The sequence below is a fragment of the Microbacterium oxydans genome (assembly GCF_900095745.1).
Classification (GTDB): Bacteria; Actinomycetota; Actinomycetes; order Actinomycetales; family Microbacteriaceae; genus Microbacterium; species Microbacterium oxydans_B.
Genome location: NZ_FMIR01000017.1, coordinates 113,779 through 170,035 on the forward strand (window position 1 = coordinate 113,779; position 56,257 = coordinate 170,035).

57 protein-coding genes and 1 tRNA gene (2 of these 58 running past the window's edge) are annotated in these 56,257 nt (G+C 68.3%); 18 read left to right on the forward strand and 40 right to left on the reverse strand.

Translation table 11 applies throughout. The annotated features are described in order from the left end of the window. The 4 genes from BQ2383_RS10885 to BQ2383_RS10900 all read right to left on the reverse strand — a co-directional run. Positions 1–1,681 carry the 5' portion of a DUF4135 domain-containing protein gene (locus BQ2383_RS10885; RefSeq protein WP_091033669.1) on the reverse strand. The gene continues 1,055 nt to the left of window position 1, outside the view, so the window shows 1,681 of its 2,736 coding nt (coding positions 1–1,681); it begins with the start codon at positions 1,679–1,681; the stop codon falls past the left edge of the window. A gap of 6 nt (positions 1,682–1,687) precedes the next feature. Continuing rightward, positions 1,688–1,981, reverse strand: a complete 294-nt coding sequence (locus BQ2383_RS10890) for a hypothetical protein (RefSeq protein WP_091033672.1) — start codon at positions 1,979–1,981, stop codon at positions 1,688–1,690. Positions 1,982–2,062: 81 nt separating this feature from the next. Continuing rightward, positions 2,063–2,647, reverse strand: a complete 585-nt coding sequence (locus tag BQ2383_RS10895) for a GNAT family N-acetyltransferase (RefSeq protein WP_140403340.1) — start codon at positions 2,645–2,647, stop codon at positions 2,063–2,065. Between the two features lie 72 nt (positions 2,648–2,719). Further along, entirely contained in the window at positions 2,720–4,033 is a 1,314-nt protein-coding gene (locus BQ2383_RS10900; RefSeq protein ID WP_029263684.1) for a M50 family metallopeptidase, read from the reverse strand. A 65-nt stretch (positions 4,034–4,098) separates the two neighbouring features. Between BQ2383_RS10900 and BQ2383_RS10905 the strand changes: the two genes are divergently transcribed. The 3 genes from BQ2383_RS10905 (at position 4,099) to BQ2383_RS10915 (ending at position 7,192) form a co-directional block, all read left to right on the forward strand. Continuing rightward, the gene (locus BQ2383_RS10905) at positions 4,099–4,683 is read left to right on the forward strand and encodes a hypothetical protein (protein WP_091033677.1); all 585 of its coding nucleotides are present in this window, start codon (positions 4,099–4,101) and stop codon (positions 4,681–4,683) included. 109 nt (positions 4,684–4,792) lie between these two features. After that, positions 4,793–5,473 (forward strand): YcnI family copper-binding membrane protein, encoded by a 681-nt coding sequence (locus BQ2383_RS10910; protein WP_091033680.1) that lies wholly within the window; start codon positions 4,793–4,795, stop codon positions 5,471–5,473. Between the two features lie 96 nt (positions 5,474–5,569). Beyond that, positions 5,570–7,192: a Mur ligase family protein gene (locus tag BQ2383_RS10915; protein ID WP_208617659.1), complete on the forward strand. Its 1,623-nt coding sequence runs from the start codon at positions 5,570–5,572 to the stop codon at positions 7,190–7,192. Positions 7,193–7,231: 39 nt separating this feature from the next. On the opposite strand, the gene dxr is transcribed toward BQ2383_RS10915, so the two are convergent. Next, positions 7,232–8,314 (reverse strand): 1-deoxy-D-xylulose-5-phosphate reductoisomerase, encoded by a 1,083-nt coding sequence (dxr, locus tag BQ2383_RS10920; protein ID WP_091033686.1) that lies wholly within the window; start codon positions 8,312–8,314, stop codon positions 7,232–7,234. 37 nt (positions 8,315–8,351) lie between these two features. Continuing rightward, positions 8,352–9,308, reverse strand: coding sequence for an FKBP-type peptidyl-prolyl cis-trans isomerase (locus BQ2383_RS10925; protein WP_091033688.1), 957 nt, complete (start codon positions 9,306–9,308; stop codon positions 8,352–8,354). Positions 9,309–9,431: 123 nt separating this feature from the next. Between BQ2383_RS10925 and BQ2383_RS10930 the strand changes: the two genes are divergently transcribed. Then, entirely contained in the window at positions 9,432–10,232 is an 801-nt protein-coding gene (locus BQ2383_RS10930; RefSeq protein WP_091033691.1) for a lysophospholipid acyltransferase family protein, read from the forward strand. An 18-nt stretch (positions 10,233–10,250) separates the two neighbouring features. On the opposite strand, the gene BQ2383_RS10935 is transcribed toward BQ2383_RS10930, so the two are convergent. Beyond that, entirely contained in the window at positions 10,251–10,745 is a 495-nt protein-coding gene (locus BQ2383_RS10935) for an OsmC family protein (RefSeq protein ID WP_029261852.1), read from the reverse strand. A gap of 67 nt (positions 10,746–10,812) precedes the next feature. Here BQ2383_RS10935 and BQ2383_RS10940 point away from each other — a divergent pair, with 67 nt between their 5' ends. Continuing rightward, the gene (locus BQ2383_RS10940; RefSeq protein WP_091033694.1) at positions 10,813–11,808 is read left to right on the forward strand and encodes an asparaginase; all 996 of its coding nucleotides are present in this window, start codon (positions 10,813–10,815) and stop codon (positions 11,806–11,808) included. A 39-nt stretch (positions 11,809–11,847) separates the two neighbouring features. Here BQ2383_RS10940 and BQ2383_RS10945 read toward each other — a convergent pair whose 3' ends face one another. The 17 genes from BQ2383_RS10945 to prmC form a co-directional block, all read right to left on the reverse strand. Beyond that, entirely contained in the window at positions 11,848–14,586 is a 2,739-nt protein-coding gene (locus BQ2383_RS10945) for an FtsK/SpoIIIE domain-containing protein (protein WP_167381607.1), read from the reverse strand. A 57-nt stretch (positions 14,587–14,643) separates the two neighbouring features. After that, entirely contained in the window at positions 14,644–15,441 is a 798-nt protein-coding gene (locus BQ2383_RS10950; protein WP_091033699.1) for a PP2C family protein-serine/threonine phosphatase, read from the reverse strand. Positions 15,442–15,522: 81 nt separating this feature from the next. Further along, positions 15,523–16,506: an aldo/keto reductase gene (locus tag BQ2383_RS10955; protein WP_091033701.1), complete on the reverse strand. Its 984-nt coding sequence runs from the start codon at positions 16,504–16,506 to the stop codon at positions 15,523–15,525. A gap of 89 nt (positions 16,507–16,595) precedes the next feature. Continuing rightward, a complete protein-coding gene (locus BQ2383_RS10965; protein ID WP_208617660.1) occupies positions 16,596–17,366 on the reverse strand; it encodes a large exoprotein in 771 nt (256 codons plus the stop codon). Between the two features lie 113 nt (positions 17,367–17,479). Further along, complete coding sequence (gene yaaA, locus BQ2383_RS10970) at positions 17,480–18,226, reverse strand: peroxide stress protein YaaA (RefSeq protein WP_091033704.1); 747 nt, start codon at positions 18,224–18,226, stop codon at positions 17,480–17,482. A gap of 76 nt (positions 18,227–18,302) precedes the next feature. Then, a complete protein-coding gene (locus BQ2383_RS10975; RefSeq protein WP_017830988.1) occupies positions 18,303–18,563 on the reverse strand; it encodes a F0F1 ATP synthase subunit epsilon in 261 nt (86 codons plus the stop codon). 2 nt (positions 18,564–18,565) lie between these two features. Then, positions 18,566–20,020, reverse strand: a complete 1,455-nt coding sequence (atpD, locus tag BQ2383_RS10980) for a F0F1 ATP synthase subunit beta (protein ID WP_017830989.1) — start codon at positions 20,018–20,020, stop codon at positions 18,566–18,568. Positions 20,021–20,041: 21 nt separating this feature from the next. Next, entirely contained in the window at positions 20,042–20,938 is an 897-nt protein-coding gene (locus BQ2383_RS10985) for a F0F1 ATP synthase subunit gamma (protein WP_029261860.1), read from the reverse strand. Positions 20,939–20,957: 19 nt separating this feature from the next. Continuing rightward, positions 20,958–22,598 carry a F0F1 ATP synthase subunit alpha gene (atpA, locus tag BQ2383_RS10990; protein WP_091033706.1) on the reverse strand — a complete coding sequence of 547 codons (1,641 nt, stop codon included), beginning with the start codon at positions 22,596–22,598 and terminating at the stop codon, positions 20,958–20,960. Positions 22,599–22,645: 47 nt separating this feature from the next. Then, positions 22,646–23,437: a F0F1 ATP synthase subunit delta gene (locus tag BQ2383_RS10995; protein WP_091033708.1), complete on the reverse strand. Its 792-nt coding sequence runs from the start codon at positions 23,435–23,437 to the stop codon at positions 22,646–22,648. Beyond that, entirely contained in the window at positions 23,437–23,991 is a 555-nt protein-coding gene (locus tag BQ2383_RS11000; protein ID WP_029261863.1) for a F0F1 ATP synthase subunit B, read from the reverse strand. Before BQ2383_RS11000 ends, BQ2383_RS10995 begins: the two co-directional genes overlap by 1 nt. A gap of 27 nt (positions 23,992–24,018) precedes the next feature. Continuing rightward, positions 24,019–24,255, reverse strand: a complete 237-nt coding sequence (atpE, locus tag BQ2383_RS11005; protein WP_017830994.1) for an ATP synthase F0 subunit C — start codon at positions 24,253–24,255, stop codon at positions 24,019–24,021. 43 nt (positions 24,256–24,298) lie between these two features. After that, entirely contained in the window at positions 24,299–25,018 is a 720-nt protein-coding gene (gene atpB / locus BQ2383_RS11010; protein WP_258134098.1) for a F0F1 ATP synthase subunit A, read from the reverse strand. Between the two features lie 210 nt (positions 25,019–25,228). Next, entirely contained in the window at positions 25,229–25,747 is a 519-nt protein-coding gene (locus tag BQ2383_RS11015; RefSeq protein ID WP_091033711.1) for a hypothetical protein, read from the reverse strand. Continuing rightward, the gene (locus BQ2383_RS11020) at positions 25,747–26,916 is read right to left on the reverse strand and encodes an MraY family glycosyltransferase (protein WP_029261866.1); all 1,170 of its coding nucleotides are present in this window, start codon (positions 26,914–26,916) and stop codon (positions 25,747–25,749) included. The genes BQ2383_RS11015 and BQ2383_RS11020 overlap by 1 nt, the downstream gene beginning before the upstream one ends. Beyond that, a complete protein-coding gene (locus tag BQ2383_RS11025) occupies positions 26,913–27,644 on the reverse strand; it encodes an L-threonylcarbamoyladenylate synthase (protein ID WP_091033712.1) in 732 nt (243 codons plus the stop codon). The genes BQ2383_RS11020 and BQ2383_RS11025 overlap by 4 nt, the downstream gene beginning before the upstream one ends. 52 nt (positions 27,645–27,696) lie before the next feature. Beyond that, the gene (gene prmC / locus BQ2383_RS11030; protein WP_091033715.1) at positions 27,697–28,557 is read right to left on the reverse strand and encodes a peptide chain release factor N(5)-glutamine methyltransferase; all 861 of its coding nucleotides are present in this window, start codon (positions 28,555–28,557) and stop codon (positions 27,697–27,699) included. Between the two features lie 100 nt (positions 28,558–28,657). On the opposite strand from prmC, the gene cysK reads away from it, so the two are divergent. Continuing rightward, a complete protein-coding gene (cysK, locus tag BQ2383_RS11035) occupies positions 28,658–29,596 on the forward strand; it encodes a cysteine synthase A (protein ID WP_091033716.1) in 939 nt (312 codons plus the stop codon). Positions 29,597–29,603: 7 nt separating this feature from the next. After that, complete coding sequence (gene epsC, locus BQ2383_RS11040; RefSeq protein WP_091033719.1) at positions 29,604–30,173, forward strand: serine O-acetyltransferase EpsC; 570 nt, start codon at positions 29,604–29,606, stop codon at positions 30,171–30,173. A gap of 19 nt (positions 30,174–30,192) precedes the next feature. On the opposite strand, the gene BQ2383_RS11045 is transcribed toward epsC, so the two are convergent. The 6 genes from BQ2383_RS11045 to lysA form a co-directional block, all read right to left on the reverse strand. Then, positions 30,193–30,600, reverse strand: a complete 408-nt coding sequence (locus tag BQ2383_RS11045; protein WP_091033721.1) for a phage holin family protein — start codon at positions 30,598–30,600, stop codon at positions 30,193–30,195. A 28-nt stretch (positions 30,601–30,628) separates the two neighbouring features. Next, positions 30,629–31,708: a peptide chain release factor 1 gene (prfA, locus tag BQ2383_RS11050; RefSeq protein ID WP_091033724.1), complete on the reverse strand. Its 1,080-nt coding sequence runs from the start codon at positions 31,706–31,708 to the stop codon at positions 30,629–30,631. Positions 31,709–31,719: 11 nt separating this feature from the next. Beyond that, entirely contained in the window at positions 31,720–33,720 is a 2,001-nt protein-coding gene (rho, locus tag BQ2383_RS11055; protein WP_167381608.1) for a transcription termination factor Rho, read from the reverse strand. Between the two features lie 143 nt (positions 33,721–33,863). After that, a complete protein-coding gene (gene thrB, locus BQ2383_RS11060) occupies positions 33,864–34,826 on the reverse strand; it encodes a homoserine kinase (protein ID WP_091033729.1) in 963 nt (320 codons plus the stop codon). Positions 34,827–34,828: 2 nt separating this feature from the next. Then, positions 34,829–36,133 (reverse strand): homoserine dehydrogenase, encoded by a 1,305-nt coding sequence (locus BQ2383_RS11065; protein WP_091033731.1) that lies wholly within the window; start codon positions 36,131–36,133, stop codon positions 34,829–34,831. 21 nt (positions 36,134–36,154) lie between these two features. Beyond that, on the reverse strand, positions 36,155–37,573 hold the full coding sequence (gene lysA, locus BQ2383_RS11070; RefSeq protein WP_091033734.1) for a diaminopimelate decarboxylase: 1,419 nt from the start codon (positions 37,571–37,573) through the stop codon (positions 36,155–36,157). Between the two features lie 147 nt (positions 37,574–37,720). Between lysA and BQ2383_RS11075 the strand changes: the two genes are divergently transcribed. From BQ2383_RS11075 to BQ2383_RS11090, 4 genes are read left to right on the forward strand one after another with little or no spacing between them, the layout of a single operon-like run. After that, complete coding sequence (locus tag BQ2383_RS11075; protein ID WP_091033736.1) at positions 37,721–38,767, forward strand: YihY/virulence factor BrkB family protein; 1,047 nt, start codon at positions 37,721–37,723, stop codon at positions 38,765–38,767. A gap of 57 nt (positions 38,768–38,824) precedes the next feature. Beyond that, on the forward strand, positions 38,825–39,724 hold the full coding sequence (locus BQ2383_RS11080; protein ID WP_091033739.1) for an alpha/beta fold hydrolase: 900 nt from the start codon (positions 38,825–38,827) through the stop codon (positions 39,722–39,724). Next, positions 39,702–40,286 (forward strand): TetR/AcrR family transcriptional regulator, encoded by a 585-nt coding sequence (locus tag BQ2383_RS11085; RefSeq protein WP_091033743.1) that lies wholly within the window; start codon positions 39,702–39,704, stop codon positions 40,284–40,286. Before BQ2383_RS11080 ends, BQ2383_RS11085 begins: the two co-directional genes overlap by 23 nt. Continuing rightward, on the forward strand, positions 40,283–41,020 hold the full coding sequence (locus BQ2383_RS11090) for an alpha/beta fold hydrolase (protein WP_237682348.1): 738 nt from the start codon (positions 40,283–40,285) through the stop codon (positions 41,018–41,020). The genes BQ2383_RS11085 and BQ2383_RS11090 overlap by 4 nt, the downstream gene beginning before the upstream one ends. Before the next feature lie 18 nt (positions 41,021–41,038). Here BQ2383_RS11090 and BQ2383_RS11095 read toward each other — a convergent pair whose 3' ends face one another. Further along, entirely contained in the window at positions 41,039–41,887 is an 849-nt protein-coding gene (locus tag BQ2383_RS11095) for an LmeA family phospholipid-binding protein (protein ID WP_091033745.1), read from the reverse strand. A gap of 40 nt (positions 41,888–41,927) precedes the next feature. Further along, a complete protein-coding gene (gene argS, locus BQ2383_RS11100) occupies positions 41,928–43,592 on the reverse strand; it encodes an arginine--tRNA ligase (RefSeq protein ID WP_091033748.1) in 1,665 nt (554 codons plus the stop codon). A 92-nt stretch (positions 43,593–43,684) separates the two neighbouring features. On the opposite strand from argS, the gene BQ2383_RS11105 reads away from it, so the two are divergent. Together BQ2383_RS11105 and BQ2383_RS11110 are read left to right on the forward strand one after the other, a co-directional pair. After that, a complete protein-coding gene (locus tag BQ2383_RS11105; protein ID WP_237682349.1) occupies positions 43,685–44,500 on the forward strand; it encodes an SGNH/GDSL hydrolase family protein in 816 nt (271 codons plus the stop codon). Positions 44,501–44,516: 16 nt separating this feature from the next. Further along, positions 44,517–44,589 (forward strand) — tRNA-Arg (locus BQ2383_RS11110). Positions 44,590–44,702: 113 nt separating this feature from the next. Here the strand turns inward: BQ2383_RS11110 and BQ2383_RS11115 are convergent. Next, positions 44,703–45,029: a DUF2188 domain-containing protein gene (locus tag BQ2383_RS11115; RefSeq protein WP_091033751.1), complete on the reverse strand. Its 327-nt coding sequence runs from the start codon at positions 45,027–45,029 to the stop codon at positions 44,703–44,705. Between the two features lie 35 nt (positions 45,030–45,064). Further along, positions 45,065–45,409 (reverse strand): hypothetical protein, encoded by a 345-nt coding sequence (locus BQ2383_RS11120; protein ID WP_140403341.1) that lies wholly within the window; start codon positions 45,407–45,409, stop codon positions 45,065–45,067. A gap of 277 nt (positions 45,410–45,686) precedes the next feature. On the opposite strand from BQ2383_RS11120, the gene BQ2383_RS11125 reads away from it, so the two are divergent. Continuing rightward, complete coding sequence (locus BQ2383_RS11125; protein ID WP_091033756.1) at positions 45,687–46,640, forward strand: HAD family hydrolase; 954 nt, start codon at positions 45,687–45,689, stop codon at positions 46,638–46,640. 57 nt (positions 46,641–46,697) lie between these two features. Here BQ2383_RS11125 and BQ2383_RS11130 read toward each other — a convergent pair whose 3' ends face one another. The 4 genes from BQ2383_RS11130 to BQ2383_RS11145 form a co-directional block, all read right to left on the reverse strand. Next, positions 46,698–48,083, reverse strand: coding sequence for a hypothetical protein (locus BQ2383_RS11130; protein ID WP_091033759.1), 1,386 nt, complete (start codon positions 48,081–48,083; stop codon positions 46,698–46,700). A 57-nt stretch (positions 48,084–48,140) separates the two neighbouring features. Next, the gene (locus BQ2383_RS11135) at positions 48,141–48,488 is read right to left on the reverse strand and encodes an SHOCT domain-containing protein (protein ID WP_091033761.1); all 348 of its coding nucleotides are present in this window, start codon (positions 48,486–48,488) and stop codon (positions 48,141–48,143) included. 1 nt (position 48,489) lies between these two features. Then, positions 48,490–48,924, reverse strand: a complete 435-nt coding sequence (locus BQ2383_RS11140) for a DUF6325 family protein (RefSeq protein ID WP_091033764.1) — start codon at positions 48,922–48,924, stop codon at positions 48,490–48,492. A gap of 87 nt (positions 48,925–49,011) precedes the next feature. Beyond that, positions 49,012–50,154, reverse strand: coding sequence for an AI-2E family transporter (locus tag BQ2383_RS11145; RefSeq protein WP_167381610.1), 1,143 nt, complete (start codon positions 50,152–50,154; stop codon positions 49,012–49,014). A 175-nt stretch (positions 50,155–50,329) separates the two neighbouring features. Here BQ2383_RS11145 and BQ2383_RS11150 point away from each other — a divergent pair, with 175 nt between their 5' ends. Both BQ2383_RS11150 and BQ2383_RS11155 read left to right on the forward strand, forming a co-directional pair. Further along, positions 50,330–50,716 carry an SHOCT domain-containing protein gene (locus BQ2383_RS11150; RefSeq protein ID WP_091033769.1) on the forward strand — a complete coding sequence of 129 codons (387 nt, stop codon included), beginning with the start codon at positions 50,330–50,332 and terminating at the stop codon, positions 50,714–50,716. Positions 50,717–50,738: 22 nt separating this feature from the next. Then, entirely contained in the window at positions 50,739–51,164 is a 426-nt protein-coding gene (locus BQ2383_RS11155) for a DUF6325 family protein (protein WP_140403342.1), read from the forward strand. Between the two features lie 34 nt (positions 51,165–51,198). On the opposite strand, the gene BQ2383_RS11160 is transcribed toward BQ2383_RS11155, so the two are convergent. Both BQ2383_RS11160 and BQ2383_RS11165 read right to left on the reverse strand, forming a co-directional pair. Beyond that, positions 51,199–53,655: a LuxR C-terminal-related transcriptional regulator gene (locus BQ2383_RS11160; RefSeq protein ID WP_091033775.1), complete on the reverse strand. Its 2,457-nt coding sequence runs from the start codon at positions 53,653–53,655 to the stop codon at positions 51,199–51,201. A 148-nt stretch (positions 53,656–53,803) separates the two neighbouring features. Beyond that, positions 53,804–54,871 carry a DUF998 domain-containing protein gene (locus tag BQ2383_RS11165; RefSeq protein WP_091033778.1) on the reverse strand — a complete coding sequence of 356 codons (1,068 nt, stop codon included), beginning with the start codon at positions 54,869–54,871 and terminating at the stop codon, positions 53,804–53,806. Positions 54,872–55,059: 188 nt separating this feature from the next. Here BQ2383_RS11165 and BQ2383_RS11170 point away from each other — a divergent pair, with 188 nt between their 5' ends. Together BQ2383_RS11170 and BQ2383_RS11175 are read left to right on the forward strand one after the other, a co-directional pair. Then, positions 55,060–55,944: a mechanosensitive ion channel family protein gene (locus BQ2383_RS11170; RefSeq protein ID WP_091033782.1), complete on the forward strand. Its 885-nt coding sequence runs from the start codon at positions 55,060–55,062 to the stop codon at positions 55,942–55,944. 74 nt (positions 55,945–56,018) lie between these two features. Next, on the forward strand, positions 56,019–56,257 hold the beginning of the coding sequence (locus BQ2383_RS11175; RefSeq protein WP_167381621.1) for an AI-2E family transporter. Its footprint extends 901 nt past the window's final position; only the first 239 of its 1,140 coding nucleotides appear in the window; it begins with the start codon at positions 56,019–56,021; the stop codon falls past the right edge of the window.

The window sequence follows — 56,257 nt, forward strand, 5'->3', positions numbered from 1 at the left end:
ACACATGATCGCCCGTCCGCTGCGCGGTCGCACGGAGCCGGTCGACGATCTGCTCGATCATCGGAACCGGGCTCGGCATCCGTCGCACGTCCTGTGGCACGGTCCGGGGTGTCGAGGCCACCGTCCAATCCGGATCCTCGAGGCCCAGCTCGAGACTCCGTCGCAGCAGGTGGGCCTGACCGGGCACCGCGCCCCGGTCCGTGAGGGCGAGGAAGCGCTCGGTCCACAGGCCGAGTACGTCGCGTCCGGTCTCCAGGGCGTTCCCCGTGCCCGACTCGAGGCGACCTCGCCCGACATCGACTTCGAACACGGGCACGCAGCCGTCATCGAGCTGCCGCGCCTCTTCCTGCAGGATCCACGCGACCTCTGCGCTCGAAGGCGAGGCCCCGGCCGTCCGCTCGCCGTGCGGCGCCTTCACCTGGAGCAGACTGACGAACGACGCCGTGGAGCGCGTGAGGATCCGGCACCTCAGTTCGTCCCGGCGTGCGACGGCGGTGATGATGCGCTCCTGCACGTCCGGATCGCTCAGGCGGGCCGACGCGTCGCCGAAGCCCTCCTCGAGATCGGCGACATGATCGGCGAACGGGGCGCGGGTCGAGCCGATGTGGGGCTGACTCCCGAACACCTGAGGCTCGAGCAGCCGCTCGTACGATGTGCGCAGCACTCCGTCTCGGCGCGTGATCCTCCGCACCTGCGCCTGCCGCGCAGGGTCGGCGAACGCACCGAGGGCACTCGCGTCGTACGGATCGGCATCCTCGAAGCGTTTGCCCCAGTTGGGGACGAGGAGCGTCGTGAGGAGGCTGGGGGCGTTTCGGGCGAAGTACCCGTCGTCGGCCGGCGACGAGGAGGACAGCCCGGAACCGAACGCGCACTCCGCGTCGATGACGTACGGCGCACCCCGCGCGCACTTCACGTTCTCGTAGTGGAGGTCCTGCATGCCGAGGGCGCTCGCGACCGCGATCAGTGCACCGAATCGTCGGTAGTAGACGGCACGCTCCCGGTCTGTCTCCACGTTCTCGAAGACGATGTACTCCTGCCAGCCGTGCGTCCCGCGATCGAGAGTCCGCGGGATCCTCGGCGGATCGGGCAGCTCCAGGATGCCGAGGATCTCGTCGATGAGCACATCCGGTGCGAGCGAGCGCGGCTTGTACACCAGCACCGGGCGTCCCTCGGCATAGATGCCGAGGACCGCTCCGCGCGGATGCACGTCTCCGAGGACCTTCAGGTGGCTCACAGAGGCGAGCAACTCCGCTGCCCAGGTTCCCGACGCGAGTTCGGCACGGAGATCGTCGACGAACAGGCGCGCAGCGCGGCGGAAGACGGTTCCGAGCCGCTCCGCTCTCGGAACGAGATCGCCGAGATCCATCAACTCCGCCCAGCGGTGCCCGGACTCGTCGAACTCGTTCCACATCTCACGGCCGTCGTCAGGGATGGAACGTCCACTCACCCGCTCGTACTCATCCTGCGCAGCAAGCGAGAGAAGCGTCGTCGCCTGCGAAACGAACGAGCTCGCGAACGCGCCCACCAATGCGCCCTCCGCAAGGACGTCACATGTGCGCTCGAGCTCGGACAGCTCCTCGCACAGGTCGCTCACCTGCGACCAGATCAGCAGGACGGGCCAGTTATGGCGTTCCGAGTCCCCGATGTCCTCGACCCACGCCGCGGGGGTTGGGCCTGGCATCCGGTGCTAGGCGCGCCAGCCGAACGTCACCGGGGCAGCGGGTTCCGCTGCGAATGTCGGACCGACGGCGCAATTGCACACCGTGTTGTTCTGGCAGGTGGGCCCCATGATCGTCGTGCACATCTGGGGGTTGTTGGTCTCGGTGGCGGACACGGTCGTGTCGATCGCCTCGGTGTCACGGCCGACCAAACTGCGGAAGATGGCCTGGTCGATCGTCTCCCGCCCCGACGAGATGTCGTTCGAGGCTGCGGAGTCCGACGCTTCGCGAACAGCGATCCTGAGATCAGCGATACTCGTCATTTCGTCTCTCCTTCGTTTCGACTGACTGTGCGGCAACTGCGCCGCACTTCCCTGCCACGGTACGCAGGCACCCGCCGAGAGTCAACGAAGCGCGCTGCCCTCGGCGGTCTCGTCCCGCTTCGTCTGCGTGGCGCGGCCGGCCTCCCACTCCTCGCGGAGGATGGCGTAGATCACCACGTCGTTCCAGCGCCCGTCGCGCCACTGCGCGCTTCTCGCGATTCCCTCCCGCGACATACCGCCGGGACGGGCCGAGGGGTTCTTCGGTGCTGCCGTCGCCGCCGTCGCCGCCTCGATCCGGTGGGTGGCGGTCGTCGAGAACAGGTAGTCGATGAGCAGCACCAGACCACTAGACGCCGCGCGCGTGCGGCGGTGCTCCGGAAGCACGAGGAGACCGATCCCCCAGCCCCGATGACGAGGAGAGCCACCGTAGTCGTACCCGGGAAACCAACTCACCTGGCCGATCGTCGCGCGATCATGCACCAGACGCATCCGACCGCCGTCCGGCGTGATCATCCCCAGCCCCGGGCTCTGCGGCCCGAACGGCGGCACCTGGGTGTATCCGAAGCCGAACCAGTTGTTCGGCTGCCAGGCCTCGGGGTCACGAAGACGCTCCGCCATCTCCGCCTCGGACTGGGGGTCGTATGGTCGCAGTGAGTATCCGTGCATGGGTGCCTCCAGGGAGCGTTCGGTCGATCCACGCTTCACTCTGCCATCCATGACGCCGATCACGGCGACCGGCTACTGGAACAGGGACACCGGCTTCACGATGTCGGCGATCAGGAGGAGCGCACCCATAGCGATGAGCACCACCGAGACGACCACCGTGAGAGGCACGAGGCTCGTGGCGTCCACCGGCGCCGGAGGCGGTCGACGGAAGATCTTCGCCCAAATCCTGCGGATGCCGTCCCAGAGCGCGACGACGATGTGGCCGCCGTCGAGGGGAAGCAGCGGTATCAGGTTGAAGACGAACAGCGCGATGTTGAGCATGCCCAGCAAACTCAGGAGGCCCGCCCATCGATCCAGGACGGGCGCATCCACGGAGGCGACCTCTCCGGCGAGTCGGCCGACGCCCACGACGCTCAGCGGACCGTTCGGGTCACGGTCCGCGCCCGCGAACACCGATGCGCCGATGTCCCACAGGCGCGCCGGGAGGTTGAGGATCATGGTCGCCACGCGTCCGGCGGAATCGACCGCCATCTCCGGTCCGGCCGAGAGCGGCTGCTGGATATAGCCCATCTGGGAGTACATCCCCGCGTAGCCGACCTCCTTCACCACCGGGTCGCCGTTCTCGTCCTGCAGCGGCCGGCCGCTGGCGTCCGTGATCGTACGTTCGGCGGCGATGGGAGTCAGGCTCAGCGACTCGTCGGAGCCGTCACGGCGCACGACGACATCCAGCACTTCGCCCGGCGAGGCCTGAATGATGGCGGTCGCATCGGCGAACGTCGACACCGGCTGTCCGTCGACGGAGAGGATCACGTCGCCGGGCTGCACTCCGGCCTCGGCAGCCGGAGACTCAGGGTCGTCAGGCGAGCACTCGGTGGCCGTGGACGCGGAAGGCACCACGCACTCACTCACCGCGGATATCGTCGTGGTGCCCTGCTGGAGGCCGATCCCGGAAAGCAGGATCGTGAAGATCACGGTCGCGAGCAGCAGGTTCATCACCGGCCCGCCGAGCATCACGATCACTCGCTTCCACACCGGCAGGCGGTAGAAGACGCGATCCTCCGCGCCGTCGGCGATGGTCTCGTCGTTGGCGGATCGGGCGTCCTGGATGAGCGACCGGAAGAGACCGGATGCGGGGCCCGAGCTCTTCGAGGGCGGGTACATCCCGGACATCGAGATGAAGCCACCCAGCGGCAGCATCTTGAATCCGTACTCGGTCTCGCCGATGCGCTTCGACCACAGACGCGGTCCGAAACCGATCATGTACTGGCCGACGCGCACGCCGAAGAGCTTCGCGGGGACGAGATGGCCGACCTCGTGCAGACCGATCGAAAGGCCGAGGCCGATCAGCATGAAGAGGATGCCGCCCAGATAGAGCAGGAATTCCACGTGCCAACGCTACTGCCCCCAGCTAGGAATCCGCCCGACGACGCGGGCGCGGCTAGGGTGGAACCGTGAATGCCCGGCAGCTGCGACTCGTACGCGCCGCCGCCGTCTCATCCGTCGCGACACTGCTCGCCGCGCTCTCGCACACGTTCGGCGGCGGTGCCGCACCGCATCCGCTGCTGATCCTCGCGGTCGCGACCCTGCTCACACCGTTCTCGGCCCTGCTCGTGGGGACCAGACAGTCACGCGGTCGCGTGGCATCCGCCGTCTTCGTCGCGCAGGCCGCGTTTCATGTGCTGTTCCAGGCGCTGGGATCGCCGACCGGCGCCGACACGCTCGGCGGCGTCGGCCACGCCCACCACCTGAATCTCGATCTGCTCGGGCCCGCGACCTCGCAGACGTCCCTCAGCGCGACGATGCTGCTCGCGCACCTCGCCGCCGCCGTGCTCACCACTGTGCTGGTCTGGCACGGCGAGACACTCCTGGGGAGCATCGTGCGGTGGGTCGAGGCGATGTTCCGGCGTGCCGCCGCAACTGCGCCCGCACAACACCGCCGACCGCCCCGCCTGCGCTCCACTCTCCTGCCTTCCTTCAATGCCGCCGTCGCGGCTGCTGTGCCCCGACGCGGGCCTCCTGCGCTCTTCCGCGACTGATCCACACGGATCCGTCGCACCGGAGTAGGCCGCCGTCCTGGCGGAACAACCCCCTCGCCGGGTGCGCCGTCGTCGCGCGCCCGCTTTTTCGAGCACCAGGAGATTCTTCATGTCCCGTATCACCCGTACCCGCACCCACCGCGCAGCCCTCGCCACCGCCGGCATCCTCGGTGGCGCCGTCCTCGCCCTCGCCGTCCCGACGATGGCGGGCGCGCACGTCGGCGTCAGCCCCGATGAACTCGCCGCCGGAGACCATGGCGTACTCACCTTCTCGTTCTCGCACGGATGCGACAACTCCCCCACCACGGCCCTCCGCATCACGATGCCGGACGGACTCGCCTCCGTGGCGCCGACGATGGACGGCGACTGGAACATCGCGGTCGAGCGCGGTGACGACGGCCTCGTGAGCGCAGTCACCTACACCGCGCTGACGCCCGTAGCGAACGATCTCCGCGGGGCGGTGAGCATGTCCGTCGGGCTCGACGAGAGCACCCCGGAGACGCTGGCCTTCCCCGTCGTGCAGGAGTGCGTCGACGGCGCGACCGAGTGGACCCAGCTCGCCGAGAAGGGTGAGGACCCCCACAGCCTGGACGCCCCGGCACCGGTGGTCTCCGTCACCGACGCCGCGACCGACGGGCACGGTGATCATGGGTCCGCCGGATCGGCAGACGAGGCAGCGGCGACGACGACGACGACCGATCCGCTGGGGATCGCGCTCGGAGCCGGCGGACTCGTCGCCGGGATCGCCGCACTGATCGTCGCCGTCCTCGCCTACCGCCGCCGCGCCTGACGCCGTCCGACTCCTCGTGCCCCGCTCACCCGGGCGCACGAGGAGTCGTGCCGCGGAGAGGTGTTCACCGTGCCGTCATGAGATCATGGATCCGACATGTCGATTGAACAACAACCGAGCCTGCCTCCCGTGCTCCGCCCCGCGAACCCGCCCCGGCGTGAGCTGTCCGAACTCGCTTCCCGTTTCGCCCGCAGTGTGCGCGGCGACATCGACGGGATCGCCCTCTCCGGCATCACACTCGCCACTGCGGACCTTCGTCCGGGTGAGGCCTTCGTCGCGATCCTGGGCGTCAACAGGCACGGTGCGGATTTCGCCGTCGCCGCGGCCGAGAAGGGCGCCGTCGCCGTCATCACGGACGAGCCCGGCGCTGCGATCGCCGGATCCGCGGGGCTGCCGATCCTCGTGGTCGACGACCCGAGAGCGGTGCTCGGCGACCTGAGCGCCTGGGTGTACGGCACAGGGGCGGATGATCCGCTTCCGCTGCTCTTCGCCACGACGGGAACGAACGGGAAGACCAGCGTCTCCCACCTGCTCGAGGGCATCCTCGACCAGATCGGTGTCGTCACCGGGCTCTCGTCGACCGCCGAACGTCACATCGCCGGCGAAGTCATCGTCTCGCGGCTGACGACCCCCGAGGCCTCCGAGATGCACGCGCTCCTGGCCCTGATGCGCGAGCGCGAGGTCGAAGCCGTCGCGGTCGAGGTCAGCGCTCAGGCTCTGTCACGCCACCGGGTCGACGGGATCCGATTCGACGTCGCCGGCTTCACCAACCTCAGCCACGATCACCTCGACGACTACGCCGACATGGAGGAGTACTTCGAGGCGAAGCTCCCGCTCTTCCGGCCGGACCGCGCCAAGCGCGGCGTCATCTGCCTCGACTCGCCGTCCGGCGCGATCGTGGTCGACCGCTCCGAGATCCCCGTCGTGACGGTGGGGACGCCCTCGATCGCCGCCGACCCCGAGGCGGCGGCCGCCGCGGACTGGGTCGTCGTCATCGACGACGAGCGTGCGGCGGGCACGACTTTCACGATGACCGGCCCCGCAGGCTCCCTCACGACCACGGTTCCGGTGATCGGCCCGCACATGGCCGCGAACGCCGCGCTCGCGATCGTGATGCTCCTCGAGGGCGGCTACGACTGGCAGCGCATCGTCGATGCTCTCGCCCGCGATGAAGGCATCCGCGCCTATCTCCCCGGCCGTACCCAGCTGGTGTCCGGGGAACGCGGGCCTGCGGTGTTCGTCGATTTCGGCCACTCCCCCGACGCGTTCGAGAAGACGCTCGCCGCGGTGCGCCGCGTGACACCGGGCAAGGTGCTGATGCTCTTCGGCGCCGACGGCGACCGCGACGCGAGCAAGCGGTTCGACATGGCGCGCACCGCGGTCGAGGGCAGCGACATCCTCGTCGTCACCGACCACCACCCGCGCTTCGAGGATCCGGCCTCCATCCGGGCGACGCTGATCGAAGGTGCACGCAAGGCGCGACCGGATGCTGAGATCCACGAGGCCTCGCCGCCCGAGAACGCCATCATCACCGCGGTCGGACTCGTGGGCGACGGCGACGCCATCCTCTGGGCAGGCCCGGGCCACCAGGACTACCGCGACATCCGCGGGGTGCGCACGCCGTACTCGGCGCGCGAGCTGGCACGCAGAGCTCTCCGCGCCGCAGGCTGGCCGGTTCCCGAACCCCGCTGGCCCGTTCCCTACGCCGACGAGGACTGACCCGGGAGCCGGGGCGGCAGACGTCGCTCCGGGTTCGGCTCAGCTCGCCGCGATCATCCGATCTGCGGTCGTGCGCGCCCAGGACTCGGCCGCGGCTAGGGTCTCGACTGTGAGCGCGTCGGGTGCGTCATGGGCGTCGACGACGCGCTCGATCGTGTCGACGATGCCGAGGAACGACAGTCGACCCTCGTGGAAGGCGTCGACAGCCTGCTCGTTCGCCGCGTTGTAGACAGCGGGAAAAGTGCCGCCCGCACGACCGACGGCCTTCGCGAGTGCGACCGAGGGGAAGGCCTCGCCGTCGAGCGGCTCGAAGGTCCAGGACGACGCCGTGGTCCAGTCGAGTGGTCGTCCGACGCCTCCGACGCGGTGCGGCCAGTCCAGACCGAGCGAGATCGGGAGTCGCATGTCGGGCGGAGAGGCCTGGGCGATCGTGGAGCCGTCGATGAACTCGACCATCGAGTGCACGATGGACTGCGGATGCACGACCACCTCGATGTCGTCGTAGGCGACATCGAACAAGAGGTGCGCCTCGATGACTTCGAGCCCCTTGTTCACGAGAGTGGCCGAATTCGTCGTGACCATGCGGCCCATGTCCCATGTCGGGTGCGCGAGGGCCTCCGAGGGGGTCACATCGGACAGTTCTGCACGCGTGCGACCACGGAACGGACCGCCGGATGCCGTCACGACGAGCCGGCGCACCTCGGCGTGAGTGCCGGCGAGCAGGGCCTGCGCCAGCGCCGAGTGCTCGGAGTCCACCGGGACGATCTGTCCGGGCGCGGCGGCGGCGAGAACCAGGTCCCCGCCGACGATCAACGACTCCTTGTTCGCCAGGGCCAGCGTGCGGCCTGCCTTCAGCGCCGCGAGAGTCGAGCCGAGTCCGATCGAGCCGGTGATGGCGTTGAGCACGACATCGGCCTCGACATCGCGGACGAGCTGCTCGGCCTCGTCCGCACCGAGCGCCGTGTCCTCGACCTGGAACTGCGCGGCCTGCTCACCCAGCATCTCGGCGTTCGAGCCGGCGGCGAGGCCGACCAGTTCGAACCGACGGGGATTGGCGCGGATGACATCCAACGCCTGGGTGCCGATGGAGCCGGTGGAGCCGAGGACGATGATGCGACGCATGACGCCAGCCTAGGACACGCCCTCGACGCCGCCGCTGCTACTGCTGGACCGGGGTGGTGGCGAGGATGTCGACGACGAAGACGAGGCTCTCCTTCTGGAGCTCGTGTCCCTCGGTTGCCCCGTAACCATCCGACGGCGGCATCACGACGACGACCTGAGAGCCGACCTTCTGTCCCTCGAGCGCCTTCTGGAAGCCCGCGACCACACCCGTGGTCTGGAACTGAGTCGGCGCGGCGTCGCGGCTCCAGCTGGAGTCGAACTCCTTGCCGTCCGACCACTTGACGCCCAGGTACTGCACGACCACGAGGTCGCCGGAGCCGACCGTGGGTCCGTCGCCCTGCTTGAGGACGGCGACCTTCGTCTCGGTCGGTGCATCTCCGTCGGGGATCTTGACGGAGGGCTTGCCGTTGTCATCGAGCTTGACGGTCGGCATGCCCGGGGTCGGGTCGACGTCCTTGCCGGTCGAAACCTCGGGGAGCTGCTCGACGGCCTCGGCGTACACGACCACGCTGCTCGCGCCCTCGCCGAGAGCGCTGCCGGGAAGGGCGAGCACTATGCGCGAGCCGACCGGCTCGCACTCGAGCGCGGCGACGAAGAGCGAGGACTGATTGGTGTCGAGAAGAACAGGCAGCACGCCCCCCTCACCACGGGCGGACGAGTCCAGCACCTTGTTCGTCGTCGCATCGACGATCTGGTACTCGACCGAGACCAGGTCGTTGACGAAGACATCGTCACCATCGCCGGCGGAGACGACCGTCCGTTCGACTCCCTCGAACGCGGCATCGGCCGGGACCGTGACCTTCGTGTCCGCTCCCTTGCCCTCGACGACCACGGCATCGGAGGTCTTCCCCGGCTGCGCGTCCAGCGCGCACGCACTCGACGCGGTCGGGCTCGGCGTACCGGAGCTCGACGGCGCGGAACTGCCGGAGCAGCCTGCCAGCAGCAGAGTCGCCGCGGCGACGGTGGACAGAACGATGAGCGGACGCTTGCGCACAGTGAGACCTCGGGATCGCGGGTGGGAACCTCCATCCTGCCGTATAGCCCTTTGCCCCCGCTGGGAGGCACGGCGCGACCCTTCATTCCCACGCCGGCATGGATCCGGGAGTAACCTGCTCTGATGACCTCTGAGCAGTCCGTCGAGCCCGAATCCTCGTCAGAAGAGGAATCCTCGTCGTCAGATGAGACTGCCAAGCCCCGTCACGCCGGGTTCGCCTACACACTCGGACGCAGTCTCATCACTCCGCTGGCGCGGCTCGTGTACCGGCCGAAGATCGAGGGCCGCGAGAACGTTCCGCTGACCGGGCCCGTCATCTTCGCCAGCAACCACCTGTCATTCATCGACTCGATCGCGATCCCGGTCGCCGCACCCCGGCCCGTGCACTTCCTCGCGAAGTCGACCTACTTCGAAGGCACCGGCTTCCAGGGCTGGATGAGCAAGACCTTCTTCGAGTCGATCGGTGCCATCCCTGTGCGCCGCGGTGCCGGCCAAGCGGCTCTGGATGCTCTCGAACTGCAGCGTCAGCTCCTCGACGAGGGACTCGCCGTCGCGCTCTACCCGGAGGGCACGCGCTCCACCGATGGCCGCCTCTACAAGGGGCGTACCGGGGTCGCGTTCCTCGCGCTCCAGACGGGCGCCCCCGTCGTGCCAGTCGGGCTGATCGGGACCGACAAGGTGATGCCGGTCGGGGCGAAGGTGCCGACGCTCAAGGAGCGCATCACGGTCCGGTTCGGCGCACCGCTGGATCTGTCGCCGCACGGACCTGCGACCAGCGGGCGTGCGCGTCGCCTGGCGACCGACGAGATCATGGCAGCCATCCACGGTCTGTCCGGTCAGGAACTCGCCGGAGCCTACAACGAGGCTCCTGCGCAGGGCACGATCGAGAAGATCAAGCAGGCCCTGCCGCACGAGCGCCGTTGACGCCCGTGCCGCGCTGACTCACTCGACGGCGCGGACGGTCGCCTCGTGGCGCACCGGGAAGTTCATCGAGTTCGCGATGAAGCACCATTCGTTCGCCTGCGCGTGGGCACGCTCGGCCGCCTCGATCATCGATGCGTCCGCGACGACGACCTCGGGCCGCAGCATCACCTCGACGAACGCCCCACCGCCCTTGCCGTCTTCGCGCATCATCCCGCTCGCGTCGTCGCGGTAGGAGACGACGACCACGCCGGCCGTCACGCACGCGTGCAGGTACGAGAGCAGGTGGCACTCCGAAAGTGAGGCGAGCAGGAGATCTTCCGGATTCCATCGCGAGGGATCGCCGCGGAACGGCTTGTCCGCCGATGCGAGCAGCTCCGGCTTGCCGTCGACTTCGATGGTGACTTCGCGGCGGTAGTCCCGGTAGCCCGAGGTCCCGGTGCCGGTGTTTCCGGTCCAGACCGAGGTGAGCGCGTAGTGATGTTCGCCGAGGGCGCGGGGGGTCGACTCTGCCATGTCTTCAGTCTGCCAGGGGCCACCGACCCGAGGTGAGCGATGGCGTGCCCGGCGCTAGAGTTGACGGGTGCTGGAGACTCTCACCGTTCAGGATTCCGTGGAACTCGCCGTCGTCGAACGGAGTGGATTCGTCGAATCGCGTCACGCCGGCGCAGCGATCGTGCTCTCGTCCGATGGTGACATCGTCGCCCGCCACGGCAACCCCGACGCGTTGATCCTGCCCCGCTCGAGCCTCAAGCCCCTGCAGGCGGTGGCCTGCATCACGGCTGGTGCGGTGCTCGAGGGCGAACAGCTCGCGATCTCCACGGCGAGCCATGTCGGTACGGACCGGCACGCCTCCGTCGTTCGCGACATCCTCACCGAAGGGGGGCTGACCGAGGACGACCTGGCGTGCCCGGCGTCCTGGCCGACTGATTCGGCGACGCGCGATGACCTCGTCCGCGAGCACGGTGAGCCGACGCGCGTGCGGATGAACTGCTCCGGAAAGCATGCTGCGATGCTGCGTGCGTGCGTGGCGACGGGTTGGCCGACCGCCGGCTACCTCGACCCGTCACATCCGCTGCAGGTGCACATTCGCGATGTCGTCGAGCGTCTCACGGGCGAGAAGGTCGCCCACACGGCGATCGACGGGTGCGGAGCCCCTGTCCACGCGATGACCCTCACCGCCCTCGCGCGAGGCATCCACCGCATCGGCACCGCCTCCGACCGCTCGCCCTTCGCCCTTCATCGCGTCGCCGGTTCGCTGGTGCGAGCGGTACGGGAGAGTCCCTGGACGATCGAAGGGCCCGGCCGCCCCGACACGATCGCGATCGAGAAGCTCGGAGTCTTCACCAAACACGGAGCCGAGGGCGTCATGGTGATGGTCGCCCCGAACGGCACGACCGTCGCGCTGAAGATGCTGGACGGCGCGACGCGCGCTTCGACGATCGTGGCAGCGACGCTCCTCGAGCGCGCAGGGGGCCTGAGCAGCGCCGAGGTCGCCATGCTGGCGGAGGCGCTTCCCCTCACCGTTTCGGGCGGCGGCTCGATCGTCGGTGCGATCCGTCCCGGCGCGGGTATTTAACACGTCCGTCCGCCCGAGCCGAGCCGCGATACTCACTGCTCATCGCGGAGACAGTTCCGGAAGGACGACGCGACGCGGCGCTTCGGCACCGCGCAGGGACCAAGCCCGACCGGCGTGGGTGCGCGCATACGGCGGGAGTTCCCGCACGCCAGCAAGCTGTCGGAGATCGGACTGCTGCTCGGCACGGATCAGCACTTCCCCCTCCCCTCGGATGCGCTGCCATAACGGCCAGTTGCGCTGCCACACCTCCGCGTCCCCCACGACGAGGCAGGGACGGTCGCGCTGCGTCGGCTCCGCGCCGGCATCGATCACCTCGGACTCCGGATGCGCCTGACGCAGCATCGCCGAGATCGAGGCAGCTCCGGCGGTCACGACGGCGGTGATCGCGCACGACGGCGCCCAGTCCGGAGGTGTGACGGGAGCAGGGGGAACCCCCGCGCCTTCCGGGACCCATGCCAGCTGCACCTCGCGGTCGCCGATGTGGGCACGCCCCGGGGAACGGTCGCGGATGAAGGACGAGGCCTCTCCCCCGGCCGCGAGATGTTCCACTCTGCTCGGCTGCCGAAGCAGCGCCCGTCGCGGCAGAGCGTCGATCATGCGTCCCAGCGGTCCCGCCGCTCTGCTCACCGCCAGCACGAAGGTCGTCTCCGCACGGGCACGGAGAAGGTGCTCCCACCGTTGCGCGTATTGCTGACCATACTCGGGTGGCAGTGCCGAGAGGACCCCGTCGACGTCGTCGCCGAGGACGAGCGACGGCATCCGTTCACTCCCCAACACCCACGCGGTGAGGAGGTCCCAGGCCGCCTCGGGGTCGTTCGGCACCCACGACGCATCAGGGCGCTGTACGGCCAGCGCACGCAACGCTGTGGAGCGACCTGACCCCGGCGCGCCCAGCAGCACGATTCCGCGATCCTGCCCGCAGCGCAACAGCTCCAGTGGCTGAGCTTGGCGGGCGGGGTCATCGGCACGCCCGAGCACGATGACATCCGGACCCGGCACGCCAGAATCGACGAGGTCCGTGAGCGGGATCCGTGCGGGAAGAGCAGCGAGCCACGGACTGCGGGGCGGGTCGGCCGCCGCCCACCCCAGCCCGACGGCTCGCAGATCCGCGGGACTCGTCAGCGCGATCCGGATCGCCGACGGCTCGGGATCGGCCGGACGGCGCACGAGAGCGAGGCCCCGCGACTCCGCTCCGCCGGGGAGTTCCGCCGCGGCGTCCGTCCCGATCATGAGCCTGCTGTCGGCAGCATCTCCGACCCGCAGACTGACGCGGAGCGGACAGTTGGCCGCCAGCGCATCCCTCACGACACCGGCAGCACGCTGTGTGCCGAGGATGAGGTGCATGCCCAGCGCACGACCCCGTGCGGCGACGTCCGTGAAGACAGCCCCCAGATCGGGATGCTCCGCCAGCAGAGCCGCGAACTCATCGACGACGATGACCAAGCGCGGCATCCCGACCTCTCGCACGTCTCTGGCGCCGGCGTCGGCGAGAACGCCCTCCCGACGGCGAAGCTCGGCTGTGAGACTGGAAACGCCTCTCCGAGCACCGTCCTCATCGAGATCCGTGATCACCGCTGCGACCTGGCGCAGCCCGCGCAACGGCTCGAATGCGGTCCCCCCTTTGAAGTCGGCAAGCACGAATGTCACTCGGTCCGGCCCGTTGGCCGCGGCGATGGCCGTGACCCAACTGACCAGAAGCTCACTCTTGCCGGTGCCCGTCGTTCCGGTCACGAGGGCGTGAGGACCGTCTTCGACGATGTCGACGATCGTCTGTCCGCGCTCGTTCCGACCGATCGCGGCGGCCAGCCCGCTGCCGGGCTGCGGCTGCTCCAGGTCGTGCAGAGCCACGGAGTCCGGAAGCACGTCGATCTCGCCTCCCGTCGTCGCATGCTCGCGAGCGATGATCCCCGCTTGTGCAAGGGAGACGCACTCGACCGCGACGACGGCGGTGCCCTGAGGGGTGCGCAGCCGGGCACACCCTGGCTCGATGATGTCGATCACCGTCGTGATTCCTTCCGGAACCTCGGCGTCGGCCGACGCCAGCCAGATCAAGGCATCCGCGTCGATCCGGTTCGCTTCGCCCGAGCCGACCCCGACCCGGAAGCCACCCCTGCGCGCGCGCCGCGCATGCGGCAGCGCGTTCAGCCCGCACTCGCGGAGTTCAGCGCCCACGAGCGACAGCTGCGCCGCGCTGAAGCGGAGACTCAGTTGCAGCAGGAGCGCGCGCGCCGCAGCGAGGATCACCGGCCGCGCACCGCGCAGACACACTCCTCCGCCCAGCGGCACGACGATCGGGGCGTCGTCGACCACTCCACAACGTTCGCGGAACTCGCGACCACGACCGTCTTCGCCACCGCTGCATCGGATTCCGCTCGGCGCACTCCCGGCACCCACCACGAGGGAGGTCGCCCCATCCGGCGGCTCCACGCCACGGAGAGGTGGCTGCAGGAGACTCGCCGCGGTATCTGGGTGACGCAGCCACCGCGCCTCACGCTCCTCCTGGTGGCGGAGTGCGAGCTCGGCCTCGGCCGCCGCCCAGTCCTGCTCGGACTGTGCAGCGCCCCGCCGACGTTCGCGTCGGCGGTTGCGAGCCGCGTCAGCGAGCGATGCCACGATCATCAACGGTCCCAGCGCCGCGAAGCACAGTGCGAACACGGATCCGGTGACCAGCCACAGCACCACCCCTGCGGCTATCGGCACGATCGCCGCCATGAAAGGCAGTGGGGCACGGCGCGAGGGTACGGGCGCCGAAGGGAGCACGAGCGGGAGGGTTTCCATGCGTCCAGTGGATCGCATGCCTCTCGAGGGAACGGCGCTGTCCACAGCGCCGAGCGGCTACTCCGTCGTGTCTTCGATTGGGGAGGACGAGTCGCCCTCGTCGTCGACCTGCACGATGATGAGCGTCACGTTGTCACGCCCGCCGTTCTCCAACGCGGCGGCGAGCATCGCATCCACGCTCTGGCCCGGATCGCGGTGCTCCCGGAGAAAGTGCTGGATCCCGTAATCGGTGAGCTCCTTGGTGAGCCCGTCGGAGCAGATGACGAACCGGTCGCCGGCGCGTACGTCGATCGTTACGTAGTCCGGGGCCGTGAGTTCACTCGCACCCACCGCCCTCGTGATCACGTTGCTGTACGGGTGCCCCTCGGCCTCTTCCGGGCTCAGCTTGCCCGCGGTGATCAGCTCCTGCACGACGGAATGATCTGTCGTGACCTGGACGAGACGGTCATCGCGAAGAAGGTAGACGCGGGAATCCCCGATGTTCAGAGCCACCCACTGGGCGTGATCGCCAGTGCTCGCGAAGAAGACGCCGGTGAGAGTGGTACCGGTGCCCTCGTCGGTCGTCTCAGGGTGGTCGGCGATGTCGCCCACCGCCCGTTCGAGCGCCTTCTCGATCGCAGGACCGTTGACATCGCCCGCGGAGACCACGGCCTGGAGTCGCTCGACGGTGCTGCGGCTCGCGATCTCTCCACCGGCGTGACCGCCCATGCCGTCTGCGACGACGAACAGGGGGAACTCGGCGAGGAACGCATCCTGATTCGTCTCCCGACGACGACCGAGATCGGTGACCCCTGCCCAGGACAGCAGCAATGGGCGCTGCGCAACCGTGACGCGATGCGTCTTCGTCTCAGCCACGTGCTGCCTCCGATGGATCTGCGACGGGTCGGGCGTCCGCAGGATACTCACACATCGTAGTAGAACTCCCCCGCACCGCGATCACACTCGGGCGCCCGGGTCGGCCGGCAGAGGGAACAAGTCGTCGATGATCTTCTCCTCTTCGGCGCTCGGGCGCCAGGAATCGCCCGCCGCCGCGTTCGCTTCGACCTGCTCCCGTGACGTCGCGCCGGCGATGACACTGGAGACGGCCGGCCGCGAGAGGAGCCAGCCGAAGGAGGCCTCCAGCATCGTGATGCCCCGCTCGTCGCAGAAGCCGCGGAACGCGTCGATAGCATCCCAGGGCGCGTTCTCCCAGACATGGCGACGTGCCGACATGATGCGGCTCGAGGCCGGTCCCCCCTCACGCGTGAACTTGCCGGTGAGGAGTCCGTTGTGCAGCGGGAAGTACGGGAAGAAACCCAATTCGTATCTCTCCACGGCCGGCAGCACCTCGCGTTCGGCCGCGCGCGCGAGCAGGGAATAGTGGTTCTGTGCAGAGATGAATCGGCCGGAAGACCGCGCACGGGTCGTGAACTCCGCCTCGGCGATCTGCCATCCGGTGAAGTTCGAGTGCCCGTAGTAGCGGATCTTGCCTTCGCGCACGAGCTCATCGAGAGCGTCTGTGGTCTCGGCGATCGGCGTCTCCGGGTCAGGCAGATGCAGCTGGTACAGGTCGATCCAGTCGGTGCGCAGGCGTCGCAGCGACTCCTCCACCGCCCGCCGGACGTAGCGGCGGGAACCACGTGCCGCGGGGAACTCGTACCCCATGTCGCGCTCCTGCCCGAACTTCGTGGCGAGCACCACGCGATCTCGGCGACCCTCGAGGGCTTCACCCATCAGCGTCTCACTCGCACCGGCGACCGCACCGTACATGTCGGCGGTATCGAAGAAGGTGATGCCGTTCGCGAGTGCCGCATCGATCACCTCGCGCGTTCCGGAGAGGGTCTCGGTCACCGTCCCCGCGCGACCGAAGTTGTTGCAGCCGAGGCCGGTGGTTGACACGAGCAGACCGGAAGCGCCGACCCGGCGCTGAGACAAGACCATGTCCTCCACGTTAGCGGGCGCGTCGGAACAGTGGCCAGCCAGGACAGCACAGAGCCCCCGACCGAAGTCGAGGGCTCTGTGTCAGGTCATCATGCCGGAGGCTGAGTGGGTTCGCTCGGCGGTGCCGGCGGAGCAGCCGGCGGTGCAGGCGGTGCCGTGGGCGGCGCAGGCGGAGTGGTCGGCGGTGCTGCCGGAGGTGCCGGCGGGGTGGTGGGCGGAACCGGCGGCACCGGTGCACCCGTGGCGGGAGCCGCGGGTCCAGCGGGCGGAGCGTAGCCGGGCTGAGCCGGCGGTGCGTAGCCCTGAGGTGCCGGAGGCGCGTACCCCTGCGGTGCGCCGTATCCGGGAGCCGGGGCGGCAGGCTTGGGCTGGACCGGGATGCCCTGCCAGACCGTGTTGTCGCCGAGGAATCCGTTGTTCGCCCACGGCGCGGGGACGATGTTCGGGTTCCACCGCGACTTGTCGAAAGCGTTGATGCCGAGCCAGATCAGCGCACCGATACCGGGGATCAGGCCGAAGAGGATCCAGACGGCGTCCTTCTGCAGCTTGAGACCCACGCGCCACGCGACGATCACGATGACGGCGACGTAGGCGATCCAGGCGATGTAGTTCAGGACCGGGATGACGTTGATCACGATGGCGCCGAGCATGACCCATGGGGACACGTCACCGAGCTTCGCGAGAATCATGGCGTTGTAGACGGGAACCCACGCCCGCCACTTGCCCTCGACTCCGGCTTTCTCGAAGATCTTCATCAGGAACAGCGATGAGAGAACGTACCCCGCTATCGCGAAGATGAAGCCGAAGACGATCAGGATGCCGAAAACGGCCAACGAGCCTGTGTCGTAATAGTCGTACATGGTCCCCTCCGGATCCAATATGCGGCACTGGTCGCGCCGCGTGATAACCATAGCGGGGACACCACAGGCGAGCAAAGACCCACGCGGAAGCGGTCATGCACGGACTTGCGTGCTCACTCGGCGACGACGAGCTCCAGAACACTCGGTTGCTCCGTGTCACGCAGTACGACGCCTCGGCTCTCGGCCCAGCGCCGAAGAGAGCGGAGCGAGGCCACGCGTGGCCGGTCTTCGGCCAGGGCGCGCACGAGCAGCCCTTTTGACTTCTTGTTGAAGTGGTTCAGCGCCCGGCCGTGCTCGGTGACGACCCGGACATAGGCGGAAGGCACGGTGTCGGGCACAGGGCCCAGCGCCACATACGCCTCACTGCGCAGATCGAGCACGAACGAGGGCGACGCCTCCGCGATCGCCGCTGACGTGGGTTCCGCCCAGTGCTTCCGCAATGCAGGGAACCGCGGCAGCGACGTCCCGGCGGCCAATCGATAGGTGGGTACCGGGTCCAGCGCGCCGACCGGTCCGAGAGGTGCACTGTGGATCCAGACGTGCTCCCCCAGCCAGCGACGCGATGCCGCGGAGAGACCCCGCGCATCCAGAGCGTCGAAGAGGACACCCGTGTAGCGATCGACCGCCGGCAGGGTGGGCGCCGTCCACAGCCGACGATTGTGCGCGATCTCCCCCATCTGGCGGTCGCTCAGTTTGAGTACGCGTCGCGAGACCTCTTCGTCAGCGGCGAGGTCGACGAGGGCGTCCAGCACGGCGGATCGATGCACCCTCAGCGACGGCAGCGAAAGGGACGCGATGTCGAGCGGGACGTCGTGACCGCCCTCGCGCTTCGTCTCCGACGGCGGAAGCAGGATCTTCATGGAACCTCGGTGAATGCAGACGCGTCCGCCTCGGGACCCGAGTGGGTACCGAGGCGGACGCGTCGAAACGGAACTGCTAGGCGATGAGAGCCGCGTTGCCGGCGACGATCGTCAGGGTGTCGCCCTCCATGGAGAGGAACCCGTCCTGCGCGTTGGCCAGCACCTTCGTGCCATCGGACTGCGTGATGCGGACCTGGCCCTCAGCGAGGATGGCCAGCACCGGCTCGTGGCCGGTCATGAAGCCGATCTCGCCCTCGACGGTCTTGGCGACCACAAGGCTCGCCTCTCCCGTCCAGACCTCCGCATCCGCGGAGACGAGGCTGACGTGGAGCGCCATGGTCAGCCGTTCTCCTTCTGGATCTTCGCCCACTGCTCTTCGACGTCGGAGATGCCACCGACGTTGAAGAAGGCCTGCTCGGCGACGTGGTCGAAGTCACCGCGCGTGATCGCATCGAAGGACTCGATGGTCTCCTTGAGCGGGACCGTCGAACCCTCGACACCGGTGAACTTCTTCGCCATGTAGGTGTTCTGCGAGAGGAACTGCTGGATGCGACGTGCACGCGACACGACGATCTTGTCTTCCTCGGAGAGCTCGTCGACACCGAGGATGGCGATGATCTCCTGCAGTTCCTTGTTCTTCTGGAGGATCTGCTTGACCGTCGTGGCGACGCGGTAGTGGTCCTCGCCCAAGTAGCGGGGGTCCATGATGCGCGACGTCGAGGTCAGCGGGTCGATGGCCGGGTACAGACCCTTCGAGGCGATCTCACGAGAGAGCTCGGTCGTCGCGTCGAGGTGGGCGAACGTGGTCGCCGGAGCCGGGTCGGTGTAGTCATCGGCCGGCACGTAGATCGCCTGCAGCGAGGTGATCGAGTGACCACGCGTCGAGGTGATGCGCTCCTGGAGCACACCCATCTCGTCGGCGAGGTTCGGCTGGTAACCCACAGCGGAGGGCATACGGCCCAGCAGCGTGGAGACCTCGGAGCCGGCCTGCGTGAAGCGGAAGATGTTGTCGATGAAGAGCAGCACGTCCTGCTTCTGCACGTCACGGAAGTACTCCGCCATCGTCAGGGCCGACAGGGCGACGCGCAGACGCGTTCCCGGCGGCTCGTCCATCTGGCCGAACACGAGGGCGGTCTTGTCGAAGACGCCCGCCTCTTCCATCTCGTGGATGAGGTCGTTGCCCTCACGGGTGCGCTCACCGACACCGGCGAACACCGACACACCACCGTGGTCCTGCGCGACGCGCTGGATCATCTCCTGGATGAGAACGGTCTTGCCGACACCGGCGCCACCGAACAGACCGATCTTTCCACCCAGCACGTACGGGGTGAGAAGGTCGATCGACTTGATGCCGGTCTCGAACATCTGAGTCTTGGACTCGAGCTGGTCGAAGTTCGGCGCCTTGCGGTGGATGGGCCAGCGCTCGGTGACCTCGATCGTCTCACCGGGCTCGAGGTTGAGCACCTCGCCGATGACGTTGAACACCTTGCCCTTGGTCACGTCGCCGACGGGGACCGAGATGGCCTCACCGGTGTCGCGGACCTCCTGACCGCGGACGATGCCGTCGGTCGGGTTCAGAGCGATGGCGCGGACGAGGTCGTCGCCGAGGTGCTGTGCGACCTCGAGCGTGATCTCGGTGGACTCTTCGCCCATCGCGATCGTGGTCTTCAGCGCGTTGTAGATGTCGGGGATCGAGTCATGAGGGAACTCGATGTCGACAACCGGACCGTTGACGCGTGCGACGCGCCCGACGACCGCGGTCGCCGGCTGGTCAGCCGGAGCGGTGAGGGTCATTTTCGTCTCTTTCCTGATGGTCTATTTGCTCGAGAGGGCGTCGGCGCCGCCGACGATCTCGGCGATCTGCTGCGTGATCTCCGCCTGGCGCGCGTTGTTGCGCAGACGGGTGTAGTCGGTGATGAGCTTGTCGGCGTTGTCGCTGGCCGACTTCATCGCCTTCTGCGTCGCGGCCTGCTTGGCAGCAGACGACTGCAGGAGAGCGTTGAAGACGCGGCTCTGGATGTACACCGGCAGGATCGCATCGAGAACGGTCTCGGCATCCGGCTCGAACTCGTACAGCGGGTAAACGGTGTTACCTGCCTCCGACTCATCGGCTTCCGTGATCTCCAGCGGGAGCAGACGCACGGACTCGGGCGACTGCGTCATCATGCTGACGAAACGGTTGTACACGAGGTGGATCTCGTCGACGCCGCCGTCCTGTCCCCCGCGGGAGAAGGAATCGAGCAGAGTCGCGGAGATCTCCTCAGCGGTGTGGAACGACGGGGTGTCCGTGTCGCCGGTCCACTCCGCAGCGGCAGCGAGGCGTCGGAACTGGAAGTATCCGACGGCCTTGCGACCGATGAGGTAGAAGACCGGCTCCTTGCCCTGCTCGCGCAGGAGCTCCGCCACCTCGAGACCCTCACGGAGGATCTGCGAGTTGAAGGCTCCGGCGAGACCGCGGTCCGAGGAGAAGATCACGACCGCGGAGCGGGTGATGTTCTCGGACTCGCGGGTCAGCGGGTGATCCACGTTCGAGTGCGTCGCGACGGCCGAAACAGCCCTCGTCACGGCTCGCGCGAAGGGTGTGGACGCTTTGACGCGTGCCATCGCCTTCTGGATGCGCGAAGCCGCGATGAGTTCCATCGCCTTCGTGATCTTCTTGGTCGTCTGAGCAGAAGAGATCTTCTGCTTGTAGACCCTGAGTTGAGCGCCCATATGTCAGTACCTCACGCGGTTACGCGCGACGACCCTTGACGATCTTCTCCTGGTTGACGTCCTCAGCCTCGGCTGCAGCGTGCTCCTCGTGGCCGGGAGCGCCGATGCCGGCGCCCTTGCCACCCTGGAACTCCAGGATGAATGCGTCCGTGTGCTTCTCGAGCTCTGCAACCGTGTCGTCGTCGAGGACGTTGGTGTCGCGCAGGGTCTCGAGAACCTGAGTGTTGCGGCGCAGGTAGTCCAGGAGTTCGCGCTCGAAACGCAGAACGTCGGAGACCTCGAGAGTGTCGAGCTTGCCCTTCGTTCCTGCCCAGATCGAGACGACCTGCTCCTCGACGGGGTACGGGGAGTACTGCGGCTGCTTGAGCAGCTCGGTCAGACGCGCACCACGGGAGAGCTGACGACGCGACGTCGCGTCGAGGTCGGATGCGAACATCGCGAAGGCCTCGAGCGAGCGGTACTGCGCGAGCTCCAGCTTCAACGTTCCCGAGACCTTCTTGATCGACTTGACCTGAGCGTCGCCACCGACTCGCGAGACCGAGATACCCACGTCGACCGCCGGACGCTGGTTGGCGTTGAAGAGGTCGGACTGCAGGAAGATCTGGCCGTCGGTGATCGAGATCACGTTGGTCGGGATGTACGCCGAGACGTCGTTCGCCTTGGTCTCGATGATCGGGAGACCCGTCATGGAACCTGCGCCGAGCTCGTCGGACAGCTTCGCGCAACGCTCGAGCAGACGCGAGTGCAGGTAGAAGACGTCACCCGGGTATGCCTCGCGGCCCGGCGGACGACGAAGGAGCAGGGACACGGCACGGTAGGCCTCGGCCTGCTTCGACAGGTCGTCGAAGATGATGAGGACGTGCTTGCCGCCGTACATCCAGTGCTGACCGATGGCGGAACCGGTGTACGGCGCCAGGTACTTGAAGCCGGCGGGGTCGGATGCCGGAGCTGCCACGATCGTGGTGTACTCCAGAGCACCGGCCTCTTCGAGCGCACCCTTCACCGAAGCGATGGTGGAGCCCTTCTGACCGATGGCGACGTAGATGCAGCGGACCTGCTTGTTGACGTCGCCCGACTCCCAGTTGGCCTTCTGGTTGATGATCGTGTCGATCGCGATGGCGGTCTTACCCGTCTGGCGGTCACCGATGATCAGCTGACGCTGACCACGGCCGACCGGGATCATCGCGTCGATGGCCTTGATGCCGGTCTGCATCGGCTCGTGCACCGACTTACGCTGCATGACGCCGGGCGCCTGCAGCTCGAGAGCGCGGACGCTCTCGGTGGCGATCGAGCCGAGGCCGTCGATCGGGTTGCCGAGCGGGTCGACCACGCGGCCGAGGTAGCCATCGCCGACGGGGACCGAGAGGACCTCGCCGGTGCGGGTGACTTCCTGACCTGCCTGGACACCGGTGAACTCGCCGAGGACGACGACACCGATCTCGTGCTCGTTCAGGCTCTGCGCGAGGCCCTTGGTGCCGTCGGCGAAAATCACGAGCTCGTTGGCCATGACGCCCGGCAGTCCCTCGACGTGCGCGATTCCGTCCGCGGCGTCGATGACGGTGCCGACCTCGGTCGCCCCGGCCCCGGAGGGCTCGTATGCTGCGGCGAAGTCCTTCAGCGCGTCACGGATGACGTCGGGGCTGATCGATAGTTCTGCCATTGTCTTCCCTTTGTATCTGGGTGCGCGGTTCCCCGCGCGAAGTCGTGTTAGCCCGCGAGCTTCTGGCGAAGATCTGCGAGTCGTGCGGAGATGCTGCCGTCGATGACGTCATCGGCGATCTGCACGCGCAGACCTCCGACGACGGCAGGGTCGATGACGACGTTGAGGGATACCTGACCGGCGTAGCGACGCGAAAGCGAGTCGCTGAGACGGGCGCGCTGTGCGTCGGTGAGCGGGGCCGCGGTGTGCACCGTGGCGACCACACGACCACGCTGGCTCGAGACGATGCTCATCGCTCGGTTCAGCAGTCGCCGTACGCGGCGCTCACGCGGCTGACGCACGAGCGACGTGATGATCAGCGTCGACGCAGCGCTCGTGGAGCCTTCGGCCAGGAGGCGCTCGACGAGAGCACCCTTGGCGTCTTCTCCCCCGAGGCTGCTGCCCAGGGCGAGCTCGAGCTCGGGGTTGGCCGCGATCACGCGGGAGAAGCTGAACAGCTCTCCCTCGATGTCCGTGCCGGGTTCCGCGATCGCGGCGGCGCGGATCGCGAGTTCCTCGATACCGTCCACCATCTCGCCGGCATTCGACCAGTGCTCCGCCACAGCGGTCTTCAGAACGCTGAGAGCGTCTGCAGAGAACCCACCGAAAACCGCGGCGACGACGGACTGTCGCGCCTCGGCGGGAGCGGCAGCATCAGCAAGCGCGCCGCTCAGCTGGGACGACTCGCTCACGGCACGCGCGGCAGCGAGAAGCTCCCGTGCGGTGTCGAGGGAGACGTCCTTCGCTGCGGCAAGCGTCTTGATGGATGCCGCGAGTGCCTGAGTGGTCGCGCTGCCCATTACTGAGCCGCCTTCTCGGATGCCTCGAGGTCGGCGAGGAAGCGGTCGACGACAGCCGTCGCACGTGCGTCGTCGGAGAGCGTCTCGCCGACCACGCCGCCGGCGAGGTCGATGGCGAGCGTTCCGACCTCGCTGCGCAGCGAGACGAGAGCGGTCTGCCGCTCAGCCTCGATCTGCGTGTGCGCGGTGGCGGTGATGCGTGCGGCCTCGGTGGACGCGGCATCCTTCGCCTCGGCGACGATCTTCTTGCCGTCCTCGCGGGCGGCCTCGCGGATCTCTCCGGCCTCGGTACGCGCCTCAGCGAGCTGACGCGTGTACTCCTCGAGTGCCGCCTCCGCCTGCTTCTGCGCCTCGTCGGCCTTGGCGATGTTGCCCTCGATGGCGGCGGACCGCTCGTCGAGCATCTTCGTGAGCCGAGGAAGGGCGACCTTCCAGACCACGATGAGGATGACGATGAACCAGAGGCCCGACCAGATGATGTCGTACCACGCAGGGATGAGGGGGTTGTTCGGCTCACCCTCTGCTGCGAGGTTCGTGACAAGAGCGTTCAGCATCCTGTCTCCTTCAGAAGTCGGTGAGGATTACGGGAAGGGGATGAATGCGACGGCGATGCCGACGAACGCAAGCGCCTCGGTGAAGGCGATACCGATCCACATGAGGACCTGGAGACGACCGGCCAGCTCGGGCTGACGGGCGACGCCCTCGATGGTCTTGCCGACGACGATGCCGACGCCGATGGCCGGGCCGATGGCTGCGAGGCCGTAGCCGACAGCTCCGAGGTGACCGTTGATTTCAGCGAGAACCGTAGTAGCGTCCACGGGGTTTTCCTTTCGTTGGGTGGGAAGGCTGATGCCTGCCCGCTCAGTGCTCTTCTGCGACCGCGAGCTGGATGTAGACCGCGGTGAGGACGGTGAAGACGTATGCCTGGAGGACGGCGACCAGGATCTCGAAGAGAGTGAAGGCGCCGCCGAAGGCGAGGGTTCCGACACCGAGCGCGGCCCAGCCGCCGCCTGCGGTGAAGAAGAAGAACTGGGTCGCGGAGAACGCGAGGACCAGGATCATGTGCCCCACGACGAGGTTCATGAGAAGACGAAGCGTCAGCGTGACCGGACGCAGGATGAATGTCGAGATGAGCTCGATGATCGCGACGATCGGCATCGCGGCGACCGGCACGCCCTGCGGGAACAGAGAGTTCTTGAAGAACTTGAGGCCGTGGCGCTTGATGCCCGCGTAGATGAAGGTCACGTAGCTGACCACGGCGAGCGTCAGCGGCACCGCGACGATCGCCGTTCCCGGCATGTTCAGGAACGGGATGATGCCCGTGATGTTCATGAACAGCACCATGAAGAAGATGGTGGTGAGGATCGGCAGGAAGCGATCGCCGTCCTTGCGCCCGAGCATGTCGTGGGCGACGTTGGTGCGGACGAAGCCGAGCCCCATCTCCACCAGGCTCTGGAAGCGTCCGGGGACGACCTTCATGCGGCGGGTGCCGAGCCAGAGGATGAGAACCACGGCGATCACCGCGAGCAACTGGACCAGGTGGATCCGGTTGACGGGGATCGGGCCTACGTGGAAGAGGATCTCCGGGAAGAAATCGTCGATCGAAGGGCCGTGGAACTCGCCGTCGGAGGCAAGTCGAGGGGTCAGGGTCGCAGCAAGATTAAACAGCGCGGGCTCCAGCTTCGGGGCACCGGTCTAAACCGGGGCGACGATGGTCGGTGTGCTACACAGCGCAAGCGCTCGCGGGCGAGCGGCGGGCACGTTTCAACAGTATCAGAATCTGAGGGTCACCTAAGACCGCGGGCCGCCGTCGACGGGACCTTCATCGATGTGATTCGCGTTGCCGGGTGCGCGGTCCTCTGGCACCTCGGTCGGCAGCGTCGTGTCGCTCACATTCGGCAGTCGCATGCGGGTGAGCACGATCACATCGATCGCGAGCGACATGAGCACGCCAGCCACGATCGAGAGGAAGAACACCATCGGCTCCAGCCAGGGCTGGCCGGCGAGCAGGATCATCGCGACGACGAACAGTCCGAGCTTGAGGAGCCAGCCGCCCAGGACGATGGCGAAGAACAGCTGCACGTAGATCGGGTCGCCGTACCAGCGGTTGGCGATGAGGATGCTGATGCCGGTGATCGCCAGGAACACGGCGGCCAGCAGCACTCCCAGCAGCCCGCTGATGAGGCCCTCTCCCCCGGCGACGGCGTAGCCGACACCGCCGGCGACGATCGCGAGTGCCGCGGTGGCGACCGCCGACCAGATGAGGGTGCGACGCAGGATCGGCGTGCTGGAAACGGGGCTCGGGCTCATCAGGACTCCACGGGTGTCGGGTCGGTGTCGGCGGCCGCTGCGCTCTTCCTGCGGCGGGTGGGGCTCAGGGTGACGACGAGGCAGGCGGCGATGCCCACCACGCCGAAGCCGACGCCGGGAAGGTACTGGCCGGGCCAGTCCTCCCGTGCACCGACGTACATCAGCAGGACGGCGAGCGAGATGACGGCGGTCCACGCGTAGAAGATGAGGACCGCGTCGCGGTCGCGGTGGCCGAGGTCCAGCATCCGGTGATGGAGGTGCTTGCGATCGGGTGAGAACGGAGATCGGCCGGCGCTCATGCGCCGGAGCACGGCCAGACCGAAATCGAGCAGCGGCAGCAGCACGACCAGCAGCGGCAGGAGGATCGGGAGGAACGCACCGATCAGCTGCGAGCGGCCGAGGCGCTCGGGGTCCAGAGCCGACGGATCCATCTGGCCGGTGATGGAGATCGCCGACGTCGCCATCAGCAGGCCGATCACCAGAGCACCCGAGTCGCCCATGAACAGCTTCGCCGGACTCCAGTTCAGCGGTAGGAAACCGAGGCAGGCGCCGATCAGGACCGCGGCGAGGAAAGTGGAGAGGTTGAAGTAGCTCGAGGCTCCGGAGTCACGCGTGAAGATGTAGGAGTACGCGAAGAACACGCCGTTCGAGATGAGACACACCCCGGCGACCAGCCCGTCGAGTCCGTCGATGAAGTTCACCGCGTTCATCACGATGACGATCGCGAACATGGTGATCGTGATGCTCAGCCAGCTGGATACCACGATGAGGTCGCCGAACGGCAACGACAGGATCTGCAGTCCGCCGCCCACGGTGATGAGTCCGGCGGCAAGGAACTGCGCGCCGAGCTTGATCATCCAGTCGATGTCCCAGAGGTCGTCGACCACGCCGATGATCGCGATCAGGAGCGAGGCGCCCAGGATCGACCACATCGTCTGCGGAGGGATCCAGATGCTCTGGAAGAACGGATTGATCGCCGAGAACCCGAAGGCGGCGGCGATGCCGAGGAAGATCGCCACACCGCCGAGGCGAGGGGTCGGCGTCGTGTGCACGTCGCGCTCGCGGATGCCGGGGTACAGCTTGAACCGGAGGCTGAGTCGCCAGACCGCCCAGGTCAGCGCGAAAGTGATCGCTGCCGTGAGGATGACCGTGGCGAGATACTGCTTCACGAATCCGCGTCCTGCGGCTCCTCCGCATGCACATGCTCCGCGTCCTGCGGCTCCTCGGCTTCGAGCAGATCGCCGAGCACCTCCTGCAGCTGTTCGCGCGTCACCGCACCGTCTCGGAGGATGCGAACAGTGCCGGGTTCGGCGTCCGCACCGCGGCGGACCAGAGACGTGGCGTCGACGATGGTGGAGGCGATGCCGTCCTTGCTCAGACCGTCGGCGAGGTACACGGCGACGCTGTCACCCAGCATCTGCTCCGCGTCCGATGCCGAGATCGCGGCGGGCTGGCCGGTGAGATTGGCGCTGGACACGGCGAGCGGTCCGGTCTCGGCCAGCAGCTCCAGTGCCACACGCCCCTCCGGCATCCGCACCGCGACGGTCCCGAGCGTCTCGCCGAGGTCCCACACCAGAGAGGGCTGGGCGGGGAGCACGATCGTGAGACCGCCGGGCCAGAAAGCCTCGATGAGACGTTCGACCGGTTCCGGGACGGACTCGGCCAGGGCGGCGAGCGTCTCCTTCGTACCGATCAGAACGGGCGGCGGCTGATCGCGGCCGCGTCCCTTCGCATCGAGCAGCCGCTGGACGGCGGCGGGAGAGAACGCATCGGCAGCGACGCCGTACACGGTGTCTGTGGGCATGACGATGAGTTCGCCACGGCCGATCGCCTGGCGCGCATGGCGCATGCCGGCGAGCAGCTGCGAGTCATCGCGGCAGTCGAAGATGGTTGACATGACGGTTCGATTCTATGCGGCGCGGGGGCGGCAGATGCTCAAAGGGTGCTGATCAGGGCCTGAGCGCTGTGGTGGTGCGGTCCCGCAGGGTGAGGTCACGATGCGTCGCCGGTGCGCGCCAGCCGTCCGCGGCAAGGATGTCCCTGATCGATTCCCCCTGCAGCTCGCCGTGCTCGATGACGAGAAGACCACCGGGGTGCAGGAGCGCGAGCGCCCGAGAACTGAGCACTCGCACGATGTCGAGGCCGTCCTCTCCCCCGTACAGCGCCATCGCGGGGTCGAAGAGTCGCACCTCCGGATCGCGCGGAATCGCGGCATCCGGCACATAGGGCGGGTTCGAGATGACGACCGATGCTGTGCCGTCGAGCTCGGGGAACGCCTCCCCCAGATCGGACAGCACGAGCGTCAGGTTGTCGACGCCGGCGACGTTCCGACTCGCCCACGCGTGCGCATCCTCGGACAGCTCGGCGGCGAAGACGCGGGCGTGCGGCACCTCCGTCGCCATCGCGAGGGCGATCGCTCCGCTGCCGGTGCCGAGGTCCACGCCGATCGGCTCGGGCTCGGCGGAGTTCAGCAGCGCGTCGATCGCGTACTGCACCACCGTCTCGGTTTCCGGCCGCGGCACGAACACCCCGGGCCCGACCGCCAGCTCGAGGTGACGGAAAGGAGCGGTCCCGGTGATGTGCTGCAGCGGCTCGCGCGCAGCACGGCGCGTCACCAGAGCATCCAGCGCACCCGCTGCCTCGTCGTCGACGTCGTCGCCGCGGATGATCGCGGCCTGCACTTCGCCGCGTCGCCGACCGAGGACGTGGCCCGCGAGCAGCTCCGCGTCGACCAGAGGATCGGGCACGCCGACGTCGGCCAGGCGCTGAGCGGCGGCGCGCACGAGGGCCGCGAGAGAGGTGTCGGACATGGGTTCCAGCGTAGAGCGCGCTGAGCCGTCACAATGCCCCCGCCCATAGGGCCCTCCCCTAGGCTGGACCGGCAGCGAACCCCGCACAGGAAGGCTCCTCATGCCCGGCATCCACTCCGACATCACGACCGCTTTCGGCAACACGCCGCTCGTGCGTCTGAACCGCGTGACCGAGGGCCTCGGGGCCACCGTGCTCGCCAAGCTCGAGTACTACAACCCGGCATCGAGCGTGAAGGACCGCATCGGCATCGCCATGATCAACGCGGCAGAGGCATCGGGCGAGCTGAAGCCCGGTGGCACGATCGTGGAGTCGACGAGCGGCAACACCGGCATCGCCCTCGCGATGGTCGGCGCCGCCCGCGGTTACCGGGTCATCTTGACGATGCCCGCCTCCATGTCGAAGGAGCGCCGCGTGCTGCTCAAGGCGTTCGGTGCGGAGATCGTGCTCACCGATCCCACCAAGGGTATGAGCGGCGCGATCGAGGAGACCAAGCGCATCGTCTCGGAGACGCCCGGCGCGATCTGGATCCGCCAGTTCGAGAACGCGGCCAACCCCCAGATCCACCGCGAGACCACGGCGCAGGAGATCCTCCGCGACACCGATGGCACCATCGACATCTTCATCGCCGGGGTCGGCACCGGCGGAACGGTGACCGGGACCGGACAGGCGCTCAAGGCGGCGAAGCCCGGCGTCCAGGTCATCGCCGTCGAGCCCAAGGACTCCCCCGTGCTCAGTGAGGGCCACCCCGGCCCGCACAAGATCCAGGGAATCGGGCCGAACTTCGTCCCCGACGTGCTCGACCGCGATGTGCTCGATGAGATCATGACCGCGGAGTTCGACGAGTCGCTGCGGGTCGCCCGCGAGCTCGCCGCCAAGGAGGGGCTGCTCGTCGGCATGTCTTCCGGCGCGGCCGTCGCTGCGGCGCTGAAGGTCGCCGCGCGCCCTGAGAACGACGGCAAGACGATCGTCGTCGTGATCCCGGACACCGGTGAGCGCTACCTCTCCACCGCCCTGTTCGAGGATCTGCGCGAAGACTGAGACGTCGATGAGCATGATCGGACGAATGCGCGAAGACGTCGCGGCGGCTCGTCTTCGTGACCCCGCCGCACGCAGCGCCGTCGAGGTCGCGCTGCTGTACCCGGGGCTCCACGCCATCTGGGCGCACCGCGTCTCGCACGCGCTCTGGCGACGTCGACTGCGGTTGCTCGCGCGCGCGGGCTCACAGCTGTCGCGCTGGCTGACCGGGATCGAGATCCATCCGGGCGCACACATCGGTCGTCGGTTCTTCATCGATCACGGCATGGGTGTCGTGATCGGCGAGACCAGCGTGATCGGCGACGACGTGATGCTCTACCACGGCGTGACTCTCGGCGGACGGACGCGCACCTCCGGCAAACGCCACCCCACACTCGGCGACGGAGTGGCCGTCGGTGCCGGTGCGAAGGTCCTCGGCCCCATCACCATCGGCCCCGGTTCGGTCATCGGCGCGAACGCGGTGGTCACCCGTGACGCTCCGGCGGACAGCATCCTCGTCGGGGTTCCGGCGAAGCCGCGCCAGCGTCACACCGGCGAAGACACCCGAGCGCTGCTCGCCGCGCCGGATTACGCGATCTGAGCGACGCCGACCGAACGGCCTAACGGCGCTTGGTCTTGACGGCCTCCACCTTCTTGCGAAGGAAGATGAGAGGAAGCAGGACGCTGCCGAGCGCCGTGATGAGCCACACGATGACCGAGCCGAGAAGCCAGCCGGTGAGGTCGGTGATGCGCAGTCCGCCGATGGGCAGCAGCACCACGATGATGAGGGAGATCAGCGTCGAGAAGATGCCGATGCCGCCCATGAGCACGGGGGCATAGCGCGTGGCCATCTTGCCCACCCACGGAGCGAGGACGCTCTGCAGGATCGCGAAGATCAGGATGCAGATGACGAAGCCCCACCACTTGTCCCACTCGATCTGGAACCCGTCGAGGGCGAGGTCGGCGGCGATCAGGCCGAGACCGGCCGACACGACATACATGAGGCCGCGGAACAGAAGTGTGATCACGGCCCGAGCATAGCGCTCGCGCGGCTTGTCAGGAGTCGGACCCGACCGCGGCGAGCCGTGCTTCCTCGTCGGTCGTGATCGCGCTCTCGATCAGCGGATCGAGCGCTCCGTCCATGACCTGATCGAGGTTGTACGCCTTGAAGCCGGTGCGGTGATCAGCGATCCGGTTCTCGGGGAAGTTGTAGGTGCGGATGCGCTCCGAGCGGTCCATGCCTCGGATCTGCGATCGGCGGGCATCGGATGCCGCGGCGTCCAGCTCCTCCTGCTGACGCGCGAGCAGCCGGGCGCGCAGCACACGCATGCCCGCCTCGCGGTTCTGCAGCTGGGACTTCTCGTTCTGCATCGACACGACGATGCCGGTCGGCACGTGAGTGATGCGCACGGCGGAATCGGTCGTGTTCACCGACTGCCCACCCGGACCGGATGAGCGGAACACATCGATCTTGAGGTCGTTCTGGTCGATGTGGATCTCTTCGGGCTCGTCGACCTCGGGGAACACGAGCACCCCGGTGGTCGACGTGTGGATGCGCCCCTGGGACTCCGTCGCCGGCACCCGCTGCACGCGGTGCACGCCGCCCTCGTACTTGAGGTGGGCCCACACGCCCTGCGCGGGGTCGGACGAGGATCCCTTGATGGCGACCTGGACGTCCTTGTAGCCGCCGAGGTCGGACTCGTTCCGCTCGAGCAGCTCGGTCTTCCAGCCCTTGGACGCCGCGTACTGGATGTACATGCGCAGCAGGTCGGCGGCGAACAGCGCGGATTCCGCACCGCCCTCCCCCGCCTTGATCTCCATGATCACGTCACGGGCATCGTCAGGGTCGCGCGGGATCAGCAGACGCCGCAGCCGTTCCTGCGCGGACTGCAGCTCTTCTTCCATCGCCGGGATCTCGGCCGCGATCGACTCGTCCTCCCGCGCGAATTCACGCGCGGTCTCCAGATCATCGGTCGCGGCGATCCACGCTTCATACGCGGCGACGATGCGAGACAGCTCGGCGTAGCGACGGTTCACGCGCTTGGCGCGGGCAGCGTCGGCGTGCACCGCCGGGTCGGAGAGTTCCTCCTGCACCCGGCGATGCTCGTCGATCAGAGTCTGGACGGACTCGAACACGGCTCAGCCGCTCAGCGGATGTTGTTGTCGTGCCCGTGCGCACCCGAGGGAAGCGTCGGGATCGACTTCTGCATCTGCACGAGGAACTCGACGTTCGAGTTGGTCTCCTTGAGCTTGCCGAGGACGACCTCGAGAGCCTGCTGCTGGTCGAGGCCGGCGAGGGCACGACGCAGCTTCCACGTGATCTTGACCTCGTCGGCCGAGAGCAGCATCTCTTCGCGACGGGTGCTCGACGCGTTCACGTCGACCGCCGGGAAGATGCGCTTGTCGGCGAGGGCGCGGGAGAGACGCAGTTCGCTGTTGCCGGTGCCCTTGAACTCCTCGAAGATGACCTCGTCCATCTTGGAGCCGGTCTCGACCAGCGCCGTGGCGAGGATCGTGAGGGATCCGCCGTTCTCGATGTTGCGCGCCGCGCCGAAGAACCGCTTGGGCGGGTACAGCGCCGACGCGTCGACGCCACCGGAGAGCACGCGGCCCGATGCCGGCGCAGCCAGGTTGTACGCACGTCCGAGGCGGGTGATCGAGTCGAGCAGCACGACGACGTCGCGTCCGAGCTCGACCAGGCGCTTCGCACGCTCGATGGCGAGCTCGGCGACCGTGGTGTGGTCTTCGGCCGGACGATCGAACGTCGAGGCGATGACCTCGCCCTTGACCGAGCGCTCCATGTCGGTGACCTCTTCGGGGCGCTCGTCGACGAGCACGACCATGAGGTGGACCTCGGGGTTGTTCTGCGCGATCGCGTTCGCGATCTGCTGCAGGACGATCGTCTTGCCGGCCTTGGGCGGCGCGACGATGAGACCGCGCTGGCCCTTGCCGACCGGGGCGACCAGGTCGATGATGCGCTGGGTCAGCTTCTCGGGGGCCGTCTCCATGCGCAGACGCTCCTGCGGGTACAGCGGGGTGAGCTTGCCGAACTCCACACGCGTGGCCGCGTCGTCGACCGACAGACCGTTGATCGAGTCGACCTTGACCAGCGCGTTGTACTTCTGGCGCCCCTGCTGCTCGCCCTCGCGGGGCTGCTTGATCGAGCCGACGACGGCGTCGCCCTTGCGGAGGTTGTACTTCTTCACCTGGCCGAGCGAGACGTACACGTCGCTGGGGCCGGCGAGGTAGCCGGTGGTGCGCACGAAGGCGTAGTTGTCGAGCACGTCGAGGATGCCGGCGATCGGGATCAGGACGTCGTCCTCGCCGATCTCGGTGTCGAACTCATCGGTCGGGACACCGCTGCGGCGCTTGTTGCGCTGACGGTTGCGGTTGTTGCCGCCGGCCTGGTCGTCATCGGCCGCGGGCTGTGCCTGCTGCTCCTGCGCTGCGCCGTTCTGGCCACGTCCACGGTTGCGGCTGCGGCTGCGGTTGCGACCGCGGCCACCCTGCTCCTCGCCACCGTCGGAGTCGTCGTCGCCGTTGTTGCTGTTCTGCGCGTCGTTGTGCTGCGCGTCGTTCTTCTGCGCGTTGTTGTTGTTCTGCGCGTTGTTGTTCTGAGCATTGCGGCCCCGCGCGTTGCCGCTCTGGGCGGGCTCGGCGGCGTCAGACGAGGCATCCGCAGCAGGCGCTGCATCCGTGGCCTCGGCCTCGGGGGCTGCCGCCTTCTGGGCGCCACGGCGTCCGCGGCCGGTCGACTTGGGTGCCGACTCCGCCGCAGCTTCTGCCGGAGCGGCATCCGCGGACGGCGCCTCAGCCGGAGTGGCTTCTGCTGCCGGGGCCTCGGCGTCTGCCTTCTTGGCACGGCTGCGACGCGGTGCCTTCGCCTTCGGCGCGGCCTCGGTGGTCTCGGCCGACGCCTCGGCGGGCGCGGCTTCGGTCTTAGACGCGGTCTCGGTCTTCGACGCGGGCTTCTCGGCCTTCGCTGCTTCGGCCTTCTCGGCCTTCGCGGCCGCGGTGGCGGTGCTGGCGCGACGCGGTGCACGCTTGCGCGCCGGTGCCGCCTCGGTTGCGGGTGCTTCGGACACCGAAGCGGACTGGTCGTTCTGGGTCTCGGAGAGGTTCTCCACGAGTACTCCCTTATATGTCATGGGGAATGAGCGTTGAACGCACACAACGGGTGCTGCGCGCGATCGCACGGGCTGACGCTCGGCGCCAGCCAGCCTCGGCACTTGTGCCACAGGGATTTGCGTGCGGGTCTTGCAAGAGTTGCAATGGGGCCAGATTCACGTAGTTACGTGGAGCCCTCCGCTCGAGTCCCCACTGTACCACCACGCACGTCGACTGCGAGCAGGAGCGCCTCCCACGGGGTGTCGGTGACTCGATCGGCCAGTTCCACCGCGTCTTGACGGCTGCCCGGCCCGTCGGCCAGCACGAGCACACTGGGACCGGCGCCGGACACGACGGCCGCGAAGCCCGCCTTGCGCAGCGCCTGCACGAGCCGCTGCGTCTCGGGCATCGCCTCGGCGCGGTAGTCCTGGTGAAGCCGGTCGGCGGTCGCGTCGAGGAGCAGTTCCGGACTCTGCATCAGGGCCGCGATCAGCAGCGCCGAGCGGGAGACGTTGAACACCGCATCCGCCGTGGACACCTGCGGAGGCTGCAGCGAACGCGCCTGCGAGGTCGACATCGTGTATGCGGGGACGAGCACGAGGGGCGAGACGCCGCGGTGCACGAGCAGCTTCTTGTGCTGCGGTCCGCGCTCCCCCACCCACGCGATCGTCAGCCCGCCGAACAGTGCCGGGGCCACGTTGTCGGGATGACCTTCGAGCTCGGTGGCGAGACGGAGCAGGTCGGCATCGTCGATCTCGACGTCGCCGTCGAGCAGTCCCTTCGCCGCGAGCACGCCGGCAGCGACGGCGGCACCCGAGGATCCGAGTCCGCGACCGTGCGGCACGCCGTTCTCGGCGATGATGCGCAGGCCGGGGACCGGACGCCCCGCGTCGGCGAACACGTACGCGATCGTGCGGACGATGAGGTTCGACTCGTCGCGCGGGATCTCGGCGGCACCGGAACCGGTCACCTCGATCTCGAGTTCACCAGCCGGCAGTGCCGTGACCTGCAGGGTGTCGTAGATGCTGAGCGCCAGGCCGAGCGTGTCGAATCCCGGGCCGAGGTTCGCGCTCGTGGCCGGCACCCGCACCTCGACGGTGCGGCCTTCGAACGGGCTGCCCTCGACGGGGGCGAGGGCTGACGCCATCGTCACTCGCCTTCCACCCGGAGCACCGAGACGACTCGGGCGACGACCGCACTGTCGGCGAGAGCGTCGACCGTGGCGCTGAGCGCCTGCTCCGTCGCGCGGTGCGTGCCGATGATCAGTCGTGCGGTCGGCTCGTCCTCGCCCTCGACGGTCTGCACGACCGTCGCGACCGAGACTCCGCCATCGCTGAGGATTCCGGCGACCGTGGCGAGCACGCCCGGCGCATCCGCGACCTCGAGGGTGATCTGGTAGCGGGTGGTGACGTGTCCGATCGGGACGACCGGGAGGTTGGCCCTGGTCGACTCGCCGACTCCGACGCCCCCGGCGATGTGACGGCGGGCTGCGGAGACGACGTCGCCCAGCACGGCGGAGGCGGTCTGGACGCCACCCGCACCCGCGCCGTAGAACATCAGGGAGCCGGCGGCCTCAGCCTCGACGAAGACCGCGTTGTTGGCTCCGTGCACGGAGGCGAGGGGGTGCGAGTTCGGCACCAGCGCCGGGTACACGCGCACCGAGATCGATTCGGCGCCGTTGGCCTCGATGCGCTCGCACACCGCGAGCAGCTTGATGACGAACCCGGCGGCGCGGGCCTCCTCGATCATCGACGGGGTGATCGAGGTGATGCCCTCGCGGTAGACGGCTTCGAGCGGCACGGCGGTGTGGAACGCGAGACTCGCGAGGATGGCGGCCTTCTGCGCGGCGTCGTAACCCTCCACGTCGGCGGTCGGGTCGGCCTCGGCGTAGCCCAGGCGCTGGGCGTCGGCGAGCACGTCGGCGAAGTCGGCGCCCTCGGAGTCCATCCGGTCCAGGATGTAGTTCGTGGTGCCGTTCACGATGCCCATGATGCGCACCACCCGGTCGCCGGCGAGCGAGTCGCGCAGCGGACGGATGATGGGGATCGCGCCGGCGGCCGCGGCCTCGTAGTAGACGGACGCGCCCACGCGGTCGGCGGCCTCGAACAACTCGGGGCCGTGCGTGGCGAGGAGGGCCTTGTTGGCCGTGACGACGTCGGCGCCGGAGCCGATCGCCTGCAGGATGCTGGTGCGGGCCGGCTCGATGCCGCCGATGAGCTCGATCACGATGTCGGCGCCCAGGATCAGCGTCTCGGCGTCGGTGGTGAAGAGCTCCTTGGGGAGGTCGACGTCACGCGGCGCATCGACGTCGCGCACGGCGATGCCGGCGAGCTCGAGTTCGGCACCGGCACGGTCGGCCAGCTCGTCGCCGTGGCGCAGCAGGAGCGCCGCGACCTGCGAGCCGACCGCTCCGGCACCCAGCAGTGCCACACGAAGTCGTCGGTATTCAGTCATGGTTGCTCCTTCGGAGGTGGGTCATTGGTCTCCCTCGGGGGCTTTCGCCCCGTCGATGCCCGCGTCACGGGCCAGCACGTCGTCGACGGTCTCGCCTCGGACGATGACCGTCGAGTGTCCGTCGCGCACGGCGATCACCGGCGGACGCGGTACATGGTTGTAGTTGCTCGCGAGCGGCACGCAGTACGCACCGGTGGTCGGCACGGCGAGCAGGTCGCCCGGCACCAGATCCTCCGGCAGGTACTCGTGGTCGACCACGATGTCGCCGGATTCGCAGTGCTTGCCGACGACCCGGCTGAGGCGAGGCTCACCGGATCCCGCGCGCGAGGCGAGGCGCGCCGAGTACTGGGCGCCGTACAGCGCAGGACGCGCGTTGTCGCTCATGCCGCCATCGACGCTCACGTACCGGCGCACGGCACCCGTCGCGACGGTCACGTCTTTGGTCGTGCCGACTTCGTAGAGCGTGACGCCCGCGGTGCCGACGATGGCACGGCCCGGCTCGAACGACAGGGCGGGAACGGGGATGCCGCGCGCGGCGCAGCCCTCCGCGACCGAGGTGACGATCGCATCCGCGAGCTCTTCGATCGGGGTCGGGTCGTCGACGCGCGTGTAGGCGATGCCGAAGCCGCCGCCGAGGTTGAGCTGCGGGACCGGACCGCCGTCGAGCAGCGTGGCGTGCAGATCGAGCACGCGGGATGCGGACTCGCGGAAGCCGGCGACGCCGAAGATCTGCGAACCGATGTGGCAGTGCAGCCCGGCGAACACCAAACCCGGGATCTCGCGGATGCGGGCGACCGCCGTCTCGGCCTCCGGGAGCGGGAAACCGAACTTCTGGTCCTCGTGGGCCGTGGCGAGGAAGTCGTGTGTCTCGGCGTGCACGCCGCTGATGACACGGACCAGCACCCGCTGGGTCGCGCCGGTGCGGGCGATGATCACCGCGAGCCGTTCGATCTCGATGGCGCTGTCGACGATGATCGTCCCGACACCGACCTCGACGGCACGCTCGAGCTCGGAGACGGACTTGTTGTTGCCGTGGAACCCGAGCGATGCGGGTGCGACGCCGGCGGCGAGGGCCACAGCCAGCTCTCCCCCGGTGCAGACGTCGACGCGCAGACCTTCGTCGACCACCCAGCGCGCGACCGTCGTGCAGAGGAACGCCTTACCCGCGTAGTACACCTGGGCCGTGGTGGCGTGCTCCGCGGCGGCACGGTCGAAGGCCAGCCGGAACCGCCGCGCACGACCGCGCACCTCAGCTTCGTCGAGCACGAGCAGCGGCGTGCCATAGGTGCGGGCGAGGGCGGTGGCGCTGACACCGGCGATGTCGAGTACCCCATCGGCATCGCGCACTGCGGATGCCGGCCAGACGCCGTCGGCGAGGTCGTTCGCGTCATCGGGCACGGCGAGCGATTCCGGAGCGAGCGAATCGGCAGAGAGAAGCACTGATCACCAATCGTGGGAAGGATCTCGGGCAGGTCGCGCACATCGAGGTTGACCCGATTCTAGGGCACCGGTCGCGTCTCCCTGGTCATGGTGACGCGCCGCGTCAAGCCCCTGCGGCAGCCCGTCTCCGCCTCCTAGGGTGGGGGCGTGGCGAACACTGAAACGACGAAAGACTCCTCCGAGCGTCCTGGTCTGATCCCCCGCATCACCGGACCGGTCATCGCGTGGGCTCTCGCGCGCCGGCCGGTGCGCGCGGCGCTGTTGTACACAGAGCGCCGCGGGCCGATGCTCGCCGACAGCGTCACCTACCGTGCGTTGTTCAGCGTGTTCGCGGGGGTGCTGCTGGGCTTCTCGATCGCGGCTCTGTGGCTCGCCGGGAACCCGGTGGCATGGCAGGCGATCATCGACGCCGTACAGTCGGCCGTGCCCGGGCTCATCGGTGAGGACGGTGTGATCAAGACGAAGGACCTCCAGGCTCCGGCGTCCCTGTCGCTCGCCGGGATCATCTCGCTGATCGCTCTCGTCGGCGCGGCCCTCGGTGCCATCGGGTCGCTCCGCACGGCCGTGCGGGTTCTCGCGGGCACGCTGCAGGATGACATCCTCTGGATCTGGGTGATCCTCCGCAACCTCGCGCTGGCGATCGGCATCGGCCTGGCCTTCGTCCTCTCGGCGGCCGTCACCTTCGCCGGACAGTTGGGGGTCTCCTGGATCGCAGACCTGCTCGGGTTGCCGGCCGATGCGCCGGTCGTGGCCTGGACCGTGCGCCTGCTCTCCCTCGTCGTCGTCTTCGCTCTCGACACGGCGATCATCATCGGCGTGTTCCTCCTCCTCTCCGGGGTACGACCGTCAAGGCGGTCGCTCTGGTCGGGAGCACTGCTCGGCGCCGTGGGCCTGCTGGTCCTGCAGGAGCTGTCCGGATTGTTCGTGGGAGGAGCGACCAGCAACCCGCTTCTCGCGTCCTTCGCCTCCCTACTCGCGCTGCTGATCTGGTTGAACTTCTCGGCGCAGGTGATGCTGTTCGCGTGTGCGTACATCGTGACCGCCGAGGAGGAGAAGGCCGACCGCGTGCACGCCCGCTTCGCGGCGACGACCTTCGTCCAGCGGCGTCTGCAGCGCGCCGAGGTCGACGTCCAGGTCGCCACCGCGGAGCTGCGTGCCGCGCAGGAGGCCGCGTCCGCCGAGAAGTCCGCCTAGCCGTATCGAACCTCGTTGTGACCAGATGAGCTAGTCTGGTCACAACGAGAGGACGCCATGGACGCCCGCCGCACGATCATCGATCTTCCGCACGCCCCCGTCTCCGCCCTGGAGTGGCGACCGACCGCCGAGACCGGGCTTCCCGTCCTGCTCCTGCACGGCGGCGGAGCCGACAGCGCCGAGCTCTCGTGGGACGAGGTCGGACCGGCCCTCGCACAGGCAGGACACCGCGTCGTCGCGCCGGACCTTCCCGGCTTCGGACACAGTCCCCGGGCCGGATGGCCACTCACACAGGAGCTTCTCGTCCGACACGTCGGCGAGCTCGTCGACGCTCTCGACCTCACCGACTATGCGATCGCCGGGCTCTCCCTCGGCGGGGGGATGACGGTCGGACACCTGCTCGATCAGCCCGGCCGCGCTCGAACCGCCGTGCTGCTGGGCTGCTACGGTCTGATGCCCCGCCTCGCCGACGGCTTCCGCGGACGGATCACCCATCTGACATCGTTTCTCCTGCTGCGCTCCGGGCTACTGGCCGCGATGACCCGCTCCTATGCACGGAACCGCTCAGCACTGGAGCGCGGGTTGCGTGATCTCGTACGCAACCCGGAGGCGCGCACGCCTGAGCTCGTCGATGCGGTCCTCGCCGAAGCCGCCGGCGGCACGAGCCTGGAGACGTTCGGCGAGTGGCAGCGCGATCAGGTGCTGTGGAATCGGCTCCGTACCGTCTACACCGATCAGCTTGCGGGCATCCGCACACCCACACTGCTGGTGCACGGCGATCGTGACACCGGAGTTCCCCTCGCTCGCATCGAGACGGCGGCAGCACTGTTGCCGTCCGGCTCGCTCCGACCCATCCCCGGCGCCGGCCACTGGGTGCAGCGCGACCGACCCGACCTCGTCATCCCGGCGATGCTCGAGCAGCTGAGGAGGGATGATGCCTCGACCGCGCGTTCCTGAGCGACGCGAGCGCATCCTCGATGCGGCCCGAGCACTCGTGCTCGCGCACGGGTTCGACGCGATGAGCGTCGCCGCAATCGCCGAGCGCGCCGGCATCGCCAAGGGTGCCGTGTACCTGGAGTTCGCCGGCAAGCGTGACATCCTCGACGCCCTGCTGCTGCAGGGCAACGTGCGCATGGCCGACCGGGTCCGCGGCGAGCTGGGTGACCATCCTCGTCTCAGCGACGCCTGTCGGGCGACGGCTCGGGCGCTGCTCGACGACCCGCTGATGACCGCTGCGTTCCTCGACGATCGGGGCATCCTCGGCTCCCACGTGATGGAAGAGACCGATGGTCGCTACCGCGAGCGTCATCGGCGGGTCGTGGACTGGTTCCGCGAGCTGCAGGAGCGCGGCCTGATCGTCACGGATGTCGATCCGCGCACACTCGCTCTGGCGCTGTCGAGCACGACGATCGGACTGCTGTCGGCGGCACGACTGCTCGGCCCGCTCGACCCCGCACTGCTGGAGGGCACGATCGACACCATCGGGCGGATGGCCGCGACCTTCGAGACGGAGCGATGATGCACCTGGACGCCTTCGGGCAAGCGGGCGAACCACCACTGCTGCTCCTGCACGGCGGGGGCGTCGCCGGATGGATGTGGGAGCCGATGCGCGCCCACCTGCCCCCTCACGCGAGGGTGCTGGTGCCGGACCTTCCGGGTCACGGCCGCAGCGCGGCGGAGAACTACACCTCCCACCGCGAGACCGTCGACCTGCTCGCGCGCATTCTCGAGGACGAGGGCCGCCCGGCCACGGTCGTCGGCTTCTCGCTCGGGGCGCAGCTCGCCGTGCTGCTCGCGGCTGTGCGACCCGACATCGTCGAACGAGTCGTCGTCATCAGCGCACAGGCCGCGCCTCTGCGCATGACAGGTCCGACAGTGGCGCTCCTCGGCGCGACCGCCGGGCTCGCGAAGAACGAGAGGTTCGCGCGCCTGCAGGCCCGGGAGCTCTTCGTACCGGAATCGCACATGGCCGCCTACCTGCAGACGTCGTCGTCGCTTTCCCGGGAGACGCTGCTCACCTCGGTCGAGGAGAACCTGCGATTCGTGCCGCCCGCCGGGTGGTCGACGTTCCCCGGGTCCGCACTGATCCTGGTCGGAGCCGCGGAGAAGAAGCTCATGAGGCGCTCGGCCGCGGCGCTGCACGCAGCGCTCCCCCACAGCACGCTGGAGGTCGTCGACGGATGCGGACACGGTATCCCGCTGCAGAGACCCGAATGGCTCGCGCACCGCATCGAGGAGGCCCGCGGCGGATGACGGCGCGGCCCGAGCGGTTCAGCTCGGGCAGACGCCCTTCTCCTGGAGCGACTCGTCGGTGACGATCGCGCCGTTCACGTCGATGTCGATCACCGCCGCACCGTCGACGATCTCCAGTCCGGTGAGGGTGAGCCCGGCCGGCAGCTGATCGGCGATGCACACCCGCTGCGGTTGCGTCAGGCCCTCGCCGAGCGAGCCCAGCGTCGAGCCGACCTGGTCGAGGTCGATGTCGAGTCCGCCGATGCTCGCCGCGACCGGCGTGAGCTCCAGGTCGCCCTCCACCGCGCCGGGTGTGAGCGTCAAAGAGAGCGGCACGGCCGCCCCGAACACGGTGATCGAGCCGCTCACCGTCGCGTTCGGCGCCGCGAACTCGACCGACTCGACGGGCAGCTCGGTTCCGGCGAGCAGGGAGGTGAACTCCGCCTGGTCGATGCGGATCGTGCCGGCAGCACCTCCGAGGTCGCCGCCGCGCAACGGGACTCCGGTCGCGGTGACGTCGGCCGCCCCCGTGATGCCCTCCAGCGTCACCGAGTCCGTCGACAGGTGCAGCGTGTCGAGGGAACCGCCGAGGAGCTGCGGGAGCAGCAGGCCCTGCGTCTCGACGTCGAGCTGCTGGTCGGCGGGGAGGTCCAGCTGCTCGATGACGATCGACCGCACGATCCCCGGGAGCACCGCGCGGGCGATGAACTCGGCGGCGACCACGAGCAGCGCCAGCACGACCACCACGATCAGCAGAACCCAGGGCCAGCGGCGGCGGGTGCGCGGCGCAGCATCGGCAGGCTGTTCGGCGACGTTCCCCGGGATCACGAGCGTCGGATGATCGGCCGAGGCGTCCGGATACGGCAGGGTGTGGTTGTCGTCGCTCATGCCTGCCATCCTGCCGTACCCGACGGGATGGCCGCGCGCATCACATGCGCTCGGGGGCGCTCACTCCGAGGAGATCGAGACCGTTGCGGAAGACCTGGCCGGCGGCGTCGTTCAGCCACAGACGCGTGCGGTGCACGGTCTCGATCGGGTCGTCACCCTGCGGGATCACGCGGCAGTTGTCGTACCACCGGTGGTAGAGCCCGGCGAGCTCCTCGAGGTAGCGGGCGACACGGTGCGGTTCGCGGACCTCGGCGGCGAAAGCGACGATGCGCGGGAACTCCTGCAGCGCGCCCAGCAGAGCGGCCTCGGATTCGTGCGTGAGCGTCTCGGGGGCGAATTCCGACCGATCGACACCCGAATCAGCGGCGTTCCGCGCGACGTTGTGCGTGCGGGCGTGGGCGTACTGTACGTAGAAGACCGGGTTGTCGTTCGTGCGCTTCTGCAGCAGTTCGGGGTCGAGGTCGAGCGGCGAGTCCGCGGGCGACCGCTCCAGCGAGTACCGCAGCGCATCGGTGCCGAGCCAGTCGAGCAGGTCGTCCATCTCGATGATGTTGCCGGCACGCTTGCTGAGGCGGGCGCCGTTGATCGAGACCATCTGCCCGATCAGCACCTGGACGTTCTTCTCCGGGTCTTCACCCGCGGCGCCCGCCACCGCCTTCAGACGGTGCACGTAGCCGTGGTGGTCGGCGCCAAGGAGGTAGATCTTGTTCTGGAACCCGCGGTCGCCCTTATTCAGGTAGTACGCGGCGTCGGCGGCGAAGTAGGTGTACTCGCCGTTCGAGCGACGGATCACACGGTCCTTGTCGTCGCCGAAGTCGGTCGTGCGCACCCACACGGCGCCATCCTCATCGAAGACGTGACCCTGCTCGCGCAGACGGTCGACGGCCTGGTCGATCAGGCTCGTGCCGGACGCATCCTTGGCGTGTAGGGTGCGCTCGGAGAACCAGACGTCGAACGGCACGTTGAACCGATCGAGCGAGCTCTTGATCTCGGCGAGCTGGAACTCGTAGGCGAGCTCGAGCGCGACGGACGACTGCTCGCTCTCGGGAAGCTGCAGCAGGTCGGGACGCGACTCGAGCACCCGGCCGGCGAGCGTCGCGATGTACGCACCGGGGTAGCCACCCTCGGGAGTCGGCTCGCCCTTGGCAGCCGCGAGGATGGAGACGGCGAAGCGGTCCATCTGCGCGCCGGCGTCGTTGATGTAGTACTCGCGCACCGCATGCGCGCCGCTCGCCAGCAGCAGACGCACGATCGAGTCGCCGAGCGCCGCCCAGCGGGTGTGCGCGATGTGGAGAGGCCCGGTCGGGTTCGCGGAGACGAACTCGACGTTCACGCTGACGCCCTCCTGCGACGCATTCGTGCCGTAGGTGGTGCCGGCGTCGACGATGACCTTCGCCAGTGCGCCCGCGGCGGCGGCATCGAGACGGATGTTGATGAACCCCGGACCGGCGACCTCGGTGCTCGCGATGCCGTCGACAGCGGCGAGACCGTCGGCGATCTGCTGCGCGAGCTCGCGCGGGTTCGTGCCGAACGGCTTCGCGAGCCGCATGGCGATGTTCGATGCCCAGTCGCCGTGGTCACGGTTGCGCGGGCGCTCCAGCACGATGTCGGCTGCGGAGACTCCGAGCGGCTCGCCGGGACGTCGTTCCTCGGCGATCGGGGCGAGGACGGCGAGGAAGGCGGCAGCAAGGGTTTCGGGGTTCATAGCCCCCTCAGTTTACGGGTCGGGGACAGGCCATCCGACGGCGCGGGGCGCGCGGAATTCGCAATCGGCGCGCAGTGATCTACTCTCAACCCATGAAGGCCCCCGCCACCCGTCGTCGACTGCGCACCGCAGGGGTCGCCATCGCACTCCTCCTCGCCGTCGCGGCAGGCGTCCTCGGCATGTGGCGGCCGTGGACATCGCCGCCCTCCGCCGCCCCCATCGGCGCCCCGGTCGCGGCCGCCGGCGCGGCCTCCGAAGCGATCGCGCCGGCTCCCCTCACACTGCCGGACCACCCGACCGTGCTGGTGTTCGGAGACAGCTGGACCTACGGCTCGGCGGCGACCGTCCCGACGCTCGGCTACGCGTACCTCCTGGCCGATCTGATCGACGGCGAGACGATCGTGAACGGTGTCCGCGGCAGCGGTTATCTGAAGCCCGGCCTCGACGGCCCGACCTTCGGCGAGCGCATCGCGACACTCGACCCCTCGCTCGCGCCCGACCTCGTGATCATCCAGGGCTCGATCAACGACCGGGCGCAGGGCGTCGAGGGCTACCGCGAGGCCGTGACCTCCGCGTGGGACGCCCTGGCCGCCACATATCCGGATGCGGTCATCGTCGTGCTGGGCCCGGCACCGCACGAGCTGCCGGTCGGGGCTGCGACCGCGCGCATCGACACGGATCTCGGTGAGCTCGCCGGAGCCCGCGGCTGGTGGTACATCTCCCCCATCGCCCGGAGCTGGATCACCGAGCAGAACTATCTCGACGTGATCGACGTCGAGGTCGGACGCAAGCATCCCTCCACCGACGGGCACCGGTATCTGGCCGAGAAACTCGCCGCAGCGCTCGAAGAGCTGCGCGCCGCGCCGGTCACCGAAGCCGGTGGGTCGGAGACGACCCCCGACGAGTGATATTGTCGATCGGTACGCCTCCGTAGCTCAGTGGATAGAGCGCCGGTTTCCGGTACCGTAGGTCGCAGGTTCGACTCCTGTCGGGGGCACACAGACCAACTGCAATGAAGAGACCCCGCCTGATCCAGGCGGGGTTTCGTCGTTGCGGGCGTGGCGGCGCCGAGCGGACGAGTCGACGCCGGACGCACTCGCTTCAGGCGGTTCAGCCGGACGGGTTCTCCAGCGGGAACCCGTTCTCGTCGGTCGTGTCCGTCCCCGCCCCGGTGAGGGGCTTCTCCCCCACGACAGCCACATCATCGTCCGGGGCGCCACCGTCCGTGATCGTTCCTGTCGGCTCGCTGTCTTGAACAACGTGCGTCACGCCGTGTGCTTGGGCGAGGGCATCCGCCTCCTCTATCGCCTCGTCGCGGCTGCTGTAGCTGCGCGAGAGATCAGGCGCACCTTCGACCTCGTTCACCCATTGGCCGTTCTTCGCTCTCGTGACGACTCGCTTCACGCCGTCAGAAACGCCTTCCGGTGTCGATTCCATCTCTCTCCTCCTCCTTCATCACGTCACCCGCATCGTCACATCAGGGATGAGTCGTACCCGTCGGGATGCTCCGGCTCCTCGCCCGGCTCGAACGCCGGTCCAGCTTTCGGTGTCAGTGCGTGCGCACGCGCGAGAAGTCGTCTCGCTGCGCCTTCATCGTCATCGATCTCCGGGGCGAGGCCCGCGTCGATCACGGCGATGGGAAGCATCGTTCCGAGCGCCAGGCGGACATTCGAGCGCTCACCACCGGAGCCGACGACGGGGATCTCGACGACGTCGTTGCGTCGCTCCTCCGTCAATGCCAGCCAGTACTGGACCACCGCATCGGCCGTCGCGTCGCCGGTCAGATAGCTTCCGACCTGGGTGATGAGCGTCTTCATGGTCACTCCCTGGACTCGTCCGGCTGCTTCGCCGCCGGGTCCGTGGCGGCGCTTTCACACTAGGTCGAGCCATTCCCACACGTGACCCCCTTGCGAATTCGGCCTCGCGATGATTCAGTACGGATCCTCGACCGACGGTGACCCGACTGGAGGTACACATCGCGGCCCTACGGTCGACGGCATCGCCCCCACCGGGTGACCGATGACTGCGCGATGACACCGCGGGTGCGACCCTGGAGGCGATTGCCGCCCACTCATCGAGACGCGAGGACCCGACATGACCGATCACAGTTCTCTCCCGTCCTGGCGCGACACCACGACGCGCAAGGACATCGAGGCCTTCGTCGCCTCCGTCACGGAAGGCCCGGATGCGGTGCCTGTCGAGGAGCGCATCGCCGTGTTCGACAACGACGGCACACTGTGGTCCGAGAAGCCGATGCCCACGCAACTGCACTACGTGGTCGAGCAATGGCGCGCGGCTGCGGAACGCACGCCGGAACTCGCCGAGCGGCAACCATACCTCGCCGCGGTGAGCGGCGACTTCGGCTGGCTGAGCACGGCGATCGACAAGCACTACGGCGGCGACGACTCCGATCTGAAGACCATCATCCAGGCGCTCGTCGGGCTCACCGACGGGATGAGCGTGGAGGACTACGCGCTCTCCGTCGGGGAGTTCTATCGGACGGCGCAGCATCCGGCCCTGAAGCGGCCGTACGCCGACGCCGTGTACCAGCCGATGGTCGAGCTGCTCCGGTACCTGGAGGGGCACGGCTTCACCTGCTACATCGTGTCGGGCGGCGAGCGCGACTTCATGCGCCCCATGACGCAGGCCAACTACGGCATCCCGCCGGAGCGCGTCGTGGGCTCGGCATTCGGTCTCACCTGGGACGACGCCGACGCGACCGTGAAGTACTCGTCATCCCTCGCATTCTTCGACGACGGGCCCGAGAAGCCGGTGCGTATCTGGAGCCGCATCGGTCGGCGACCGTTGTTCGCCGGGGGCAACTCGAACGGCGACACGGCCATGCTCGACTTCGCCCGCAAGGGCCCGCGCCCCGGCTTCGCGATCCTGGTCCACCACGACGACCCCGACCGCGGCGACGCGCCCTACGACGCGGGTGCCGAGAAGGCGCTCGCGGCAGCCGACGACAGTGGGTACACCGTCGTGAGCGTCAGAGACGATTGGGCGACCGTATTCCCCCAGGCCGCCTCAGAAGTCGACGGCGCCTGAACCGCACCGGAGGATGCCCGGGGAGCACGTCTCTCCGGGCATCCTCCGTGTGGCTGCTCACGAAGCGGCGGTGACCACCGGAGATTCCGGGTCTGCGGTCTCGATCCCCACGCCATCCGTCTCGGGCGTCCCCGGCTCTTCCGGAGGAGCCGCCACCGCGGTCGGACGCCGCAGCAGCTCGATCAGGATCATGAACACGATCAGTCCGATCGTCACGCCGATCACGCTCCCGAATGAGACGGGTCGTGTCACGATCAGGATGAGCAGTGCGAGGGCCATCCCGACGATGACGATCGGGCCGTGGAACCTGTCGACCGCGAGGCCGAATCGTCCGGTGGACAGTCCCCGTCGCTCCCAGGTCCCGCGCACCGCGGAGAAGCCGCTCTCGAGAACACCACGACTGGCCGTGGCGCTGCGGCTCGAACCGGCGAGCCAGGCCCACACCGCGATGAGCACGCCGACCATCGCCAGTGCCACGATCGTCGAGCTCAGCAGCGAGGTCACCTCGTCGAACAGCGCCTGAGCGGCCGCCGACGTCATGATCGACGGGCTCACAGCACCGATGAAGAACGTGCGTCCGATGCCCATCCCCGCGGAGAGCAGCAGGAAGGCGACCGCGAACGCGGCACTGGTCCAGAAGAGCGCACGCGAACGGTTGCGGGCGATCAGGATGCCGGCGACCACGAGTCCGAGTACGACCCAGGGCAGCCAGAACCCCGCGGCGACCGCGATCTGGTAGATGGTCCGGACGAGCACCAGAGCGTCCGCCTGGGCGATAGGGATCGACCGGTCGATCTCCGGGATCAGATCGGCGAAGCCGACACCACGCTCCGTCAGCACGGACTTGACCCGCTCGACGACGAGGCCGAGGTCGATCGACAGCACCCCGTCGTCCGCCAGCTGCAAGGCGGTGTCCGGGCTGTTCTGCATGATCGCGACCGCGCGCTCATGCGTGAAACGCAGCGACTGCGCCCAGATGTCGGCGAACTGGTCCGAGGCGACGACGTCGTGGATCACCCCGTCGACGAGCGATGTCAGTCCGCTCGCCGCCGGTGCCTCCAGGAGGGTCAGCGCCGATGCCGCACGCGGAGGGAGATCGAGCTCGCGTAGTCCATCGAACACCTCGCCGACCACAGCCGTGAGGTCGACCTGCTCCTGGATCGCGGCGCTGGCCTGAGCGGCGACGAAGTCCTGCACGTCGGGATCCTCGGCCAGGGGCGCGAAGGTCGCGACGAACCGATCGGCGTCGACCAGCTGCAGGCGTGCCCACGTACCCATCGCCGCGATCGGCGCCAGCAGCACCGCCACCGCGAGCACGATTCCGGCGACGATGCTCCGGCCGACGGGTCGGCGACGAGGCTTCTCGCGCGTCTCGATCTTGAGCGTCTGGTTCTCCTGCTCGAGGAGCAGCACCCGCGCTCGCAGATCATCCAGTTCGCTCATTCGCTCTCCTCCTCTATACGTCGCATCACACGCGTCCGTCCCCGCCGATCGCTCCCCTCAGCTCAGGAGCTTCTGCTTCGCCGCAGCGAACTCCGTCTCGGACAGCACACCTGCGTCTTTCAGCGACGCCAGCTGCTGCAGCTTCGCGATCAGATCGTCTGTTCCACCCGTCGCACTCGCCGGGGCCGGTGGGGCCGCGTACTGAGAGGCCGCATTCTGCGCCGCGGCGTCGACCTGCGCCTGCTGCTGCGCGGCCTCATACTGCTGCTGCTCGTACTGCCCCTGCGCACGCTCCTGCTGATGCCGGGACATCGCACCACCGACAGCCGACGCCGTTCCCGCGACCACCGCCGTCCTGGCGGCCAGTCCGATCAGTCCCGGGCGACCGAATCTTCTCAAGGGCATGTCATTCACCTTCCTGATCGAGGATGTCCATCATGGCGTTCACGACGGGGGCGGGCACACGCTCGCTGCGGAGCACCTGACCACCGGAGGCGGCGAGGTTCTGCGCGAGAGTGCGGGCGAAGGCGAGCTCCAGGACGACGACGGCAGCGGACTGACCGGGGGCGAGGGCACCCGCCAGAGCCTCCACGTCTTCTTCGCCGGCGAGCCCAGCGGCGAGCGGCTCGAAGTCATCGAGCCCGAGTGAGCCGTCGTCCGAGTCGAGTTCAACGATCTCGACCTCCCCGGCGGCCGATTTCGACAACAGAACGAAGTCGAGCAGGCGCACGACCCCACTGTCGATGAGGTCGGTCAGCGCGCGGAACGTCGACGGGTCTGGACGCTCACCCTCGAACCCGACGAGGTAGAACTCGGCGGGGCCGAATCGGAAGTCATTCATGGATTGTCCTTTCTCACGGTGGCGACGTACCGGGACTCTGCCGCCATGTTCGCACCGGCGCGCTCGAGGTCATGGCCGCGCTCACCCCTATCGGATGAGAACTTCGCCGTCCGGCGGCTCGGTCTGGCGATTCTGGCGCGGGATCCACACCTGGCGGATGACGATGAGGATCGAGGCCGTCAGAGGGATCGCGACGAGCGCTCCGAGCAGCCCCAGCAGGGTGGCCCCGATCATCGCGCCGATGATCACCAGCACACCGGGAACGGCCGCCGCCTTCCCCATGATGCGCGGGGTCACGACGTAGGCCTCCACCTGGATGTACACGAGGTAGGCGATCACGAAGACCAGGGCCGCCGTCGGGCTGACGAACAGCGTGGCGATGCCGCCGATGACAAGGAACACCAGCGAGCCGATCATCGGCACCAGCGTCACGAAGAAGGCGACGATCGCCATCACCGCGGGTATCGACGAGCCGACCACGAGCTGGATCACGAAGACGATGCCCGCGTTGATCGCAGACAGTGTGACGCCGCCGGCGACCACTCCCCCGACGGACTGCGTGATCTCATCGAGGACCCCGGCGAATCGGGCCCGCCGATACAACGGCAGGAGGTTCGCGAGCGCCCCTTTGATGCTCTGCAGGGAGGAGACGAAGTACAGCGTGAGGACGGTGACCATCACGAAGCTCGAGACGGCCCCGATGACGCCGAATCCTGCTTTCAGCACCCCTCCGGAGATCGCGAGGAAGGAGGAGAACGTCGTGAGTGAGCGGATGCTGTCGGCGATGACCGCCGACAGGTCGACTCCGAGGTCGGCCTCCAACGCCCGATACCACTCGCTCTGCTGCATCGCGGCGATCGTCTCTGGTGCGGCCCCGATCGCCACGGCGATCTGGCGGATGGTCGCCGGCATGAGAACCAGGAGGATCACCGCGACGATCCCCAGAAAAATGATCGCGACGATCGTCACGCCCGCCGCTCTGCTCATCCCCCGACGCTCGAGGGCGCGTACGGCCGGATCGAGTCCGAGTGCCAGGAACATGCCGAGGAAGATCGAGATCAGCACCGTCGAGATGCCGGCGATCGTCGCTGCGAGGGCGATCGCGAAGAGGACGCCGATGGCGATGGAGAAACCGGAGAGCAGCGGCTTCGCCGGCAGCACGAGCTGAATCCTGGAGCGTCGCCGCCCCCCGCCGTCTTCTGCGTCGTGCTCCTGCCGGTTCGCTTCCACGAGGGGCACGCTACGCGGGGAGGCCGACGGAACCCCCGCCCCCTTCACCCGTTCGTGATGACCGTCGCGGCGCCGATCGACACGGGGTCGCCCGCTAGGGGTGAGCGGCTTTCCCACGCCGATGGTCGCGCTGTCACGATCACCGTACGCAGTAACTCAACGAAAGGGGTCCGAAGTGTCCATTTGGGAAAGCTTCTGGGACATCATCTGGTGGTTCTTCTGGGTCTTCGTGTTCATCTCCTACCTGATGGTGCTCTTCAACATCGTGGCCGACCTGTTCCGCGATCACGCTCTCAACGGGTGGTGGAAGGCCGTGTGGATCATCTTCCTCATCTTCGTCCCCTTCCTCACGGCGCTGGTCTACCTGATCGCGCGCGGCAAGGGAATGGGCGAACGCAGCGTCTCGTCGTACCGGGAGCAGCAGCACGCTGCCGACTCCTACATCCGCAGCGTCGCCGGATCCAGTCCCAGCGATGAGATCGACAAGGCGTCGAAGCTCCTTGCCGCGGGGACCATCACTCCCGAGGAGTTCGCCGCCATCAAGACGCGCGCACTGAGCTGACATCGTGGCTGAGGTGGTCGACATGACTCTGGAGGCGCTCGGCGACGTCGAATTCGTCGTCGTGCGCCTGGAGGACGACCGCCTCAGCCCCGATATCCTCGAGGCCCTGCTCCGGCAGGTCGAGAGCGGCGCCATCCGCCTCTTGGACTTCCTTCTCATCCAGCGGCTCGATGTGGAGGACTGGCGCCTCATCGAGATCGACGCCGATGAGTTCACCCTCGCCGGTCTCGGGCTGGACACCCCGGGCCTCGTCTGCGAAGAGGACGCCCGTCACTTCGCTTCGGGTCTTCCGATCGGGTCGCTCGCGGCGCTCATCCTCGTCGAGCCGACGTGGAGCGAGCGATTCTCCCGCGATGTCGATCGGCGGGGTGATCGCATCCTCGCGACCCAGCCGATCCCTGCGGCGATCGCGAACGCCGTCCTCGCATCGGCACTGCACCAAGATTGACGCCACCCCCGAATGAGCGACCGCCCTCCGCGGGTCAGACCGTCGTCCGCACAGCCTCTCGACGAGAGGAGACACCGAGCTTGCGGTAGATGGCGCGCTGGTGGGTCTTCACCGTGTTGATCGACACGGCCAGCTCCCCTGCGATCTCGTGCAGTGTGCGTGCCGTCTGCAATTGCTGGAACACATCGCGCTCTCGCTCCGAGAGTGTCTCCACCAGCGAGCCGGCGGCATCGTTGGCGAGGCACCGGCCGATGAAGTCCTCGAACTGCGTACCGAAGTGCACGTGCTCGCCCAGCAGCTTGCGCACCGCCGCCTCGCGAGGCCCGAACGGCAGCCGGATGTTCTCGCCGGACGCGACCGCGACGGCCGCTTCGCACAGCTCGTGAGCCTCGTCGTGGTGCCCGGCATGGCGACGCAGGACCGCGGCGGTGATCAGCGTCGCGGACTTCACATACGACACCTCGCCGAAAGCCCGCAGTGATCTCAGCATCTCCAGTGCCGCCGGGTAGTCGCCGGCGCGGCGCAGCAGCCCGGCGAGCGCGACGTTCACGACGGGCAGATCCGGGCAGTGGATGTACTTCCTGGCGATCCGCATCGCCCGATCATGCCGACCGACCGCCTCTTCCAGCAGGGCGACGGACGACTCGCGGAACGCCGGCCACGAGACGCCGTGGACGACCTCGAGCGGGATCTCCTGAACGCCGATCGCCGCACGACGGCATGCCGGGACATCACCGGTCTCGGCCGCGGTGTACGCGATCATCATCCGCGCCACGCCCGTGAAGGAGCGGTCGGAGCTTCCGTTGGAGATCACCGCCCCGAACGCCCGGGTCGCCTCGTCGAACTCGCCCGACCAGTACGCGACGTACCCGGCGGCGGCCGCCGCGCTTCCTCCGGCATAGGTGCTCCAGGGAAGGCTCACATCCTCCTCGTCCTGTGCTGCCGCAAGCGATGCGCGCGCGTCGATGAAGCGTCCGGCCCAGGTCTGCCCGAATGCCAGGTGCCCGAGCGACCGTTTCGCGAGTTCGCGGTCATCGGAGCTCTGTGCCTCCCTGGCGGCGGCCGAGAAGTACTCGAGCGGGATCATCGGATTGCCGCGGTGCCGGATCTCGGTCCACCCGAGGAGGTAGTTGAGGGCCGCGCGATCTCCGAGCTCGGTCGAATCCGCGTCGAGCAGCATCCGGCGCACCTTCGCACTCGCCTCGGCGACCGCGTCGCGCTCGTCGGCGATGAACAGACGCGCGATCTGCAGTACGGCGGGCTCAGTCCCGTTCCCTGTCCGTCCGATCGTCGCCTCTGCACGCCGGAAGAGCTCGCGCGCGACGCGGTGGTCGCCGAGCACATCGCTCGCACAGGCACGGACGAGGAGCACCTGAGCATCGTCGGGTGTGCGTCGCAGCATCTCGGTCGCGGTGCGCTCGACCTCTGCTGCGCGGGCGCCGACCACGAGCCCGAGCCAGCGGTGCAGCAGGGTCTTCCTCGCGGTATCCGAATCCCCCGCGCGGAGGGAGTGCGCGATCGAGGCGGTGGGATCCGTCGCCTCGAGTGCGATGGCGGCACGACGGTGGCAGGCCGCTGCCCGGGCGGTGTCGAGCGCGACGATGTCGGCACACTGCTTGGCGAACGAGGCGTGCCATCGGTAGACGACGCCGTGCGGACCCTCGAACCGATCGAGGAACAGGCCGAGCCGCACGCAGGTCTCCAGCAGCTCCGCGGCATCCTGACGAGCGGTCACGGCGGCAGCGAGTTCCGGAGTCAGCTCGCCGCAGACGCTGCCGTCGAGCACGAAGTCGGCGATGTCGGGGGGCAGCGCTGCCAGCACATGCTCGCGCACGTAGGTCCCGAGGAAGCTCGACGCGCTCTGCGCGCGGGAGTCCGGCCGCGCTCCGCCGATCATCAGGAGCCGGACGGCGATCGGCCATCCCCGAGACTCTGCGAAGATCGTGTCGGCGGCGAGCCCGCTCGCTCCCGCCTTGTGGAGCAGGGTCACCTCCGGGGCGGTGAAGCTGAGGGTCTCCGCTCCGACGAACGAATCGGGATGCGTGATCCGATGCCGGGAGAGGGTGACCTCGAGCAGCGTCGTGCCGACCAGCACCACCCTCAGATTCTCCGGTGCCTGCTCGGCGAGCATCCCGAGGAGCCCGCTGCGCCAGCACTCCCCTGCGCGGTGCGCGTCGTCGACGATCAGGTGCACGGGGGCGTCGAGAGCGTCGAGGGCGCCGCAGATCTCCTGGTAGGCGTGCTCGGGGTCATCCAGATCGCGCGCGAGTGCGAGGGGATGCCCCGCACGTTCGGCACCGGCGAGCAGCGCATGCACGACGCCCTGCGTCAGACGCGAAGGGTCGGAGTCGAAGGAGCTGAGGCCGAGCCAGGCGACCTGCTCGAGCCCCGACGCCCAGTCGGAAACCGCGGTCGTCTTGCCGAAACCGCTCGGCGCGCTGATGACCGTCAGTGGGTCGATCGCCACTGCATCGGCGATCGCGGTGCTCACCCGTTCACGGCGGATGGCACCCGGTTGGGGCCCCGGTGGGCGGAAGCGCACTGTGGGTCCCGGCGTCGTCGATCGTACGGGGGGCGACATGGCACCAAAGCTAGTGGCGTCGACGACCCGCTCTCAAGGGCATCCTCCGGGTGATCTTTCAGTCCTCCCCACCCTTCCTCGCATCACGCTTGAGCGCATCGGCGGTGCGAATGAACAGGATGATCCAGGTGAAAACCACGGTTCCCGCTACCAGCTCGACCGCCGTCAGGGTGTAATAGCCGACGGCGAAGAACACCGAGAGCAGCAGGATGAGCAGCGTGAAGACGTATCCGACGAGCAGGAATGTACGAGAGACGCCGGGCACCCACCGGCGGACGGCGATGATGAGCACCGCGTAAGCCACCACCATTCCGGAAGCCACACCGGTGTGCAGGGCGAAGTGCTCGTCGACGGGGAACACCCCCACGAGACCGAGGAAGATGCCGACGATCACGAGGCACGTGCGCACCGAGGCCGCCCCGCGGGGGTGGGTCGTCGGGATTCCCTTCGTCGCGTAACGGGCGAGGGTCGTCACGAGGATCCCCGCGACGATCAGGGTCAGGTTGAAAGCACGGGCGGAGAGGTCGTCGGTCATGCCGAGGGCGCTCAGATTCTCCTTCCACCACTGCGGGTCGCTCGCCGTGAGCATGCTCGCCAGCACCCCGAGCACGAGGAACACGGCGAGCACGGTCGCCAGCAGCTGCAGGTCGAGGTGCGTGGCGGAGTAGTAGGTCACGTACGCGGTCAGGGCCGCTGCGGCACCGGCCAACATGAGCACGGGCACCGGGTACACGACGGCCCCGATGAGACCCGCCTCGACGATCGTGGCTGCCAGGGTCCACCCGAGCAGGGCGATGATGGCGTGGGCGAAGGCGAAGGCGGCGATGTCGACGATGTCGAGCACGCCGAGCCTTTTCCGATTGGCGGGATCGGCCGCGATCACGCGTCCCAGGACGAAGACGACGATCGCCGTCACCGCCGACATCAGCGCCGCGAACTGTCCGAGCGAGTCGGGACCCGCGATGGGCGCGGCGTGCAGCCGGAAGACGGGCAGTGCGACGAGCGCTGCGAGGATGAACGCGAAGATCGAGACCTGAAGCCCGATGGCCTCGCGAGCACGCTCGCGTGTGGCCCCGCGCGAGCGGGCCTCCGTGAGGAGGTCGTGTCCTGATGGCGTCGACGACATGCGCTCAGTCTCCTTCTCCGCTGCACCACCGGCGAGAGCGGCTCATCCCTTCGGGGCGATGCGGCTCCGTGAAGCGTGCTTCGATGGACTCCCCGAGCGGGCCGTCGTGCCCTGCGGCGCGCGTGACGCGCGGTGCTCACCCGCTGAGGATGAGTGTCGTGGGCACCGGGGAGTAGCGTCGCGCATGCTTGTCGGATGAGGTCGAGGAGCCGGAGCCGGACGCCGAGCGGACGGCGATCGTGACGCTGGGCGATCTGTTCCCGGAGGGCCTGTCGGGGTGGCAGATCGTGCTCGCGCTGCTGTCGGTACTCGTCGGCTGGCTGCTGTCGCGGCTCGCTCGCAAGGGCGTGCTGAAGTTGGCGGCGCGGACCCCGGGGATCTCCGACTCCGTGTCACAGTTGGCTGCGCGCTTCACGCAGTACGGTCTGCTCCTGGTCGGGATCGGAGTCGGGCTGGCGTTCCTCGGGGCGAACGTGCAGCCGCTGCTCGCGATGACGGTGATCGCCGCGATCGTCCTGGTGCTGGTGCTGCGCGGTGTCGCGGACAACTTCGCGGCCGGTGTCCTGATCCAGTCCCGCCAGTCGGTGAAGATCGGCGAGGAGATCGGCATCGACGGCCCCGACGGGGTGATCCGAGGCACCGTGCAGGAGCTCAACGGTCGCTCGGTCATCCTCACGACGGTCGACGGCCGCACGGTGCACGTGCCGAACGCCGCGCTGCTCACCGGGGTCCTGGTGAACGACTCACGTCACGGCGCGCGCCGGAGCGACGTCGACATCCGCATCGCGCGGTCGGCTGGGCTCGACCTGGACGAGGTGATCACGACCATCACGGATGCGGCGAGCGGTGTCGACGGCGTGCACGCACGAGAGCATCCGAACGTGCGCATCGCCGCGATCTCACCCACTCGCTGGACGCTCACCCTCCAGATCTGGCACCACCCGCTGCACGGCAGCGCGGTGGTCTCCGACACCGTTCGCGGAGTCGCCGAGGCGATCGAGGCGGTCGGGTTGCAGGCCGTAGTCACTCCTCAGCGGGGTGTGCCGCCCCTCGTGACACCGGAGCCGTTCTGAGCGCCCGGGCCACCGGTTCGCCGTCCGCGAGGCGACCGGGCGCCGATCCGACCGGGGGCTACGCTGGCCGCGTGATGACCTCGCCTGCGCCCGAGCCCGCCACCGACCGCTCGCTCTCCCCCAGCCTGCGCGTGCTTCTTCTGCTCGCGGCGAGCGTGGTGACGCTGGCCGGTGTTTATCTCGCGCGCGATCTGTTCGGACCGATCGCCCTCGCCATCGTGATCGTGGTCATCTGCGAGCCGCTCCGCCGCCCGCTCGATCGGCGCGGTTGGCCGCAGTGGGCGAGCACGACCGCGGTGATCGTCGTCGCGTA

Excerpts from the sequence above, each read along its gene's own strand:
- BQ2383_RS11065 (WP_091033731.1), bottom strand. The coding sequence starts at position 36,133 with ATGACTGAATACCGACGACTTCGTGTGGCACTGCTGGGTGCCGGAGCG.
- BQ2383_RS10935 (WP_029261852.1), bottom strand. The coding sequence starts at position 10,745 with ATGGCAGAGTCGACCCCCCGCGCCCTCGGCGAACATCACTACGCGCTC.
- BQ2383_RS11140 (WP_091033764.1), bottom strand. The coding sequence starts at position 48,924 with ATGAATGACTTCCGATTCGGCCCCGCCGAGTTCTACCTCGTCGGGTTC.
- BQ2383_RS10890 (WP_091033672.1), bottom strand. The coding sequence starts at position 1,981 with ATGACGAGTATCGCTGATCTCAGGATCGCTGTTCGCGAAGCGTCGGAC.
- BQ2383_RS11135 (WP_091033761.1), bottom strand. The coding sequence starts at position 48,488 with ATGCCCTTGAGAAGATTCGGTCGCCCGGGACTGATCGGACTGGCCGCC.
- rho (WP_167381608.1), bottom strand. The coding sequence starts at position 33,720 with ATGACATATAAGGGAGTACTCGTGGAGAACCTCTCCGAGACCCAGAAC.
- BQ2383_RS11000 (WP_029261863.1), bottom strand. The coding sequence starts at position 23,991 with ATGCTGAACGCTCTTGTCACGAACCTCGCAGCAGAGGGTGAGCCGAAC.
- BQ2383_RS10910 (WP_091033680.1), top strand. The coding sequence starts at position 4,793 with ATGTCCCGTATCACCCGTACCCGCACCCACCGCGCAGCCCTCGCCACC.
- BQ2383_RS10945 (WP_167381607.1), bottom strand. The coding sequence starts at position 14,586 with ATGGAAACCCTCCCGCTCGTGCTCCCTTCGGCGCCCGTACCCTCGCGC.
- prmC (WP_091033715.1), bottom strand. The coding sequence starts at position 28,557 with ATGTCCGACACCTCTCTCGCGGCCCTCGTGCGCGCCGCCGCTCAGCGC.
- yaaA (WP_091033704.1), bottom strand. The coding sequence starts at position 18,226 with ATGAAGATCCTGCTTCCGCCGTCGGAGACGAAGCGCGAGGGCGGTCAC.
- dxr (WP_091033686.1), bottom strand. The coding sequence starts at position 8,314 with ATGCGTCGCATCATCGTCCTCGGCTCCACCGGCTCCATCGGCACCCAG.
- cysK (WP_091033716.1), top strand. The coding sequence starts at position 28,658 with ATGCCCGGCATCCACTCCGACATCACGACCGCTTTCGGCAACACGCCG.
- BQ2383_RS11130 (WP_091033759.1), bottom strand. The coding sequence starts at position 48,083 with ATGAGCGAACTGGATGATCTGCGAGCGCGGGTGCTGCTCCTCGAGCAG.
- atpD (WP_017830989.1), bottom strand. The coding sequence starts at position 20,020 with ATGACCCTCACCGCTCCGGCTGACCAGCCGGCGACCGCGGTCGTCGGG.
- BQ2383_RS11155 (WP_140403342.1), top strand. The coding sequence starts at position 50,739 with ATGACTCTGGAGGCGCTCGGCGACGTCGAATTCGTCGTCGTGCGCCTG.
- BQ2383_RS11080 (WP_091033739.1), top strand. The coding sequence starts at position 38,825 with ATGGACGCCCGCCGCACGATCATCGATCTTCCGCACGCCCCCGTCTCC.
- BQ2383_RS11115 (WP_091033751.1), bottom strand. The coding sequence starts at position 45,029 with ATGGAATCGACACCGGAAGGCGTTTCTGACGGCGTGAAGCGAGTCGTC.
- BQ2383_RS11125 (WP_091033756.1), top strand. The coding sequence starts at position 45,687 with ATGACCGATCACAGTTCTCTCCCGTCCTGGCGCGACACCACGACGCGC.
- BQ2383_RS10965 (WP_208617660.1), bottom strand. The coding sequence starts at position 17,366 with ATGTACGACTATTACGACACAGGCTCGTTGGCCGTTTTCGGCATCCTG.
- BQ2383_RS10930 (WP_091033691.1), top strand. The coding sequence starts at position 9,432 with ATGACCTCTGAGCAGTCCGTCGAGCCCGAATCCTCGTCAGAAGAGGAA.
- BQ2383_RS11015 (WP_091033711.1), bottom strand. The coding sequence starts at position 25,747 with ATGAGCCCGAGCCCCGTTTCCAGCACGCCGATCCTGCGTCGCACCCTC.
- BQ2383_RS11095 (WP_091033745.1), bottom strand. The coding sequence starts at position 41,887 with ATGAGCGACGACAACCACACCCTGCCGTATCCGGACGCCTCGGCCGAT.
- BQ2383_RS11165 (WP_091033778.1), bottom strand. The coding sequence starts at position 54,871 with ATGTCGTCGACGCCATCAGGACACGACCTCCTCACGGAGGCCCGCTCG.
- BQ2383_RS10955 (WP_091033701.1), bottom strand. The coding sequence starts at position 16,506 with ATGGTCTTGTCTCAGCGCCGGGTCGGCGCTTCCGGTCTGCTCGTGTCA.
- BQ2383_RS11085 (WP_091033743.1), top strand. The coding sequence starts at position 39,702 with ATGCCTCGACCGCGCGTTCCTGAGCGACGCGAGCGCATCCTCGATGCG.
- BQ2383_RS10895 (WP_140403340.1), bottom strand. The coding sequence starts at position 2,647 with ATGCACGGATACTCACTGCGACCATACGACCCCCAGTCCGAGGCGGAG.
- BQ2383_RS11025 (WP_091033712.1), bottom strand. The coding sequence starts at position 27,644 with ATGTCAACCATCTTCGACTGCCGCGATGACTCGCAGCTGCTCGCCGGC.
- BQ2383_RS11120 (WP_140403341.1), bottom strand. The coding sequence starts at position 45,409 with ATGAAGACGCTCATCACCCAGGTCGGAAGCTATCTGACCGGCGACGCG.
- atpA (WP_091033706.1), bottom strand. The coding sequence starts at position 22,598 with ATGGCAGAACTATCGATCAGCCCCGACGTCATCCGTGACGCGCTGAAG.
- BQ2383_RS10995 (WP_091033708.1), bottom strand. The coding sequence starts at position 23,437 with ATGGGCAGCGCGACCACTCAGGCACTCGCGGCATCCATCAAGACGCTT.
- BQ2383_RS10975 (WP_017830988.1), bottom strand. The coding sequence starts at position 18,563 with ATGGCGCTCCACGTCAGCCTCGTCTCCGCGGATGCGGAGGTCTGGACG.
- argS (WP_091033748.1), bottom strand. The coding sequence starts at position 43,592 with ATGAACCCCGAAACCCTTGCTGCCGCCTTCCTCGCCGTCCTCGCCCCG.
- BQ2383_RS10985 (WP_029261860.1), bottom strand. The coding sequence starts at position 20,938 with ATGGGCGCTCAACTCAGGGTCTACAAGCAGAAGATCTCTTCTGCTCAG.
- thrB (WP_091033729.1), bottom strand. The coding sequence starts at position 34,826 with ATGGCGTCAGCCCTCGCCCCCGTCGAGGGCAGCCCGTTCGAAGGCCGC.
- BQ2383_RS11090 (WP_237682348.1), top strand. The coding sequence starts at position 40,283 with ATGATGCACCTGGACGCCTTCGGGCAAGCGGGCGAACCACCACTGCTG.
- BQ2383_RS10915 (WP_208617659.1), top strand. The coding sequence starts at position 5,570 with ATGTCGATTGAACAACAACCGAGCCTGCCTCCCGTGCTCCGCCCCGCG.
- epsC (WP_091033719.1), top strand. The coding sequence starts at position 29,604 with ATGAGCATGATCGGACGAATGCGCGAAGACGTCGCGGCGGCTCGTCTT.
- BQ2383_RS11105 (WP_237682349.1), top strand. The coding sequence starts at position 43,685 with ATGAAGGCCCCCGCCACCCGTCGTCGACTGCGCACCGCAGGGGTCGCC.